Below are 40,813 nucleotides of genomic sequence, written 5' to 3'. Positions count from 1 at the left end.
TCTTAGTAGCGGCGAGCGAAAGGGGAACAGCCTGCAAGTGATAGCAGAAGTGTTAGTGGAACAGTCTGGAAAGTCTGGCGATACAGGGTGATAGCCCCGTACACGAAAACACATCTGTGGTACTAAGCTTGCGATAAGTAGGTCGGGACACGTGTTATCTTGACTGAAGATGGGGGGACCATCCTCCAAGGCTAAATACTACCAATTGACCGATAGTGAACCAGTACCGTGAGGGAAAGGCGAAAAGAACCCCTGTGAGGGGAGTGAAATAGATCCTGAAACCGTATGCGTACAAGCAGTAGGAGCAGACTTGTTCTGTGACTGCGTACCTTTTGTATAATGGGTCAGCGACTTAATGTCAGTAGCAAGGTTAACCGTATAGGGGAGCCGTAGGGAAACCGAGTCTTAATAGGGCGAATTAGTTGCTGGCATTAGACCCGAAACCGGGCGATCTATCCATGGCCAGGTTGAAGATGCCGTAACAGGCATTGGAGGACCGAACCCACAAATGTTGAAAAATTTGGGGATGAGTTGTGGATCGGAGTGAAAGGCTAATCAAGCTCGGAGATAGCTGGTTCTCCTCGAAATCTATTTAGGTAGAGCGTCGTGTCTAACCCTAGGGGGTAGAGCACTGTTTGGGCTAGGGGGTCATCCCGACTTACCAACCCCATGCAAACTCCGAATACCTAGGAGTTCAATCACGGCAGACAGACAGCGGGTGCTAACGTCCGTTGTCAAGAGGGAAACAACCCAGACCGCCAGCTAAGGTCCCTAATACACATTAAGTGGGAAACGATGTGGGAAGGCTTAGACAGCTAGGAGGTTGGCTTAGAAGCAGCCACCCTTTAAAGAAAGCGTAATAGCTCACTAGTCGAGTCGGCCTGCGCGGAAGATATAACGGGGCTAAATGTGTAACCGAAGCTGCGGATGCGTGCTTGCACGCATGGTAGAGGAGCGTTCTGTAAGCCTGCGAAGGTGAATCGAGAGGTTTGCTGGAGGTATCAGAAGTGCGAATGCTGACATGAGTAACGACAAGGGGAGTGAAAAACTCCCCCGCCGGAAGACCAAGGTTTCCTGTCCCATGTTAATCAGGACAGGGTTAGTCGGCCCCTAAGGCGAGGCAGAAATGCGTAGTCGATGGAAAACGGGTTAATATTCCCGTACTTGTTATAACTGCGATGGAGGGACGGAGTAGGCTAGGCGATCGCGGCGATGGTTGTCCGCGTTTAAGCTCGTAGGCTGGGGGATTAGGCAAATCCGGTTCCCTAAGGCTGAGAAGCGAATACGAGTCCTCTTTTGGACGAAGTCGTTGATGCCATGCTTCCAAGAAAAGCTTCTAAGCTTCAGGTTATAACAAACCGTACCCCAAACCGACACAGGTGGTCAGGTAGAGAATACCAAGGCGCTTGAGAGAACTCGGGTGAAGGAACTAGGCAAAATGGTACCGTAACTTCGGGAGAAGGTACGCTCCCTTTGGTGATCGGACTTGCTCCGTAAGCTGAGGGGAGTCGAAGTGACCAGGTGGCTGCAACTGTTTATCAAAAACATAGCACTGTGCAAACACGAAAGTGGACGTATACGGTGTGACGCCTGCCCGGTGCCGGAAGGTTAATTGATGGGGTTAGCGCAAGCGAAGCTCTTGATCGAAGCCCCGGTAAACGGCGGCCGTAACTATAACGGTCCTAAGGTAGCGAAATTCCTTGTCGGGTAAGTTCCGACCTGCACGAATGGCGTAATGATGGCCACGCTGTCTCCACCCGAGACTCAGTGAAATTGAATTTGCGGTTAAGATGCCGTATACCCGCGGCTAGACGGAAAGACCCCGTGAACCTTTACTATAGCTTCACAGTGGACTCTGATATTACTTGTGTAGGATAGCTGGGAGGCTTTGAAACTTAGGCGCTAGCTTAGGTGGAGCCAATCTTGAAATACCAGCCTGGTACTGTTGGGGTTCTAACTCTGGACCATTATCTGGTTCGAGGACATTGTGTGGTGGGTAGTTTGACTGGGGCGGTCTCCTCCCAAAGAGTAACGGAGGAGCACGAAGGTGCGCTAAGCATGGTCGGAAATCATGCGGTTAGTGTAATGGCATAAGCGCGCTTGACTGCGAGACTGACAAGTCGAGCAGGTACGAAAGTAGGTCATAGTGATCCGGTGGTTCTGTATGGAAGGGCCATCGCTCAACGGATAAAAGGTACTCCGGGGATAACAGGCTGATACCGCCCAAGAGTTCACATCGACGGCGGTGTTTGGCACCTCGATGTCGGCTCATCACATCCTGGGGCTGAAGCCGGTCCCAAGGGTATGGCTGTTCGCCATTTAAAGTGGTACGCGAGCTGGGTTCAGAACGTCGTGAGACAGTTCGGTCCCTATCTGCCGTGGGCGTTGGAGATTTGAGGAAAGCTGCTTCTAGTACGAGAGGACCGAAGTGGACGAACCTCTGGTGTTCGGGTTGTATCGCCAGATGCATTGCCCGGTAGCTACGTTCGGACGGGATAAGCGCTGAAAGCATCTAAGCGCGAAGCCTCTTCCAAGATTAGATCTCCCTGGGGCCTTGAGCCCCCTAAAGAGCCGTTCAAGACCAGGACGTTGATAGGCAGGGTGTGTAAGTGCTGCGAGGCATTGAGCTAACCTGTACTAATTGCTCGTGAGGCTTGACCATATAATTAAGTGGTCTTGTTGTCACAATGAAGAAACTGCAGCGGATTGTTGCGTGTAGTGAGAGCTACACACATGAGAAAACTTGTTTATATCAGCTTATTTACCACCTTATTTGGATTGAATGACGCAGTACGAAAGTACGTAAGACACCTCATTTAACCAAGCCAGTTTGCCTGGCGACCATAGAGACATGGTACCACCTGATCCCATCCCGAACTCAGAAGTGAAACGTGTCATCGCCGATGGTAGTTTGGGGTTTCCCCATGCGAGAGTAGGTCATCGCCAGGCTTCTAAATAAAACACCCCGTTCAGCTTATGCTGGACGGGGTTTTTTATTTAGGATGCGAGGAGCGTCTCTCACTAAATACCGGGCTCATGCGACGCAGCCTGTACCGCAGGTACAGCGGAGGTGCATGTAGCGAAGCGGAAGCGTCCCAAAGGGATTGCGAGCACTGCTCGCAACACAAAGTAGGTCATCACTACGCGCCAAACTTTATTAAGTGCTGCAACGCTGGTTTTTTAGTCCTTTTTAAAACCCGCAGTACCCGCGGCAGCTAGACGGGAGACGCAAGACGCAAAAGATAAAATCAACACCAAGTCTCCGGTTCCCAGCCTTACGCAATACCCACAAAAAAGCCCCAGCAAGATTTCCTGCTGGGGCTTTTGTTTTTTTAGCGTTCCCACCTGCCAAGGGGCGTATGCTTAAGCTTTCTTGTCATCGCAAATAGTTGTTGAGTTACGTCTCGTCTTGCATTGCGCCACTATCACATACGTTTTCTCTCTGAGCGCCACGTTGATCTTGAGCGGGGCATCGGTCCATTAGGCCATTTTCAAGTGCGGGACTGGTTGCGAAGGGGGCGTGGGTGTCGGTAGGGCCGCCATTGTCAGCGAGTTTATCTAACTCTGGGTTGGTAGAATTCTGGTCATTTGTAAAATTTAGGTTACAGCTGTCGTCATCGGATATATTGCCGCCGAGTGAGTGGATAGCCGAGATAGTATTTTTACAGTTTGCAGGACCTCGTGTGGAGGTGTTGCCAGCAATTATTGTGTTAATTAATTCGACCGGGCGTCCGAAAACTTCACTGCTAATTTCCTGAAATACCCCGCCAGGATCACCTTGATAGGACGTCGCGATATTGAGTCCGCCACCGCCAATGACCGCGTGATTGTTGACTATAGTGGAGTTGATGATGGTGACTGGGCCGCCGCCGCGTGCATCTATTCCGCCGCCTTCACCTTGTGTGCCGCCGTCATAGGTACTGTCTGAACAGCAATCTTCTAGTATGCGATTGTTGCTAATTGTCGAGTTGATGACCAGACCCGCAGCATCAAAGCGAATCCCACCGCCTTCGCTTTCAGCGGTGTTATCACTGATGGTACTTGAATCTATAATCGCGGAGCTACTTGGCGTATTGAAAATGCCGCCGCCATAGCCGCTAGTGTTGCCGCTAATAGTGCATCGCGTAACGGTTAATTGGCCTTGATTGAAGATTCCGCTGGCGGATCCTCCGGTTATGGTTAGGTCGGAAATAGATAAAATTGCGTTTGGCCCAACACCGAATACTCGGTCAATTCCATTGCCATCTAAAATAGTTTTTCGGGCGCCTGCGCCGCGAATGTTGGTGGAACCAAGGATCGATAGCATTCCAGCATCGGAGGTGCCCTCGGCTACAACGGTTGGTATAAGTGGCGGCTCTATAAATTTATAGTGGCCTGGAGGCATAATTATTACGTTAGTGTGGGTGAATGGATTTGTACTCAGCAGTATTGTGGCATTAGATTCCTGAACGGCTGCTCGTAAGCTGCAACCCCCGGTCTCTGTTTCACAGAGGCCATCACCTTGTAATATATCTGGTTCGTCACCCTCGTAATCGACGATAAAGGTGCCTGGTGATGCCGGGCTGAACGGTGGGGAGTTATCCTGACTTTCTTGTGCCGTATTACTTGGGTTTTGATTATTTCCGGGCGAACTTGAGCCTCCGCCGCAAGCACTTTGAAATACCAGTGCAGCTGCAATAAGTAGGCGTGGGACAGTGAATTTTAAAACGCTGCTACAAAAACTATTCATAATTTACTCCAGAAACTTGTCACTCTGATTCGACGGCGCCGATATCACAGGTATTATTTTGGCCGCGAGCTATCCCACGTTGATCAACTGTCGTGCAGGTTTCGATCTTTCCCGCATCTATTGCGGGGCTAGACGGTAATAGTAGATGTGTGTCGGTTGGCCCGCCGTTGTTTGCTAATGGTGCAAGAAAAGGTTCAACGCCCGGTAGGTCTCCCGCCTGATTCAAACCACAGCTGCCGTCGCTGTCTATATTGTTGCCCTGTGACAATATGCGCGAAAGGCCAACCGTCGTTAAGCAATCGGCGCTTTCAACCTCGGCGATATTGTTTGCGATAATTGTATTTTCTAAAATTAAATCAAAGTGTGGAATCTCGGCTGCGCCGGTCACTGGATCCGGCAGGGCGTCAATATATGCAGTGTCGAAATGTACTCCGGCGCCACCTTGGGAGGAGCTGTTAAATACAATTGTCGAATTCCGAATAGTAGTGCCGATACCGCGAATGTCGATACCACCGCCTTGCGAGAAAGCGAACGGAACGCCTGTGCCGGCGGGGAGTGGATCTGCTAAACCCAGTGCCTCATTGTGGCTAATGGTCGAGTTTGTGATTGTTCCTCGGGTATCTATGCGTATGCCGCCAGCTTGACCTTCAGCGATATTATGGCTAACCGTGCTGTCGTTTAGCTCTAGACTGCCGAGTGGGTTAACGAATATACCGCCGCCGCCACTGGATTGATTTTCTGTAATCAAAACCCGCGATAGTTTTAAATGAGCCTGAGAGTATATTCCGCCGCCCATGGTGTTGCCGTAACCGCCGGTGATCGTCAAATCGGTGAATGCTGTGTCAGCGCCGCGATGTATTTCGAATACGCGATCTAGTTGTTGGGCGTCAATTATTGTTTCCCTTGCGCCTGCGCCTTGAATCGTCATTGGCGCCGTTATATTGAGTGACCCGGTTGCTTCGCTTGCGATGATTGGTCTAGCGATAGCGGCATCAAGTCCTAAATCACCTGTAGAAAGTGTATTGGGTATTGATAGCGCGTAGGTGCCTTCCGGTATAACTATGGTGTGGGGATTTCCTTCGGAATTCAGCACACTAGAATTCGCCTCCATGATTGCTGCGCGTAGCGTGCATGCGCCCTGCGCGGTCGCACATATTAGATCTCCGGGGGTCTCATCGACTTCGTCATCTGGGCTGTTAACTCTGAGGGCGTGTTCAGGTAGGTTTGTTATGTTCGCTGTTGTTTCCGGCAATTCAGCTTTACTGGCTGATCCACCACAAGCGGTCAGGCTGAGTATAGAAACCAAAATTGCTAGCTTCCGCTTGGTCAGGACATTTCGCGTTATACGCATAATTCACTCCTTATATTTTTATTTTTAACTGTATTTCTAAGCGTAGTGACCCCCAAAAGCAGGCCGCACCGTTCTATTTTCTATTAGGTATATGTCGTGGAACTCCTTTGTTGGCGCCCTAGTTATTTAATACGTTGTTGGTATGACGCAATTCACCATTCGTCATTATTGAGTCCGAGAATGGCATCGCGACTAATACTCAGTGTCACCATGTGGTGATTTAGTTAAATGTAACCACGTGGTGACATTTGTGTCAATCTACGCTAGTCTCGATTTCAGTTGTTTTTAATTTCGGGCGTGAATGTGAGTGGTAAAATCGAAACTACAGCTAAGAAACTAGGGGTTGGGAAGGGGAATCCGTCCGTGTCTAAAGTGGGTGGCGGCCGAGATCGACTGTTGAAAGCAGCGTTACGTCTAGGCGCTAGGCAGCGGTCGATTGCAAATCTCGGCTTGAGGGAGCTGGCGCGGGAAGCCGGCATGCACCACACGGCAATATATCGCCACTTTAAATCGATAGATGAAGTTGCTGTTGCTTTAGTCGAACCGCTGTCTGAGCAATTGCGAGTTGACCTTCGCTTTGCCCGACGAAGTGCGAATAGAGATGCCAAAGATATGATTAGGGCGTCGACACTACGCTATTTTGACTATGTCCGAGAGCATCCGCTTGGTGTAATTTTTTGTGCTAGGGAGATTCATGGCGGTCTGCCTTGCCTTCGTGAGGCATTGCAGAAAATGCTAGATGAATTTGCCGCCGATAGTGCAGAAGATTTGTGCTTGCTTGGCTTAGATAAATTGTTACCTGACTATGAAATGCTCTTAACTTTGACGCGTTTGATTGCGCAGCACACGCTTTTTGCGGCGCTCGATTATTTGGAGCAGAAAGAAAATAGTGACGTAATTGTTGAGCGAACTGTCATATTTGTGGAGTGTTTAATTGCGGGTGCTATTGCTCGTAATCGCAGTACTTGAAGAGTTTTGGGAATCCGATTAGCAGATTAAAATAATTATAAGGATAGAGAGTGAGTGATTTTCGTGCGCAACAAATTGCTATTGTCGAAACGTATTTAGATGCGGGTTTATTGCAGCATAAGCCAGAGAATGTATTGTTCGCTGAGAACTGTACCCGCTGGGAGATGGGTTATGCCACAGGCAGCGGAGCGGCCCAATTGCGCGAGTTGTTAAAAGATCCCGCGTATGAGGGCAATGAGGCGATTGAGAATAGACGCTGGCTGGTAGAGGGCGATGAGGTCGATTGTTTTTATGATTTAAGAATAGCTGGTTTGCCCGAGTCGCTGAAAATAGCCACGCGGTTCACCATTGAGAATAAGTTGATTAGCCGCATTGAAATTTATGTGTGTGCTGGGGAGATTCAACAGATTATTATGGATCAAATAAAATTGTTGAGTGAGAACTTGTAGCTACTGACGGACTGCCAATGCAGGCCGTTGCGATGTTTGGAAATCCGGGACTTTGCGTCTTATTTAACCTGCTGCTTGGCGAGCTTTCGAGCTAGTGTCCTTCTGTGCATTCCCAGCCGCCTAGCGGTTTCAGAAATATTAAAGCCGGTCTCTGCTAGCGTTTCGTGAATGCGCTCCCACTCGAGGGTTTTTATCGAGGTAGCGCGGCCGCGAATTTCAACGGCAACATTGCCTTCTGCGTTATTGAATGCGGCTTCGATATCGTCTGTGTTGGAGGGCTTGGCAAGATAATGACAGGCGCCGAGTTTTACTGCTTCTACCGCTGTGGCGATGCTTGCGTAGCCGGTGAGCACCACAATTAGCATGTCGGGGTCGTGTTTGTGCAAGGCCTGCACGCAGGCTAGGCCAGATGCTTCGCCATCTAATTTGAGGTCCACCACCGCGTAACCGGGGGAGTGACTCTCTAATAAAATAAGTGCGCCGTTGAGACTGCTGGTGCTGATTACTGCGTAGCCTCGGCGCTCGAAGGAGCGACCCAAGGTTCGTGCGAAGGCGGCATCGTCTTCAATGAGCAATAACGTCGGTGCGCTGTCGTCGTTGTTTGCATCGGCGGTGCTGGATTCCTTTGTCATGTGCTTAAACCTCCTTAAGACGGAGTGCGTCGAGTGGTAGGCGCAGGCTAATTTCGGCGCCGCCTTTGTGACGATTTCGGGCGCGCACTTGGCCCCCTAAAATTCGCGCCACATTGAATACAAGGAATAATCCCAGACCGCTGCCTGGTCGGCCCTTGGTGGATTGATACGGTTGGCCGAGGCGGTCGAATACCTCCTTGGCGAAGCCGGGACCGCGGTCAATAACTCGTATTAGTAAGTTGTCGTCTTTGCGTGATACGTTCAGGCCTACCCATTCCGGTGATGCTTCTAGGGCGTTATCGAGCAGATTGCAGATCGTCTGTTTTAATACCGTGTCTGAAGCAATATCTAGATCTTCGCCAAATTGATTGTCAAAGCTGAATTCACGTACTTTACGGGTGCTTCGCCACTCGTCGAGCAGCTCGTCGAAAAACGCACAAACGCTGGTTTCACCGGAAGATTCACCACGAGTTTCCCCCGCCGACATAAGAATACCGCTAACGATGGTTTTACAGCGCTTAACCTGAGTTTGCATCTCGGTGATTTCTTCGCGCAGATCCGGGTCGTCGTTAAGCGTGGGCATATGCCGCCAATCGCCCAAAATGACGGCAATGGTTGCCAGTGGCGTACCAAGTTCATGGGCGGCACCGGAGGCCAGTAAGCCCATACGCAGAATATGTTCTTCTTCTGCGGCACGCTGGCGCAATTCCGCGAGGCGGGCATCGTGTTCCCGATGAGTGCGGTTAATACGATTGATGAAAATGACTAGCAGGGCAGCGCTGAGTGCCAGACATATCAACATACCTTCAATGTAATAACTGCGGATGCCGAGGTGATAATCTTGAGGAAGGTCGATGGGACGTCCGGCTTCGGCCAGCCAAAGAAAACACAGGGTGGCGACGCCCATAAGTACCCAGGCGTAGACTTGGGTCAGAAGTACCGCGGCCAAGCCAATCTGGAGTAAATAAAGAAATACGAAGGGATTGGTTGCGCCGCCGCTGAGGAGAAGCTGGAAGGTCAGTGTGCCCATGTCTACCAGTAGGCCCATAAACAATTCTGCCGTTCCGACTCGGCGCCGCATCCGTAAACTTAACTCATTAAAAGCATTGAAGGCGACAAGTCCGGCTAACACGCTTAGCATTGGCTGCAGCGGCAGCTCAACGCCAAAGCCGTAATGAGTAACAAGTATGGTGAGTAATTGGCCAAGCACTGCCATCCAGCGCAACTGCACCAACTGGCGCATATGTTTGCCGAGGGTGTCGGTATCGTCGGATTCAGTTTGTCTTAGCAGCTGGTTTACGGCAGCAAGCGCTCTGGTGTCGGTCATGATTGTGTTTCTCCCCAGGCTTAATTTAGCTCAGGCGCTTTAGTGCTCGGTTTGTTGTGCGCGCAAGCCAGTATACGCATGACGGGCTGAGTGCGCAGCTACGCTCAATCTGTCGCGCGGCGAACTTCCCGAAACACGACAAAACCAGCAATCAGCACTGAAAGGGCGAGGCTGTACCAAGTGATTGCGTACACTAGATGCGTATTATTAAAGCTAATGACGGTGAGTCCGCCGACCGGAGTGTTGGCGCTTCGACTGTCGCCGCTCTGGGTTTGCGACGGATTAGCATCGGCGTCTACAAAATAAGGCGCGGCGCTGATACCGAGGCTGTCAGCAATTGCCTTTACATCCCGTGAATACCAGCGGCCGGTAGTTGCGCTGTTTTCACGCAGCACACTGCCCTTTGGCTCGTTAAGCCGGAGCAGGCCGGTGAGGCTTGTGTCGGTCTGCGGTGGCGCCTGTGGCGTGACACCTTGGCCGATATAGCCGCGATTGACTAATACGATGCTGCCATCGTGGCGCTGAAATGGCGTGAGTACCCAATAGCCGCTGCCAAGCTCGGTGGCGGCAACCACCAGGGTGTCTTTGTTTTGCAGAAATTGGCCGCGTAATTCGACGTGGCGGTATTCGTCGTCGGCCTTATTAACCGAAGGCCAGTCGCGAATGCCTGGCGCTGCTACAGCGGGTGCGTGAACGCGGATTTCGACTTTTTCGATTAAGTCTAACTTCCACAATCGGCGTTCTAATTGCCAATTGCCGAGAGCGATAAAGCCGATAAAGAGGAGCAGGCCGCATAGGCTGATTATCGATAAGCTAACTATGCGGCGCATGGGCACGGTTTAACTGCCGCCCGACATCATCGAGGGCATCATATTCACATTCATGTGGTGCATCACCCACAGCGAACCGGCCAAGGTAATGAATAATAAAATCACCGTAAAGATGAGCGAGAGCATGGTCCAGCCACCTTCAGACTGAAAATTCATGTGCAGAAAATAAACCATGTGCACCAGAATTTGCACTAGGGCAAAGGCGAGAATGATCAGCACGGTGGTGTTGCGTGAGCTAAACACATCCCCCATTACTAGCCAAAAGGGGATGGCGGTAAGAAACACCGAGGCCATAAAGCCCAGCATATAACCGCTGAAGCTGCTGTGCGGGCCTTCTTCTTCGTGATGGTCGTGATGCTCATCGTGGTTGTGTGAAAGCTCGCTCATGACAGTGACCCCATCAAATAAACAATAGTGAATACGCCGATCCAGACAACATCAAGAAAGTGCCAGAACATAGACAGGCAGAATAAACGGCGGCGGTTTGCGGTGGTTAAGCCGTGCTTGCGGAGTTGGAAAAGCAAGGTAACTAACCAAATTATGCCAATGCACACGTGCAAACCGTGGGTGCCGACAAGGGTGAAAAAGGCCGACAAGAACGCACTGCGCTGGGGACCAGCACCTTGGTGTAAAAGGTGGTAGAACTCATAGAGTTCTAAGCCGAGAAAGCCTGCGCCGAATACGCCGGTAATGGCCAGCCAAATCATGGTGCCTTTGAGTTTGCGCTGCTGCATCTGCAGCATGGCAAAGCCGTAGGTGATCGACGAAAACAGCAGAAAACTGGTGTTTAAGGCGACCAGCGGTAGATCAAATAAATCTGCGCCCGATGGCCCACCCGCATAGTTTTGGCTCAATACGCCATAGGTGGCAAACAGCGCGGCAAAGATGAGGCAGTCGCTCATCAAATACAACCAGAAGCCCAGCAGCGTGCCGTTGGCGACGTGATGCTCTCCCTTAACGAGGAAGTCGAATTGGCCCGGCTCTGCGGCCGGCATAGCAGTAGAGTGAGACATCTTAGGCAGCTACCTCGGTACGTTGGGCTTCGACTAACGCGACCTCTTCAGCCGGTATGTAGTAGTCGCGCTTGTAATTAAAAGTGTGCGCAATAATGGCGATCATTAGCGCCGCAAACGTCAGGCCGCCGATCAACCACATATGCCAAACCATCGCGAAACCGAATACTGCGCTGAGGCCTGAGATCACCATGCCGGCAGCGGTGTTTTTTGGCATGTGGATGGGCATAAAGCCATCAGTTGCGCGTTTAAAGCCATTGCTCTTCATATGCCACCAGGCGTCAAGATCGTATACCCGTGGGGTAAAGGCGAAGTTGTATTTTGGCGGTGGTGAGGAGGTTGACCACTCTAGGGTGCGGCCACCCCACGGATCGCCAGTTTCGTCGCGCAGCGAGTCGCGACGCTTGTAGCTCACATACAGCTGAACCAAGAAGGCGATGATACCTGCGCCGATTAACACCGCGCCACCTAGGGCGATCTGGAACCAAATCTGCAGCGATGGATCGTCGAAATGGCTCATACGGCGGGTGACGCCCATAAAGCCCAACATGTACAGCGGCATAAAGGCGAGGTAGAAACCAATAAACCAGCACCAGAACGAGACCTTGCCCCAGAAGGGTTCCAGCTTGTACCCGGTAACTTTGGGATACCAGAAGGTAATCGCCGCGAAGGTGCCGAACACCACGCCACCGATAATGACGTTGTGGAAGTGAGCAATCAAAAACAGGCTGTTGTGCAGCACAAAGTCAGCAGGTGGCACAGCCAGTAACACGCCGGTCATGCCGCCAATTACGAAGGTGATCATAAAGCCGATGGTCCACAGCATGGGGACTTCAAACTGAATGCGACCACGGTACATGGTGAACAACCAGTTGAAGATTTTCGCGCCAGTGGGAATAGAAATAATCATGGTGGTGATACCAAAGAAGCTATTCACCGTTGCGCCAGATCCCATGGTAAAGAAATGGTGCAGCCACACGAGGTAAGACAGAATGGTGATGACCAAAGTCGCGTAGACCATGGACGAGTAACCGAATAGGCGCTTACCACTGTAGGTAGAGACGATCTCTGAGAACACACCAAAGATCGGTAGAATCAGGATGTAAACCTCTGGGTGACCCCAGATCCAAATCAGGTTTACGTACATCATGGCGTTGCCGCCAAGATCGTTGGTGAAAAAGTTCATGTCCAAATAGCGGTCTAAGGACAGTAGGGTCATTACCGCTGTTAAAACGGGGAAAGCCGCCACAATTAAAATGTTAGTACACAGCGCGGTCCAGGTGAAAATCGGCATTTTCATCATGTTCATGCCGGGCGCGCGCATTTTGACAATGGTCACGACAAAGTTGATGCCGGACAGCAAGGTGCCGACCCCGGCAATCTGTAGGGACCAAATATAGTAATCCACCCCGACCCCGGGACTTTGCAGTATTCCGGTTAATGGCGGGTAGGCCAGCCAGCCGGATTTGGCGAATTCACCGATAAACAGTGAGATCATGATGAGCGCCGCACCGGCACTGGTCATCCAGAAGCTGAGGTTGTTTAAGAATGGGAAGGCTACGTCACGCGCGCCGATCTGCAGGGGCACAATGTAGTTCATTAAGCCAACAACAAAGGGCATGGCCACAAAGAAAATCATGATCACGCCGTGGGCGGTAAATATTTGGTCGTAGTGATCTGGCGGCAGGTAGCCGGTAGCTTCACCAAAGGCCATGGCTTGGTGAATCCGCATCATGATGGCGTCGGCAAAGCCGCGCAGTAGCATGATTAAACCCAGAATCATATACATCACGCCGATGCGTTTATGATCGATGCTGGTAAACCACTCCTTCCACAAATAGCCCCACACCTTGTAGTAGGTGAGCGCGCCAAGCAAGGCTATACCACCGAGGGCAGCGACCACAAAGGTCGCGACCAAAATTGGATCGTGAAATGGGATGGAATCAAGGCTTAAGCGCCCAAATATAAGAGTACTTAGATCAGACATGAGAGTTACCGGCGCCCTGACGCGCTAAAAGTGAATGGGACGGACGCATTGCGACCACGGTAATTGCACAAAAATAGCTAGTGGGCATGGTGACCCTCGTCATGTGTTTTGGCTGTTGAATTTGCAGAGCTTGGCGCGGCGACTTCACTTTTGTGGCTGCCGTGGTGCTTCATCATGTCTTTCATGCACAGGGTGCCAGGCTCAACGCAGCGGTTGAGAATGGCGTCGTAAAGATCGGGCGCCACTTCGCGATAGTATTGCACGGGGTTGTACTCGCTAGGCTCAGCGAGTTCGGTGTATACGCTGCGGCTGAGAACGTCGCCGTCGGTTTTGACCTTGCTGACCCACTTGTCAAACTCGGTCTCGGGCATGCCTAGGAATTTAAAACGCATGCCGTTAAAGCCCGCACCAGAGTAATTGGCAGAGAAACCGTCGTAGCTACCGGCTTCATTGATGACCGCGTGCAGCTGGGTTTCCATGCCGCCCATGGCGTAGATTTGTCCCGCCAAGGCCGGAATATAAAAGGAGTTCATCATGGTGGTAGCAGTGATTTTGAACTTTATTGGCCGGTCCACAGGGGCCGCCAATTGATTCACCACCGCGATACCTTGCTCGGGGTAAAAGAACAGCCATTTCCAGTCCATCGCGACCACTTCGACAATTAGCGGCTCAACACCCTCGGGAACGGGGCGACCTTCGTCAATTCGATCAAGAGGGCGGTAGGGGTCGAGCTGGTGGGTGCTCACCCAGGTTAGTGCGCCCAAGGCGATAATAATGGCCAGCGGTGCAGCCCAGATGACCAGCTCCAAGTTGGTGGAGTGGTCCCAGTCTGGCGTGTAGGTGGCCTCTTTATTGGATGCCCGATAGCGCCAGGCAAATAGCAGGGTCAGCACAATGACCGGAACCACGACGATCAACATAAGAATCGTCGCCCATACAATTAGCTTGGCCTGTTGCGCCGCAATATCGCCCGACGGCGACATAACCACGGTGTCACAGCCAGACAGCAGGGCCATTCCGATAGCGGAAACGAATATAGTGCGCAAAGTTTTAGAAATCGACATCGCCACTCGCAAGTCCAGATGTTAATAAGAGGACGCAGACTTTAAGCGAATTGGGCTTGGGAAAGAATTGGACAATTTGTCCTATGGCTGGCGTGGGGGAAACGGAGTAGTCTTTCAATAATTCATAAAACCTACGGATGAGCGCCGCACCATGGCCAGTACTACAAACTCTTCTCTCGCAGCTGATATGCAGACTCCAGCGGGTCACTCGCCAGTCGCCCCCGGCGAAATTGCCATTGGCGTGGTTATCGGCCGCGCCTCAGAACATTTTGACTTTTTTGTGTTTGGCATGGCCTGCGTATTGGTGTTTCCAAGCGTATTTTTCCCCTTCGCCAGTACCTTAGAGGGCATGTTATACGGCTTTGCCATTTTCTCCATGGCCTTTGTGGCGAGACCCTTCGGTACCGCGCTGTTTATGAATATACAGCGTCGCTGGGGTCGTAGCGTTAAGTTAAGCAGCTCGCTGTTTTTATTGGGCACCGCAACCGCTGGCATAGCTTTTTTGCCGGGGTATAACTCGATTGGTGGCGCCTCAATATTCTTCCTCGCTATGTTCCGCATTTTACAGGGCTTTGCGCTTGGCGGCTCGTGGGATGGACTGCCGTCGCTATTGGTGCTCAATGCGCCGCGAGCCAAACGCAGCTGGTATGCCATGATCGGTCAGCTCGGTGCCCCAATTGGCTTTCTTGTTGCCAATTTATTATTTTACTACCTGATTCGTAGTGTTAGTGCTGAAGACTTCCAGGCCTGGGCATGGCGTTACCCTTTCTTTGTGGCCTTTGCGATTAATGTGGTCGCACTGTTTGCGCGGCTGCGCTTGGTGCTTACCGAAGAGTATACCGCTGCATTGGAAGAGAGCGAACTGGAGCCTATTAGTACTAGCGAAATGCTGGAAAAGCAGGGGCCAAATATTTTCTTGGGTGCTTTTGCCGCACTCGCTAGCTATGCTTTGTTTCATATTGTGACCATCTTTCCGCTGTCGTGGATCGCTTTGGGTGAGTCGCAATTAATTGGCAATGTATTAATTGTTCAGGTGTTCGGTGCTTGCATTGGTATCATTGCAACCGTTGCCTCCGGTGTTATTGCTGATCGTATTGGCAAACGCACCACCGTGTCATTGATGGCGGTGCTTATTGGCATTTTTGCATTGTTTACACCAATGCTGATGAGTGGCACTCCAGTAATGCAAGACACCTTTATATTGCTTGGATTTGCACTGCTCGGTGTCTCTTACGGCCAAGCTTCGGGCACCTTAACCGCCAATTTTGAGCGGCGCTTCCGCTACGCTGGTGCGGCATTAACTTCAGATTTTGCATGGCTGTTTGGCGCTGCGTTTGCGCCGTTAATTGCCCTTGGCCTATCAGTGCATTTTGGGCTGATGGCAGTGAGTTTGTATTTGATCTCCGGCGCACTCTGTACCTTGTTGGCACTGCGAATCAGCAAGCATTTGGAAGCGGCAGACTAGGTTTTCGCTAATTCGAAGAGCCATCGCTGTATTAAAGGCCCCTTATGTTGAATGCAATATAAGGGGCTTTTGTTTATTTCTCTCCTTTCCCCGAAGTAGATAGCAAAAACGTTTCTCATATAAGAATAATTAAGCCGATAATTTCAGTTTGCTATAGCGCTTACCCTCGATTGGAAAGCGCTCTGTAAATCATTATTCGATAGTGGATGCTAGTGAATGCTTTTGGCAATGCTGTCATCGCTTTATCGCGTGTGAATATGCCGACATTAAAATTATGATGTGTGCGAGGTCGAGGGACGAGCTTATATTGACTTGAATTAATAGACGAACAGGCAGCGGCTGGCGCATCAGCGAGTGATGCCAATCTATACTTCCACGAACAGGAGTTTATTGAGTAAGAAGCCAGTAAGAAAAATGGTGGGCCTTCCCAGACTTGAACTGGGGACCTGCCGATTATGAGTCGGATGCTCTAACCAACTGAGCTAAAGGCCCATTTTTCTTGTGCTGAGTGCTGTTGGTGTGGGCTAAATCGTGAATTTAGTTACGCCAATCAGTTCAGCTGCGGTGGTTTGATTACGCGCCTTGGCGTGTACACCGGAAAAACAGCGCGCATTATAATGCTGGTGAGGCCAGTTGGCCAGCGCTTCCTTAATCCCTTGTTTGTCGGAAGTCATTGAGGTGCCATGCTATTTTTGTGCTTAAGTGCTGTTTAAGTGCAATAATCTAGTGGACATGGTCTGGTAGAAGGAAATGACTTTGGACGACAAAGAGCGGATTTTTAAGGCGTATCTTGATGATAAGCGTCAGTCGCTACAGGCGCCGCTGGCGTCGGTGGCTGCGTATACCGAGTCCCTGCTGGAATTACCGGCGATTGCGGGTGACGGCGCGCTGCTGGCTGATGCCCAGCGCATTGCTCGTGCGGCGGCTGAAATACTTGATGTGCTGCAGGTGGTTTCGACCCTCAGTGTGACGTCGCAAACCGAGATTTCCCGTCTGCGCCACGACTTGCGCAATGCTATTGGCTTGGTCGATGGTTATAGCGAGATGTTGATGGAGGATTGCGATGCGGCCGAAGCGCAAGCATTTCTCAGCCAAATTCGGCACCAGTCGCGGCTGTTTCAAGAGCGCTTAGACGGCTTTTCGTTGCAGGCCACTGAATCTGCAAAAGCGGATCCCATTGCCGCGATGTTTCAGAGTTTTAAGCGGGGCATTATTCGCGATGATAAAGATCATCTCACCGGCAGTATTTTGGTGGTGGATGACAACGACAGCAGCCGAGATTTATTGGCCCATCAGTTGCAGCGCCAAGATCATATGGTAATTGAGGCCGCGAGCGGCGAGCGCTGCCTAGAGGTGATGCGCAGTGCCAATCCAGACTTGGTACTGCTCGATTTGGTGATGCCGGATATGAACGGCTATGAAGTGCTGCAGGTGATTCGCAGTGATGAAGCTTTGCGTCGCATTCCGGTAATTGTCGTTAGTGGTATGCAGGATGAAGAGGGCGCGGTGCGGTGTATAGACGCGGGTGCAAGTGATTACTTACTTAAGCCGGTGAATGCAACCTTGTTGCGGGCGCGAATTGGCGCGCTATTGGAGGCCAAGCGCTGGCAAGATCGCGAGCGGGAGTATTTGGCTGAGCTGGAAAAGAGTCAGCGCTTTATTCGCAAGGTTTTTGGTCGCTATTTGTCAGATGAAATCGTACAGCGACTGCTAGACGATAATAATGGCTTGAGCATGGGGGGCGAGCGTCGCACCGTCACCATACTCATGGCGGATATTCGGGGCTTTTCGGCGATTAGCGAGCAGTTAGCACCGGAGCAGTGCGTGCAGCTGCTGAACAATTACCTTGGGGTGATGACTGAAATTATTCAGCGTTATCGTGGCACGGTTGATGAGTTTGTTGGTGATGGAATTCTGGCGATTTTTGGTGCGCCGGTGAGCGATAAAGATGACTGCGACCGCGCATTGGCCTGCGCGCTAGCGATGCAATTGGCGATTAAAGAAGTGAATGCCCGCAACCGTGCCGATAACTTGCCCGAAATTGCGATTGGTATTGGTTTGAATACCGGCGATGTGGTGGCTGGAAATATCGGATCGGAGCTGCGCTCCAAATACGGCGTGGTTGGTCACAATGTGAATCTTACTGGCCGAATAGAGTCTTGTACTGTGGGCGGGCAAATATTAGCCTCACCCGCGACCGTGGCGGCAGCGTCGGTGGAAGTATTGACCGGCAAAGGCGTTGCGGTGGATTTAAAAGGCATGGTCGAGCCGCTCGAATTAGCTGAAATACTCGGGGTGGGCTTACCCTATGACTTGCTGCTGGAATCTGTTCAATGCCAGTGGCAGGCGGTGCAGCCGCCGATTGCGTTGAAATTGAGTTTGATGGCAGCCAAGCAAGTTGCCGACCAGGGCTTGACCGGCTTGCTAGTGGCGGTGGCGGGTGAGCAGCTGCGTTTGCAGAGCACAGAACCATTGGCCTTGTTAGCAGATGTACGGGTGGAAGGTTTGACTGAAAGTTGTTACGCCAAAATTACTGATAAACAAGACGATATCTATACGCTAACCGTGACCTCGGCCACGGTTGCTCTGCGCGATGAGCTTAGTAAATTGCCGACACTTACATCTTGAGCGAGAAATTGATGCCAAAAGTATTACTGGTTGAAGACAATGAAATGAATCGCGATATGCTGAGTCGACGATTACAGCGCAAGGGCTACCAAGTGTTGCTGGCCATAGATGGTCAGCAAGGCATTGACCTGTGCCGAGCAGAAATGCCTGACTTGCTACTATTGGATATGAGCTTGCCCGTGAAGGACGGTTGGCAAGTGGCAAGTGAAATGAAGGCCGATAGCGGGCTTAGTCATATTCCCATTATTGCCCTGACTGCTCATGCTATGGCTGATGACCGGCAGCGCGCATTGCAGGCGGGCTGTGACGATTACGATACCAAACCGGTTGATCTGCCGCGTCTCCTGTCAAAAATTGAACGCTTGCTAGGACGCGTGGAATGAGTTTCACCCGTCGGCTGACTTTATCATTTGTCGCTATTTTAATGCTATCTCTGGGTAGTGTGCTTATTCAGGTTTGGGGCAACGACTCGCGGCGACGTAATGTCTGGTTGTTGCAGCATGTTATTCGCACCCAGTCTGAACTCAATGATTTCAGTCAGCGAATGTACAGTACCCACCGTAAAATTTTGGTCGTTGATGCCTTGTCGGAGTCAGGGGTCGAAAACCGTATTACCGCCGCAGAACGGCAGGAGTTACTTAGCACCATCGATGCTTTATTGGCGCTCGAGGGCGAGCTGAACGATGATTTGCAAGAGTATCTCGAAGAGGGGCGTTATCAGTATTTGGAAGCGCAATTAATGTTGCGCCGCTGGCGTGATTTTCTCGAACGTGGCAGTGAGTTAGATACAGAGAGCCTGCAGCGTGAATATGAGGCGCTAAGCGGCAGAATTAGCGCCAATGAATGGTATTTATTGACTCGTTCAGATGAAATTAACGTCGGCTTGCGTAATGTCGTGAGCAAGACGAACAAGGTTGCGTTGGGAGTGTTTTTGTTGGCACTGCTAACGACCTTCATTCTGGGTTATTACATGACCCGCTATACCCGCCGCTCTATTCGGCAATTACAGAAGGGTACTGCTGAGTGGGGTAGTGGCAATTTTGACTACAGCATTGGCGATATGGGCTACGATGAGTTTGGCCAGCTCGCCAAGTCCTTTGATGACATGGCCTCTAATTTGCGTGAAGCGATGGCGCGGGTTCGCGATGCCAGTCGTCGAGCGGATGCGGCCAATCAGGCCAAAAGTGGCTTTATGGCGAATATGAGTCATGAATTGCGCACACCGATGAATGCCATTATTGGCTACTCTGAAATGCTGCTTGAGGATATTGAAGACGAGCCTGAAATGCCGGTCGAGCGCCTGCGCCCGGATTTAGCGAAGATCCAGCTTGCCGGTAAACATCTGCTCACCCTGATTAATGATGTCTTGGATATCTCGAAAATTGAATCTGGGCGCATGGCGGTCTATTGGGAAGATGTTGCGTTAGAGGAAGTGTTACGTGACGTTGAAGTGACGATGGCGCCACTAATGGCCAAGAATGGCAACACCTTGCACTGTCATTTTGAACTCCAGAGTGAATTGATACGAACCGATGTAACGCGCTTGCGCCAAATACTTTTAAACCTGCTCAGTAATGCGGCTAAGTTTACGCGGCAGGGAGATGTCCACCTCTCAGTGTTGGAAAAGTCGGTGAGTGGTCGCTCCTACCTTGTTGCAGAGGTCCGTGACAATGGTATTGGTATGACTGAGGAGCAACTGGGGCGGGTGTTTGACGCCTTTGTACAGGCTGATTTGTCGACTACCAAACAGTACGGTGGCTCCGGTTTGGGTTTGACGATATCCCGCAAATTTGCCGAATTATTAGGGGGATCGATTACCGCTGAAAGTCAGCAAGGTAAGGGCTCGCGATTTGAGCTGGTACTGCCGTTAGATGCTCAAGAACTTGGTTTAAGCACGGAGTTTGACGGCGCTAGTATTGGCGATGTGCTGGTTATAGATGACGACCCAGCAGCATTGGAGTTAAGTGCGCGAACACTGGTCAAGGCTGGGTATAAGGTGCATCTGGCTAATTCGGGTGTTGAGGGCATGCGTATGGCAAGGTCCCAGCGTCCAGACGTCATTATTCTCGATGTGATGATGCCTGGTATGGATGGCTGGCAAGTGTTGCACAATTTGCGCAGTGATCAGGCACTGTTTGATGTGCCGGTATTAATGCTATCGATGCTCAATGAGCGTGACTTGAGCTTGTTGCTGGGCGCAAATGAATACTTAGTGAAGCCGGTAGATAGTGCAACATTAACAGCCGTTGTTCACGAGTTACTGCCAGCTACCGCGGTCGGCAATTTATTATTGCTTGAACAAGGCGACGCGTTAGCTAAAGCTATCGCGCTATTGCCCGGCGCGGAATATTGGGAAATTTATCACTGTGTGGAGGTCGCCAAGGCGAAGGCCTTGCTGGAGGATCTGCCGTGGCAGCTGATCATCGTAGGGCCGCACAGCGATACGGATGCGGTAAACGATTTCTTAGCGTTTTTGCGTAAAGATTATGGCCGCAAGGTACCGATTATGCTGGCCCAGACGGAGTCCGATATTCAGAGCCTGTGTGATCAGTTGGGCGCGTATTTAAATCGCAGTTAAATGGTGTAAGCCCTTACTGCAGGCTCAGTTGACGCAGTTTTGCCAGTGCGCGCTGCAAGGCTAGGGTTTCATTATGGAGCTGTTGCTGCTTCGCTTCGGCTGCTTGTCGGCTTTGGCTTTCTAGGTTCAGGCGCAGTGTGTTTTCTAAATTAAGCTGTAAGCTAATACGCAACATTTGAAGGCTGTTATCGCCTTGTGGCTTGCGCAGTGCGCGTTGATAAAGCTCGTCGAGGCTACTCGTAGCCGCCGCAATGTCTTGGTTTTGCAGGTGTAGTAAACACAGCCCCGCAAGTGCTTGCTGGCTTACGCGCTCGCTACCCGTGTTGAGAGCCGCTTGGAAACTTGTTGCCGCTGCTTGGTATTGCTTATTTTCCAAATGCTGCAGTGCCGTTTGTATCTCGATAGGTTCTGGAGTACGAGGCGTAGGCGGGGTTTGGCAGGCGCTAATAACAAAAGTGCAGAGCAGGGTAAGGCAGGAAAGGCGTAAAGGCATTAATCTGTAGTCCGTGTGCTTTGTTTTTAAATCACTCGGTGTCGAGTTTGCGGCCGAGGCGCTGCCTCGGCCACAACAGACTTACTCGTCGAGGAAGCTGCGCAGGTGATCTGAGCGGGTTGGGTGCCGCAATTTGCGCAGTGCCTTAGCTTCAATTTGACGAATTCGCTCGCGGGTAACGTCAAACTGCTTACCAACCTCTTCAAGAGTGTGGTCGGTATTCATATCAATACCAAAGCGCATTCTCAGTACTTTTGCTTCGCGAGCGGTTAGGCCAGCCAGTACGTCTTTAGTCGCTTCGCGAAGACCTTCGCCGGTCGCTGATTCGATTGGTGAAGAGATTGTGCCGTCTTCAATGAAATCACCTAAGTGCGAATCTTCGTCATCGCCAATTGGGGTTTCCATTGAGATTGGCTCTTTGGCAATCTTCAGTACTTTACGAACCTTGTCTTCTGGCATTTCCATGCGCTCGCCAAGCTCTTCTGGCGTTGGCTCACGGCCCATCTCCTGAAGCATCTGCCGCGAGATACGGTTGAGCTTGTTGATGGTTTCGATCATGTGCACAGGAATACGAATAGTCCGCGCTTGGTCGGCAATAGAGCGGGTGATCGCCTGACGAATCCACCAAGTTGCATAGGTAGAGAATTTGTAACCACGACGGTATTCAAACTTGTCTACCGCTTTCATCAGGCCGATGTTGCCTTCCTGAATCAAATCGAGGAATTGCAGGCCGCGGTTGGTGTATTTTTTAGCAATCGAAATAACCAGACGCAGGTTGGCCTCAACCATTTCTTTCTTGGCGCGGCGGGCGCGCGCTTCGCCGATAGAAACCCGGCGGTTAATTTCTTTGATGTCGGAGATGGTCAGGTCTTGACGCTCTTCGATATGGGCAATCTTATTCTGGAGACGGCGAATAACATCGCTGTAGTCGGCCAGTTTAGGGTGCTTTTTAAGCAGCTCATCGCCCCATTTGAGGTTGGCTTCATTACCCTGAAAGCTGCGAATAAACTCTTTGCGATCGATACCGACATTCTTCACGCAAACGGTCATGATTTCCCGTTCCATTGAGCGAATAGAGCTCAATGTAGTGCGTACTTCTTCAATGAGGGGGTCGAACATGGCAGGGGTAAGTTTGAAATACTTAAAGATCTCGCCCAGTTCGTTTAGTTCTTTTGCGGTTTGCTTGCTGTAGCGGCCATGTTCGGCAATAGACGCTTCTACTCTGTCAGATTGCTCTTGCAGCGCGGCAAAGCGAATACGGGCTTCTTCTGGATCTGGGCCAGATACGGCTTCGTCTTCGTCTTCGGCGTCAGCGGTAGTGTTGTTTGCCTCGGCGGCTTCAGCGGCAGCAGCAGCCTGCTGCTGAGGTGATTGCACATTTTCAGCGGGGTTCAAGTAGCCGCTCATAATGTCGCCCAAACGGCGCTCTTCGGTGGCTACTTTGTCGTACTGGGCCAAAATGCCGGTGACAACGCCGGGGTAGTAGGCCAGCGCGGCCATCACTTCCCGTATGCCTTCCTCAATGCGCTTGGCGATAACAATTTCGCCTTCGCGGGTCAGCAGCTCAACCGTACCCATTTCACGCATATACATGCGCACGGGATCGGTGGTGCGACCAGTTTCGGTTTCAACGGCGGCCAGCGCTGCGGCTGCTTCGGCAGCGGCAATATCATCTGGCGAATCGCCGCCAGCCATGATCAGGGTATCTTCATCAGGTGCGTGTTCAAACACCTGGATACCCATGTCATTGATCATTTGAATGATTTCTTCGACCTGATCCGGATCAGAAATGTCTTCCGGCAGGTGGTCGTTGACCTCAGAGTACGTTAGATAACCCTGCTCCTTGCCTTTGGCAATGAGTTGCTTGAGTCGCGATTGATGCTTAGAGTCACTCATTCTTTCAAATTACTCGCTAGGTGCAGGTGAAAAATTAGCCGCAAATTATACTCTATTTACACCCTATACGACCAGTAAATTCCGGCTGTGTTCAGGGATTGGCCAAAGTATTAGCGCTGATGTTTGTGCTTGAGTAGCTGTTGAATGGCCAAGAGCTGTTGTTTGAGGTCGTCACTCAGTTCAGCGTAGCCGTCACTGACAGCTTTGTCGAGTTGGCCGTGTTCTCGCAATTGTTCAACTTGTTGGCGCAAATGTTGTTGCGATTTTTGGGTGTCGAGGTGGCTGAGAGTGTCTAAAAAGGCGAGTTGGGCCTTTTCATCGTCTAGCTCGGGGCCGAGTAAGGCGATGGTTTTTAGAGCCTCAATTAAAATGTCGTACTCAGCTTGGCCATACCAGTGGCCCAGTAGCATGGCGGTGCTAGAGCCGGGACGTTTGTTGAGTAATTTTAGAATATCGCTGAGTAGATTTGCGGCCGCGGAGGTCTCGTCTGCGCCGAGTGCGAGGTGCTGATTTGCCGCGCCGCGGGGGTTGAAGAGTACCATTGCAAGGGCAAATAGCATTGGGTCGCGGCTAGTACTGGGTAAGTTGGCGACTAGTTTTTTGGTGCTACGGGTGCTCGGCGCCACCGGGGGGCGACTGCTGGTTTCTGGCGTCGGAGAGGCGGGTTTCGTGTCATCCAGTAGCTGATCGAGCGCGTGCCGACTAAGGCCGGTGCGCTCCGCCAGCGAGTCCAGCATCAGCTGGCGAAAAACCCCGGGCGGCAGCAATTGCAGCATGGGTAGGGCCAGTTTGCTCAGGCGCGCCTTGCCTTCGAGGGTGCTGGGGTCGGTTTGGCTGTGGAATGACTCAAAAAAATAGCGCTCCAGCGGTTGCGCTTGGGCGAGGAGTTTTTGGAAGCCTGCCGCGCCATCGCGGTTCACGACGCTGTCTGGATCGTCGCCTTCGGGTAAAAACAAAAAGCGGATGCGGCGACCGTCTTCCATGGTGGGGAGGGCATTTTCAAGGGCGCGCTCGGCGGCTTTGCGACCCGCTGCATCGCCGTCAAAACAAAAAATCAGTTCGCTGGCATAGCGAAACGCGGTGCGCAAATGCTCGGTATTGCTGGCGGTGCCGAGGGTGGCAATGCCGGTCATGATGCCGTGCTGAGCTAGGGCCACCACGTCCATATAGCCTTCTACTACCAGCAGTTGTTCTAAGTGGCGATTGTTTTGACGGGCTTGGTAAAGGCCGTAAAGTTCTTTGCCTTTGTGGAAGATGTCAGTCTCGGGCGAGTTCAGGTATTTGGGTTTGTCGTCGCCTAGTACGCGGCCGCCAAAGGCGATAACCCGACCGCGATTATCGCGAATCGGGAACATGATGCGGTCGCGAAAACGGTCGTAGAGTTTGCCGTCTTCCTTCTCAATGAGCATGCCGCCGTCAATGAGTTGCTGGCGGTGCTCGTCATTGTCGCCGAGGGTTTTGAGTAAATTGTCCCAGCCGGGGGGGGCGAAGCCGATGTCAAAATCCCGAGCTATGCGTCCGCTCAGGCCGCGCTGTTTTAAATAATCGACAGCGCGCTGGGCTTGGGGGTGTTCACGTAATTGCTTTTGGTAGTAGCTGGCCACTTTTTCCATTAGGTCGTAAATGGTTTTGCGGCGCTCTTGTTTTATTTGCTGCTGGGGGCTGATCTCTTCGCGGGGCACTTCAAGGCCGGCGAGGCTGGAAAGATTATCGACCGCACCAGGAAAATCCTGACGGTCGTAGTCCATAATAAAGCCAATGGCATTGCCGCCTGCGCCGCAGCCAAAGCAGTAATAGAACTGTTTGTCAGGGTTTACGCTGAACGAGGGGGTTTTTTCGTCGTGAAAAGGGCAGCGCGCGCTGTAATTCTTGCCGGTTTTCTTGAGCGCAACACGGCGGTTGATAACGTCAACAATGTCGACTCGAGATAGTAACTCGTCGATAAAAGATTGCGGAATGCGTCCTTTTGCGGCCACGTCAGCGTATCCAAAAGCGAAGGTAGAAGTGCGTAGTTATTAAGGCTACGCAGGACAATAATTCACTATAGCGTAAAATTTCCAGCGCTACTGAAGCTGCGATTTAACCTTTTGGCTGACCATGCCCATATCCGCGCGGCCTTGAACCTGCGGTTTGAGAATGGCAACGACTTGCCCCATGTTTTTAATGGAGTCGGCGCCAGTGCTGGCAATGGCAGCGTTAATCAGTGCGTCGAGTTCCGCGTCGCTCAGTGGCGTGGGCAGAAAAGACTGAATAACGTCCATTTCGAAGCGTTCTTGATCGGCAAGATCGACACGACCAGCACTGTCGTACTGGCTGATCGAGTCGCGGCGTTGCTTTAGCATTTTGTCGAGCACGGCAAGAACCCGTGCATCATCAACGTCAATGCGTTCGTCAACTTCAATGCGCTTAATGTCGGCGAGAATGAGCCGCACAGCAGAGAGTCGCGCTTTATCTTTTGCTCGCATCGCGGTTTTCATCGCGTCACTAAGCGTTTGCTTCAGCGTTTGGTCTGCCATAATGCGCAGAGACTCCCTGTTAAGAGGATTGGATCTTTAGCGGGCAAAGCCCTACTAGACGTAGGTCTTAGTAGAGGCGTTGCTGCTTTTTAGTGTCACGAGACACTTTCTTCGCGTGGCGCTTTACTGCAGCTGCTGCTTGACGCTTGCGTACAGAAGTGGGCTTTTCATAGAATTCGCGACGGCGAACCTCGGCTAAAACGCCGGCTTTTTCGCAAGAGCGCTTGAAACGGCGCAGGGCGATATCAAATGGTTCGTTTTCTTTGAGTTTGACTGAAGGCATCCGTTAAACCTGTCCTGATTTTTTTGCAAGAATTTGCTGTCTATACCGCATTAATTAAAAGCGGCACTCCAAGGGCGCTGAATTCTATACTCAGTTGCCGCAAAAAGCAAAGCGATTGCGCTGATAACTGGTGCGAATAAGCTGAAGTCAGTATCATGCGCGCTTATTTAGCGTAGGAAGTGAGCAATTGTGCGGGTTTTAGGACTGGAAACCTCCTGTGATGAAACAGGGGTGGCAATATATGACACTGAGCAGGGCTTGGTGGCCGAGGCTCTTTATAGTCAAATTGCCTTGCACGCAGAATATGGCGGCGTAGTGCCGGAACTGGCCTCGCGCGACCATGTACGCAAATTATTGCCCCTGATTCGCGAGGTGCTGACCAAAGCCGATATGCAGGGCTCAGATCTCGACGGTGTGGCATTTACTAAAGGCCCAGGCCTGGCGGGTGCGCTAATGGTGGGTGCCTGTGCGGGGCGTGCCATGGCCTACGGCTGGGGTGTGCCAGCTATTGGTGTGCATCACATGGAAGGTCACTTACTTGCGCCGATGCTGGAGACTGATGCCCCAGCGTTCCCCTTTATTGCCTTATTGGTCTCTGGTGGTCATACCCAGCTGGTGAGAGTAGACGGCATTGGCAGCTATACCTTATTAGGCGAATCTTTAGATGATGCCGCCGGTGAAGCCTTCGATAAGGCAGCCAAAATGCTGGAGCTGGGCTATCCCGGTGGGCCGCAGGTGGCGAAGGCTGCCGAGCGTGGGCGTGTGGGGCATTACACTTTTCCCCGTCCCATGGTGAATCGCCCCGGTCTGGATTTTAGTTTTAGTGGTTTAAAAACCTTTACGCTGAACACGGTCACTGCCAGTCGAGCAGCGGGCACCTATAATTCCCAAGATCAGGCCGATATCGCCGCGGCATTTCAAGAGGCGGTGGTCGCCACCTTGGTGATTAAATGCCATCGTGCGCTAGAGCAAGAGAATTTGAAGACCTTGGTCATTGCCGGCGGTGTTAGTGCCAATACCGTGTTACGGGCGCGCCTGGCAGAAAAATTAGCCAAAACGGGTGGTCGTGTGTACTACCCTAGGTCTGAATTCTGTACCGACAATGGCGCTATGATCGCCTATGCAGGTCACTGTCGATTAGCGGCGGGCCAGCATGAAGGCCTTGGTGTGACTATTCGCCCGCGCTGGCCGATGACTGAGTTAGATGCCGTCTAATTTTTAAATTTTCATAATTAGTTGTAGCGCGCAGACCTAGCGAGAAACGCCATGGATATTGTTTATATAAGTGAATTAAAAGTCGATACCGTTATCGGTATTTTTGATTGGGAACGTGCGCACCGGCAGGTAGTGATATTAAGTGTGGAGCTGGGTACCGATATTCGCGCGGCTGCCGAGCACGACGATATTAGCAAAACACTGAATTACAAAGCGGTGACTGAAGCCTTATTTGGATTTGTGCGCGACAGCGAGTTCCGGTTGATTGAAACACTTGCCGAACGGTGTGCGGCGCTAATAATGGCCGAGTTTAATGTGCCCTGGCTGCGCTTAAGTATCACCAAGCCCGGGGCAATGCGTCAGGCCAAGGATGTGGGGGTGGTTATTGAGCGCGGGACGCCGCTGTCGCCAATAATCGGCTCTCGGCTTGGTAATGCGAATGGCTGAGGTGTTTTTGGGCCTGGGCAGTAATATTCAGCGCTACCGGCATATGGTGAAAGCGCTAGATGCCCTTGCTGAGCTGTTTGCGCCGCTGCGCTTGTCGCCGGTTTACGAGAGTGAGTCGGTGGGCTTTCGCGGTAGTTTGTTTTTAAATATGGTGGTGAGCTTTGATACCGATATGGCTTTGGCGCCCTTGATTGATTTGCTGCGTGAGATCGAAGTTCGCCTCGGTCGTGTGCCCGGCGCGCCTAAGTTCAGCCCTCGCACCTTAGACATTGATATTCTCAGCTACGATAATCTCTGCGGTAATTTTGCTGGCATTGAACTGCCCCGCGACGAAGTGACCTACAACGCCTTTGTGCTGCGGCCACTGAGCGAATTGGCGCCGGATCACTGTCACCCAGTGAGCGGCAAAACCTATCGCGAATTATGGGCGGGCTATGTCAGTGAGCAGAAACTGTGGCCGGTCGAGTTTTGCTGGCCGTCATAAGCTTCGGCTAGAACTCCCTGTTAAAAGCCTCGGCGACCACCTTGCCAAAATTGCTAAAAAGGTATATTTTTTATACCTATGTATTCATTCGAATTTGACCCAAAGAAGAGCAAATCCAACTTCGAGAAGCATGGCATTGACTTTGTTGATGCCCAAGCTATCTGGCAGGATACTGATTTTATTGAAATTATGGCTAAATCAGATGATGAGCCAAGAGCTTTGGTGGTCGGCATGATCGACGGGAAGCATTTGTCTGCCATTATTACTTACCGTACGGACAGGATTAGGATCATCTCCGTTCGGCGGTCCCGAAATTCTGAGGTGGTACTTTATGAAAGCTAAATCGCTGGATAAGAAGTTCGACGATAATCAATCGGATGTTATCGATGAGCTTGATCTTTCATCTATCAAGCGTCCCAATCAAATGCAGAAACGGGTTAACGTAGATTTTCCCACCTGGATGATTGAGTCACTTGATAAAGAGGCGTCGCGCCTAGGGGTTACTCGTCAGTCCATAATTAAAGTATGGCTTGCTGAACGTTTAGAGCAATCAACGTTGAGCAAGCAAATGCAGCCTACGCGAAAAGCGCGGGGCTGATTTGGGCGTTAAAACCCCCCGCTAGTTTGCGCCGGTAATTGCCCGCAATGCTGCCAAGCGTTGCTCGCGCAGAGCAGCGCCAAGTTCCGCCCCCTTGTAGCCTTGGCTCATTAATTCCCCAGCGCTAATGGCGCTCAATTGCTCGCCAGCATCCCCTAGCATCGCCAGTCGGGTCTCGCTGGGCTGGAGTAGCTGGGCAATGGCGATAAAATTAGCTAGCTGTTCGGGGCGACGAGCGTAATCAAATTGTTCCAAAACCTTTAGCCATTCTTCCGCCGACTCCATCGCAGGGAGTGGGGTGGTTGCCGCGCAGCGTTCCGCTAGCCAACTTGCGCTATTGCTGGCGCGCAGATTTTGGCACAGGGTTTTGCAGCTGCTGGCATCGAGATTGCTGCAGCTAATGGCAAAGCGCTGGTCTAGTGACAGCGCCTGCGCGGCGGCGGTATCGATCAGGGTTAATAACGCCGGCGTGAACGATGCTGCCCATTCAGGAAAGAGTGCGGCGAGGGCGTCGCAGTTGAGCAGCACCTCGAAAAAACTCGCAGGATTTTGTTCTCCCAGGGCCTTGCTTAGCTCTACCCAAATTCGTTCTGGGGCGATGGTGGCCAGCTCGCCGTTACGGCTCATGCTGCGCATTAAGGCCATAGTCTCCTCGGCGACCGTAAAGCCGCGATGGGCGTAACGGGCAGTAAAACGCGCGACTCGCAAAATACGCAGGGGATCTTCGGCAAAGGCGGGCGACACGTGACGCAGCAGTTTAGCGTCGAGATCGCGTTGGCCGTGATAGGGGTCGATAATCGCCTTATCTTCGTCTTGGGCTATGGCATTAATCGTCAGATCGCGACGGCTGAGGTCTTCCTCTAAGGTGATGTCTGGGCTGAAATCGCAGACAAAACCGTGATAGCCGGGCCCGCTTTTACGCTCGGTGCGGGCGAGAGCGTATTCTTCTTTAGATTTGGGGTGCAGGAACACCGGGAAATCCTTGCCCACTTGCTGGTAGCCGAGTGCTAGCAAATCTTCGGGGCGGGCACCCACTACCACCCAGTCACGCTCGTGATAAGGGTAGTCGAGTAATTGATCGCGAACTGCGCCGCCGACGAGGTAGGTTTTCATTGTTTAAAGGGTCTTAGTGGGTTTGTGCGAGGAGTATAGCAAAAGCGGGAGACGCTGGACGGGAGACGGTAAACGCTTGTTTTGCATCTCCCGTCTCCCGTCAAGCGTTTAGCATGCGCACCGATGCAACTCCCCGCTATCCATATCCAACATCGTCATTTCTCGTCCCCACACGCAGCCGCTGTCTAGGGCAATAATATCATCGCGCCCAGTTTGGCATTCCAGTGCCGCCCAGTGACCGAATATAAGGGTTTCGCTGCGGGTATTTGGTTCCTGCCACTCAAACCACGGGCGGTAGCCTTGGGGGATGTCGGCTGGGGCGCCTTTAAATTGTAATTCCAGTTCGCCCTCGGCATTGCTAAGGCGCATGCGGGTGAGGTGGTTGGTGATGGCGCGCAGGCGGACTAGGCCGCTTAAATTGTCGTCCCAGCGGTTTGGTTCATCGCCGTACATCTCCTTAAAAAAATCGTCAGCCTGCGCGCTTTGTAAAACGGCTTCGATCTCACGGCTCAGACTCAGGGCTTGTTCGCTGCTCCACGCAGCGGGAATGCCTGCGTGGCTCATTAGGTAGCGGCCGTCGTCGGAGCGCAGTACCAACGCTTGTTGTTGCAGCCAGTCCATGAGTTCGCCGCAGTCGGGGGCATTAAGTAGCGCTTCGAGCGTGGGGTGACGGCCGCGGTCAGTAGCGCCGCGGGCCAGCGCAAGGCAGTGCAGGTCGTGATTGCCGAGGGTAATACGCAGGCTATTGCGAATGCTGTAGAGGTAACGCAGAGTTTCAAGTGAGTCGGGACCGCGGTTGACGAGGTCACCAACTAGCCAGAGCTGATCGTGTTCGGCTTGAAAGCCGACCTCGTTGAGCAGACATTGCAGGGGTTTTAAACAGCCTTGTAAATCCCCTACAGCATATCTGCCCACGATCTTTGCTCCGTCTATGCTGTTTAGTGCAGCGCCGAGGGCCGGACTAGTGAAAATATGCCGATGGGTGCAATAAAGGGCCGACCGGAGGCGCTGATCATTTCGTAACTGCCTTCCATGGTGCCCACGGCGGTTTCTATCACGGCGCCAGAGGTGTAACTAAACGACTGGCCGGGTTCGATAAGTGGCTGCTTGCCAATAACGCCTTCGCCCTGTACTTCTTGAACTTGATTTGCGCCATCAGTAATTATCCAGTGGCGATTGATCAGGCGCACGGCCTCTTCACCCGTATTGCGGATGGTGATGGTGTAGGCGAAGGCAAAGCGCTGTTCTTCCGGCACCGATTGGTCTGGCAGAAATTGGCTTTCTACCTGAATGTCGACAGGGGCTGAATCTGGCATTTCTTACTCCGCAATATCATTTTCTTGTGCGTCACCAACGGCGTTGGCAATCGCAACATAGCTTTCTAGGCTAACGTTTTCTGGTCTAATACCTGGGTCTAAGCCCAGTGCCTCCAGGCCCTCGCTACTGATTAAGCCCTTAAGGGTATTACGCAAGGTCTTGCGACGTTGATTAAAGGCGTCGCGAACGACTCGTTGTAATAGTTTAACGTCTTTGGCCGGAAAGGGAGGCTGAGTATAGGGTGTTAGCCGAACGATGGCGGATTGTACCTTAGGTTGGGGGGAAAAGGCTTCGGGTGGCACATCAAAGAGCGATTCAATTGCACAATAGTATTGCGCCATAATACTAAGGCGACCGTAGGTTTTACTGCCGGGGCCAGCAGCGAGCCGCTCGACCACTTCTTTTTGTAGCATAAAGTGCATGTCGCTGATGCAGTCGTGGGCGCTAAGCAAATGGAATATGAGCGGGGTAGAAATATTGTAGGGCAGATTGCCCACCACCCGCAGCTTTTCTGTGCCCGCTAGTGCGCCAATATCAAATTTTAGGGCATCGCCTTCGTGAATGCGGAAGTTGTCGTGACTAGAAAATTTATCCGTCAAAATTTGCACGAGATCGCGGTCGATCTCAATAACGTCGAGCTGGCAATCGGTATCGAGGATCGTGGCGGTAATTGCCCCTTGGCCAGGGCCGATTTCCAGTAAGCGCTGACCCGCTAGCGGTGAAACCGCGCGTACGATGCCGCGAATGATGCCTTGGTCGTGAAGAAAGTTTTGGCCGAAGCGTTTGCGCGCCCGGTGTGGAGCTGGGGATTGCATTAAAGGTGTTTCCTGCTGTGCTGAGTCATTTCAATAGCACTGTTGAGTGCGGCGTTAAAACTGCCGACGTCGGCCGAGCCGCTTCCGGCGAGGTCGAGTGCGGTGCCGTGGTCTACCGAGGTGCGAATAATGGGTAGGCCGAGAGTGATGTTCACTGCGCGACCAAAGCCTTGGTACTTAAGTACCGGCAGGCCTTGGTCGTGGTACATGGCCAATACCGCGTCACAGTTGGCTAAATGCCGGGGTGTGAAGGCGGTGTCGGCGGGCATGGGACCTTCGAGCAGCCAGCCGCGCTGGCGCAGGGCGTCGAGGCAAGGGATGATAGTGTCAATTTCTTCTCTGCCCATATGCCCGCCTTCACCGGCATGGGGGTTTAGGCCAAGCACTAATATACGAGGGCGCTCACAGCCGAATTGGCTTTGCAGGCTGTGGTGCAGTATCTCGGTCACGCGCTGTAACGTGGCGGTGGTGATCGCAGCGGGAACGGCGCTCAAGGGCAGGTGGGTGGTAACTAACGCGACGCGCAATTGCTCGGTGGCGAGCATCATGACGACTTTGTCGGCAGCGCAGCGCTCTTCAAGAAATTCAGTGTGACCACTAAAGGCGATACCAGCGTCGTTGATTACGGATTTTTGCACAGGGCCGGTGACCAGTGCCTGACATTGCTTGTTTAAACAGGCGTCGGTAGCTTGGCGCAGGGTTTCTAATACGTAGGCGGCGTTGGCGGTGTTGAGTTGCCCAGCTTGCACTGGGCTGTGCAGGGCAATATCGACGACTTTTAGCTGGCCGCTACGGTGAGCTTGAGCGGGCGCGTCAAGGTCACAGGGCAGGCATTGCAGGGGCAGGCCAATGGCGGCGGCGCGTTGCATTAGCAGCGCCGGATCGGCAAAGGCTACGAGTTCGGCGTCGTAGTTTTCTTGCGCAAGCTTAACGAGGAGTTCTGGGCCGACCCCGGCAGGTTCGCCGGGGGTGATAGCAATGCGGCTTGGCATCAAATTTTGATGTCGACAAAGGCCTCGCTGCGAATTTTGCGCAGCCAGATGTCCAGTTCGTCGGCATATTTGCGTTCGTGGATGATATTGCGAGCAATTTGCTTGCGCATTTCTTTGGTTACATCCTGATTGCGGCGCTCAATGACTTTAATAATATGCCAGCCGTAGTCTGATGCAATGGGTTCATGAACTTCACCCGGTGCGGTTTCATCCATGGCTTTCTGAAATTCTGGTACGAGTTGGCCGGGGGTGGTCCAGCCGAGGTCACCGCCTTCTTGGGCGGAGCCGATGTCTTCAGAGTACTCTTTGGCAAGGTCGCGGAAGGATTCGCCATTGAGAATGCGCTGGCGCAATTCTTTAGCAAGGGCAACGGTTTGCGCTTCGCTGCGGATTGCGGATGGTTTGAGCAAGATGTGGCTGGCACGAGTTTGCTTGACCATTTGCTTTACACCGCGGCTCTCCAGTAACTGGATAATATGATAGCCGCTAGCACTTTGAATTGGGTCTGAAACGTCGAGGTCGTTCATCTTGGCGGCAACGTCGGTAAACAGCGACGGCAGTTCAGTGCTTTTGCGCCAGCCTAGGTCGCTGATGCTAATCGCGTCGTTGGCGTTGTCGATATTTTTACCCGCGCGCATTTTGGCGCTCAGAGCTTTCGCTCTGGCTTCGGCTTGTTGGCGCTGGGCCGGGCTGGCGTCGGAGTCAACCGGAATAAGTACGTGTGAAAAGTGGTATTCCGGCGCGGTCCGCTGGCGGCCTTCCTCGGATTTTAGGAAGCTTTGGATTTCTTGGTCGCTGATTTGAATGCGCTGGCTAACATTGCCCATTTGCACGCGTTGGAGAATCATTTCCTTGGCGATTTGCTCGCGCACCGCGAGATACGAGGCGCCACTGGCAGTAAGCGCCTGCTGGAACTGGGCTAGGGTCAGGTTGTTGCCTGCGGCAATTCTGGCTACTGCGGCATTGAGTTCTTCGTCTTCAATGCGCACGCCGTAGCGGTTGGCAAGCTGTAGCTGGATATTTTCTAAAATGAGCAAATCCAGAACTTCTTTGCGAAGCTGCTCCGGTGGCGGCCCTTCTTTACCAGAGCGCTCAATATTTGCCGTAATACTGTCTATACGGGTATCGAGTTCACTGGCCAGAATGATGTCGTCATCGACAATGGCGACAATTTTATCCAGCCATTTGGTCTCAGCTTGAGCCAGGGGCGCTAAAACAATCATTAGCGTGGCAGTTAAGGTTTTGAGTAAACGCATATTATTCATCAGATAGGTAGCCAAAAATACTTTCCTTAAGAACACTGGTTACTGCGGTGCCAAGCCCACCCAGTCCTTTCAATTGAAATTCAATGAGCACCGCCGAGTTGTTGTCGGTGCCACTGGTGTTAGACCCGCTATTGTCGTCGGGTTCCAGCGCGCGTTGATAAACCACTCTGCTCAGCCAGCAACAGTTTTGATACTCGGCGCCAATCAAGTTTTCAACAGGGCGGTTGTCTTCAAAATCGTATTGAGTCTTGGCAAACAGTTTCCACTGACTGTTTAGCGGCAGACTTACGGAGGCGTCGCCCTGCTTGATATTGTTTTCCAGTCCGCCAAATTCATTACCTTCGCGGCGGAAGGTGTAGCCAATATTGAACAGCGCGCCATTGTCGCCGCGCTGATGGTAGCCCAGATTGCTCTGATTAAGCACCCCTTGCCGTGCATCATACAGAAGATCAACGCTGAACCAACGATTGTCATCAGGTAAAAGGCGAAATTGGGCGGCAAAGTCAGAGTTACTGCTTTTGCGAATATCGTCTCCGGGCAGCTGAACCTTGCCGTCGTCAAAATAATGGAGCTGGCCGACGCTGGCGGTTAATACTTCACGCCCTGCAGCATTGTTAATAAAGCGGCTGCTGATGCCGAGGGCGACCTGATTGGCGTCGTCGAGACGGTCGTGCCCGGTAAAGCGGGTGTCGCGAAATAATTGCTGGTAGGTAAAGGTTAGCGCGGCGCTGTCAAAGTCGGGTTGATCGCTCTGCTCTTCGTGTTCCGAATAGCGGTAAAATAAGCGCGGCTCTAAGGTTTGGGTCCAAGCTTGGTCGCTGATACTTAGCTCGCGCTCGAAATACAAGCCGCTATCAACGCTGAACAAAGCGCTGCTGGCGCTGGGGCTGGCGTCAATGCCAGCAAGTTGCGCGTCTTCAAGCTCATAGTTGACCATTCGGCTTTTTACCGCGGGCTCAATGAACCCCCAGCGCCAGCGCATAGGGAAGCTGGTGCCGGCGGTTGCGTAGACCCGCTCGCCGGTAACCTTGGTGCCGCCCTCGCGCAAGCTATCGCGGTGGTCAAACTGGGTGTATTCGAACTCGATAATGGGTTCGAGCTGGAAGTTTTTTGCGGGAGACTGATAATTTAAACGTAGCTGGGGCAGCTTCTGGTATGGATCTTCTACCACCGCGATTGTCTGATAGCGCTGCACCTCTAAGCGGCCGCGCCAGTTGTCTGAGGTATAGTTCAATGCGCCCTGTTGATTCAGGTGGGTGCTGCGTTTAATCGCCAAGTTAGCGAGGCCAAGATCAGAGAAATAGTCGATGTCGCTGACCTTGGTATAGTCAATTTCCGTTCCCCACTGCTCGCTGACAAACCCTTCTTCTTTAACGTCGATCAGCCAGCGATCAATGTTCTCGCTTTGGTCGTTTGGCAAGTAGCTACTGCTGACGGCCCATTCACTGTAGCGATTTAGGTACCGGAATTCGGTTTCTAGCGCTTCACCACGATTTTCGATAAATCGTGGTGCAATAATCGCGTCGTAATTTGGCGCAAGGTTCAGGTAGTAAGGCGTAGAAATGTCCAAGCTGTTACTGGCGAGACCAATAGATGGGAATAAAAAGCCAGTGGCCCGGCGATCATCTACCGGGAAGTTTAGATAGGGGCTGTAAAACACGGGAACGTCATAAACGCGAATGCTGGTGCCCCGGGCGACGCCTCGGCCACTGTCGTAGTCTAGGACAATGCTGTCGGCGTGGAGTGACCATGTTTCATTGTCGGGGGTGCACTGAGTGTAGCTGGCACCGTCCATTTCAAAGCGGCTGTAATCGGGTCTTGCAATGCGCTCAGCGGTGCCCCGGGCGCCGGTTTGGAAGCTTAAGATTTCAGCTTGTTGTAGTTCGCCTAAGCCGCGATTAGTGTCAATTTGGGCGAATTGGCCGCGAAGCAGTATGCCCGGTTGACGTAAGACGACATTGTCGCGGAGTAACACCGTGCTATTGCTGCGATTGTACTGGGCATAGCCAGCATCTAAGCTGAGATCGCCTTTGCGCAATTGCACGTCGCCGGTCATGGTGGCTTTGGCGCCGATGGACTCGATGGTGTCGGCGGAGACGTTGAGGGGCGCGCTTAGGGGCGTGATGCCAGCGCCGTCCCAGTTTCTGGCGGGCTCAATAAACCGCCCCTGACAGCCGGGGGTGAGACCGCAGCGTGCCGTTTTGGTCAAATGACTATTGGGTACCCAGTGCCAATGCTGGTAATAGGCGGGCAAATTGCTGATGTCACCGCTGAGCGCCGCATTGCTGGTATCGCCACAAGTTTCAGACGTCGTATTCTGCGCTAAAGCGGCGCTACTGGCCGTGGCGATAAGGGCGAGAGTAAGTAGGCGAAGCACTGGCATCGGTTAATGGTTTTATTTTGGCGATGGAGCCCGGATTGGCGAAGGTGGATAATAAAGCATTCTCTGCTAGGATGCCCGCCTGAGAGTATAAAAGGCCAGAAATTCTGGCTTTTAACGGAATAAAAATGGATCACATATTGAAAGAATTACACAGTTGGTGTCTGCAGCAACTGTCGCTCAGTCCTGCGGATGCGGCAAATGTCTTGGCAGTGGTGTCTGGCGACGCCAGTTTTCGCCGTTATTATCGATTGCAGCTTAATGACGGCGGCAGTGTGATTGCGGTGCACGCGCCGCCAGATAAAGAAGATAACTTGGCGTTTGCGACCGTGCAGGCTCTATTGCACAAACATGTTGCCAGAGTGCCGGCGTTGTTGGGCTGGGACAAGCCGCGAGGCTTCTTATTGCAAGAAGATTTTGGCGACCAGTTGCTGTTGCCATTACTGGTGAGCAGTGCAGCGGCAGATCATTACTATAAACAAGCCTTTGGCGTGATGTTGGCCATGCAGCGCATACCGAGTGAACAGCACAGTTTGCCCGCGTACGATGAAGCGCGGCTAACTACTGAAATGAAGCTGTTCCCCGAGTGGTTTGTGGGCGGTCTGCTGGGTTATCAGCTCGATAGCGCCGAGCGTGTGATGCTCGATGCGGTGTTTTCCCTGTTGAGCCAGCGCGCGCTTGCTCAGCCCCAGGTCTTGGTTCATCGGGATTTTCACAGCCGCAATTTAATGGTGTTGGCTGATGAACGTCTGGGCATGATTGATTTTCAAGATGCCGTGGTCGGCCCTATTAGTTACGATTTGGTGTCGCTGATCCGCGATTGCTATATCAGTTGGCCAGAAGAGTTGGTGGATGATTGGATTAGCGTGTATCGCCGCATGGCAATGCAAGCGGGCCTGCTGGCGGGGCGCTCTGAAGCAGAGTTTTGCCAAGATGTGGACTGGATGGGCTTACAGCGCCACATCAAGGTGCTTGGTATATTTGCCCGTTTGAATTTGCGCGACGGTAAGTCTGGGTATCTTGCTGATTTGCCGCTGGTGTTGGAATACACCTTGAGCATCGCCAGTCGCTACCCGGAGTTTGATGAGTTTTTGGCGTGGTTTGACAGTAAGTTAATGCCGCTAATCTGTCAGCAAAGCTGGTTTAAGGACGCTGACTAAATGAAAGCCATGATCTTGGCCGCAGGGCTGGGGACGCGGATGCGGCCGCTGACCGATCACTGCCCTAAGCCGCTGTTGCGGGCTGGCGGTCGTCCGCTCATTGATTTTCATTTGGCCAAACTGGCCGCCGCAGGCGTGAGTGAGGTGGTGGTGAATTGTTCCTGGCTCGCCGACCAAGTTCAAGACTACCTTGGTTCCGCCAACGGCTATGGTCTTCGCATTCACTTGTCCAGAGAAGAGCAGCCGCTGGAAACCGCCGGGGGCATCGTCCAAGCCTTGCCTTACTTAGACAGTGACGACGACGCGCCATTTTTATTGGTCAACGGCGATGTTTGGACGGATTTTGATTTTAGCCGCCTATTAAACTGTCGGCCGCAAGCGGCGCATCTCGTGCTGATTGAAAATCCGCCTCATCACCCTAGTGGTGATTTTGCGCTGACCGACGCTGGCTTGGTGACTGAGGACGACCTTGGGCCCCGCCATACTTTTTCGGGTATTAGCGTATGGCGCCCGTCGATGTTTCGGGGCTTGACCCAAGGGCAGCGCGCCTTAAAACCGCTTATGCAGAGCGCGATAGCCAGTGGCGGTCTCAGCGGTGAATTGTTTCAAGGTCATTGGTGGGATATCGGTACGCCCCAGCGATTGGCTGATCTCGACGACTTTTTAAGTGCGTCGCCTAGGCCTGCTGATTCAGCGCCGAAAGTGCCGTAAAATACCGATTATGTACTTATAGATACCGTAATGGTTTGCGCATTAAACTAGCGCCTCAATTTTTCAGGAAACTAAAATGGCAGATTACTGGATAGCCCCATCGATATTATCGGCAAACTTCGCTTGTTTAGGCGCGGAAGTTGACGCGGTGCTGGAGGCTGGTGCGGATATTGTTCACTTTGATGTAATGGATAATCACTATGTGCCGAATCTGACTATTGGGCCCATGGTGTGCAAGGCCTTGCGCAAGCACGGTGTGAAAGCGCCAATTGATGTGCATTTGATGGTTTCGCCAGTTGATCGCATGATTGCCGATTTTGCTGAAGCGGGCGCAAGTATCATTACTTTTCACCCTGATGCCACAACCCATGTTGATCGCTCGCTGCAGATGATCCGCGATGCTGGCTGTAAGGCGGGCTTGGTGTTGAATCCTGCGGTTGGTCCTGACGTATTGAAATATGTCATGGATAAGCTCGATATGATTTTGCTGATGTCGGTGAACCCTGGCTTTGGTGGACAGAGCTTTATTCCCTCGACCCTCGACAAAATTAAAGAAGTGCGGGCGTTGATCGACGCCTCTGGTCGGGATATTCGCCTTGAAGTGGATGGCGGTATCTCGGCTAAAAATATTGCTCAAGTGGCGGCCGCAGGGGCAGATACCTTTGTGGCTGGCTCAGCAATTTTTAATGGTGGCGACTACAGTGAAACGATTGAAAAAATGCGGAACGAATTGGCTGGCGTATGAGTGCATTACAAGATCTTTTAGATGGTCGTGAGTTACAGGCCATTTTATTTGATTTGGATGGCACGCTTATCGACAGTGTGCCGGATTTGGCCGCGGCGCTAGACGCAAGTTTGGAGCAACTCAATTATGTGCCTGCCGGTGTTGGTCGGGTGCGGGGTTGGGTCGGTAATGGCGCCCGCAAGCTGGTACAGCGCGGCTTGGCCTTTGCGCTTGAGGTGCCTGAGCAATCGTTAGACGCCGCCTTGGTCGATCAGTTGCTTGCGGTGTTTTTTGAACACTATGGCAAGCAGACGTGTGAGCAAACCGTGCTTTACCCTGGCGTGCGTGAGGCCTTAAGGCATTGGCAGGCCAAGGGTATTAAAATGGCTTGTGTGACTAATAAGCCTGCCAGATTCAGTCAGCCTATTCTTGCCCACTTTGGCCTGGAAGAGCTGATGCCGGTCTTGGTCGGCGGTGACACCTTGGCAGTGCGTAAACCCGATCCCGCGCCATTGTTTTTGGCGTGCCAGCAGCTAGGGGTGCCGCTTGCCAATACCGTGATGGTTGGGGATTCCGTGAATGATGTCGCGGCGGCGCGGGCGGCGGGTATGCCCGTTGCGTGTGTGAGTTATGGTTACAATCACGGTGCGCCGGTAGCAGACGCCGAGCCAGATCTATTGGTAGATCGTTTTCTTGATCTTCGCGGTAACGTCCGCTGAGCTAGCTAGCCCCACCCTTGGTCACCGTTTGGAATGCTGTCCGCTCGTTGCTGCGGCCAGCGTCCTCCCTCTTAAACTATTTGCTTCTTCTTGGCCGTAAATGCCCTATGCGGTTGGTTGCCTGGTAAATTTATTCCTCGCTTCTGTATTTTGCTGGCATTTGTGGCTGATCTTCTCATTTAGGTTTTGTGGGAGGAATATACCCAACGACACAATGCGGTTAATTGTAACGTAATAGGTTTTGGCGCAAGTTTTGATTAATATTAACCAATTGATAATAAAGGATTTATATTTATTTCGACGCATTTGTTGACGATGTGTCAATTTTTCTGTGGATATAAGTGTGTATTTTGGTATCATAACTATTGTTATTAGAATTTGTGCTTTGTAGCGCGAGGTGTATCTGATGAAGAAGTTAATATTAGGCAGCGTATTGGCTGCTTTGGCATTTGTGTCATTGAATAGTTATGCGAACTGCGCACTGGCTGCGGTAATGAATCCGCCGAGTTTACCTGAGGTAAGCGCAAGCGCAGTTGAAGATATGCCAAACCTGAAATTTGCCGTTGAGGAATACCTTGACCGCGCATCACAAGGATTGGAAGTTTGTGAGGGTTACTCTGACGATTTTGTCTACAACGCGGCGGTAGCGCGGTTAGAAGAAAC

The 40,813-nt window shown here is 52.0% G+C and carries 38 protein-coding genes, 1 tRNA gene and 2 rRNA genes (2 of these 41 only partly in view); 18 read left to right on the top strand and 23 right to left on the bottom strand.

Features of this window, described 5'->3' with window-relative positions:
- Positions 1–2,662: ribosomal RNA gene (locus tag AZF00_RS13855) — 23S ribosomal RNA — on the top strand; it begins 238 nt to the left of the window's first position.
- A 171-nt stretch (positions 2,663–2,833) separates the two neighbouring features.
- A 5S ribosomal RNA gene (gene rrf / locus AZF00_RS13850) occupies positions 2,834–2,949 on the top strand.
- Positions 2,950–3,397: 448 nt separating this feature from the next.
- Here the strand turns inward: rrf and AZF00_RS13845 are convergent.
- Together AZF00_RS13845 and AZF00_RS13840 are read right to left on the bottom strand one after the other, a co-directional pair.
- Positions 3,398–4,729 carry a choice-of-anchor Q domain-containing protein gene (locus tag AZF00_RS13845; protein ID WP_008248400.1) on the bottom strand — a complete coding sequence of 444 codons (1,332 nt, stop codon included), beginning with the start codon at positions 4,727–4,729 and terminating at the stop codon, positions 3,398–3,400.
- A gap of 19 nt (positions 4,730–4,748) precedes the next feature.
- Positions 4,749–6,080 carry a choice-of-anchor Q domain-containing protein gene (locus AZF00_RS13840; RefSeq protein WP_008248401.1) on the bottom strand — a complete coding sequence of 444 codons (1,332 nt, stop codon included), beginning with the start codon at positions 6,078–6,080 and terminating at the stop codon, positions 4,749–4,751.
- Between the two features lie 363 nt (positions 6,081–6,443).
- On the opposite strand from AZF00_RS13840, the gene AZF00_RS13835 reads away from it, so the two are divergent.
- Positions 6,444–7,049 carry a TetR family transcriptional regulator gene (locus tag AZF00_RS13835; protein WP_008248402.1) on the top strand — a complete coding sequence of 202 codons (606 nt, stop codon included), beginning with the start codon at positions 6,444–6,446 and terminating at the stop codon, positions 7,047–7,049.
- Between the two features lie 50 nt (positions 7,050–7,099).
- Positions 7,100–7,498: a DUF8021 domain-containing protein gene (locus tag AZF00_RS13830; protein ID WP_008248403.1), complete on the top strand. Its 399-nt coding sequence runs from the start codon at positions 7,100–7,102 to the stop codon at positions 7,496–7,498.
- A gap of 59 nt (positions 7,499–7,557) precedes the next feature.
- Here the strand turns inward: AZF00_RS13830 and AZF00_RS13825 are convergent, their stop codons facing one another.
- From AZF00_RS13825 to cyoA, 7 genes are all read right to left on the bottom strand, one after another.
- Positions 7,558–8,130, bottom strand: coding sequence for a response regulator transcription factor (locus AZF00_RS13825; RefSeq protein ID WP_008248404.1), 573 nt, complete (start codon positions 8,128–8,130; stop codon positions 7,558–7,560).
- A gap of 4 nt (positions 8,131–8,134) precedes the next feature.
- Positions 8,135–9,457, bottom strand: coding sequence for an ATP-binding protein (locus AZF00_RS13820; RefSeq protein ID WP_008248405.1), 1,323 nt, complete (start codon positions 9,455–9,457; stop codon positions 8,135–8,137).
- A 104-nt stretch (positions 9,458–9,561) separates the two neighbouring features.
- A complete protein-coding gene (locus AZF00_RS13815) occupies positions 9,562–10,287 on the bottom strand; it encodes an SURF1 family protein (RefSeq protein ID WP_040803044.1) in 726 nt (241 codons plus the stop codon).
- 9 nt (positions 10,288–10,296) lie between these two features.
- On the bottom strand, positions 10,297–10,674 hold the full coding sequence (gene cyoD / locus AZF00_RS13810) for a cytochrome o ubiquinol oxidase subunit IV (protein ID WP_062384085.1): 378 nt from the start codon (positions 10,672–10,674) through the stop codon (positions 10,297–10,299).
- The gene (gene cyoC / locus AZF00_RS13805) at positions 10,671–11,300 is read right to left on the bottom strand and encodes a cytochrome o ubiquinol oxidase subunit III (RefSeq protein ID WP_062384082.1); all 630 of its coding nucleotides are present in this window, start codon (positions 11,298–11,300) and stop codon (positions 10,671–10,673) included. Before cyoC ends, cyoD begins: the two co-directional genes overlap by 4 nt.
- A 1-nt stretch (position 11,301) precedes the next feature.
- Positions 11,302–13,287, bottom strand: coding sequence for a cytochrome o ubiquinol oxidase subunit I (gene cyoB / locus AZF00_RS13800; protein WP_062384079.1), 1,986 nt, complete (start codon positions 13,285–13,287; stop codon positions 11,302–11,304).
- 77 nt (positions 13,288–13,364) lie between these two features.
- Positions 13,365–14,351, bottom strand: a complete 987-nt coding sequence (gene cyoA, locus AZF00_RS13795; RefSeq protein WP_062384077.1) for a ubiquinol oxidase subunit II — start codon at positions 14,349–14,351, stop codon at positions 13,365–13,367.
- A gap of 151 nt (positions 14,352–14,502) precedes the next feature.
- Between cyoA and AZF00_RS13790 the strand changes: the two genes are divergently transcribed.
- Complete coding sequence (locus AZF00_RS13790; protein WP_062384074.1) at positions 14,503–15,816, top strand: MFS transporter; 1,314 nt, start codon at positions 14,503–14,505, stop codon at positions 15,814–15,816.
- Positions 15,817–16,231: 415 nt separating this feature from the next.
- Here the strand turns inward: AZF00_RS13790 and AZF00_RS13785 are convergent.
- Both AZF00_RS13785 and AZF00_RS19360 read right to left on the bottom strand, forming a co-directional pair.
- Positions 16,232–16,308: transfer RNA gene (locus AZF00_RS13785), tRNA-Ile, on the bottom strand.
- Between the two features lie 32 nt (positions 16,309–16,340).
- Positions 16,341–16,490, bottom strand: coding sequence for a hypothetical protein (locus AZF00_RS19360; protein WP_156474867.1), 150 nt, complete (start codon positions 16,488–16,490; stop codon positions 16,341–16,343).
- A gap of 76 nt (positions 16,491–16,566) precedes the next feature.
- Between AZF00_RS19360 and AZF00_RS13780 the strand changes: the two genes are divergently transcribed.
- The 3 genes from AZF00_RS13780 to AZF00_RS13770 are packed head-to-tail and all read left to right on the top strand — an operon-like array spanning position 16,567 to position 21,022.
- Entirely contained in the window at positions 16,567–18,444 is a 1,878-nt protein-coding gene (locus AZF00_RS13780) for an adenylate/guanylate cyclase domain-containing protein (RefSeq protein ID WP_062384071.1), read from the top strand.
- A gap of 11 nt (positions 18,445–18,455) precedes the next feature.
- Positions 18,456–18,827 carry a response regulator gene (locus AZF00_RS13775; RefSeq protein ID WP_008248423.1) on the top strand — a complete coding sequence of 124 codons (372 nt, stop codon included), beginning with the start codon at positions 18,456–18,458 and terminating at the stop codon, positions 18,825–18,827.
- Positions 18,824–21,022 carry an ATP-binding response regulator gene (locus AZF00_RS13770; RefSeq protein ID WP_062384068.1) on the top strand — a complete coding sequence of 733 codons (2,199 nt, stop codon included), beginning with the start codon at positions 18,824–18,826 and terminating at the stop codon, positions 21,020–21,022. Before AZF00_RS13775 ends, AZF00_RS13770 begins: the two co-directional genes overlap by 4 nt.
- Positions 21,023–21,035: 13 nt before the next feature.
- Here the strand turns inward: AZF00_RS13770 and AZF00_RS13765 are convergent, their stop codons facing one another.
- The 5 genes from AZF00_RS13765 to rpsU form a co-directional block, all read right to left on the bottom strand.
- Positions 21,036–21,515, bottom strand: coding sequence for a hypothetical protein (locus tag AZF00_RS13765; RefSeq protein WP_062384066.1), 480 nt, complete (start codon positions 21,513–21,515; stop codon positions 21,036–21,038).
- 81 nt (positions 21,516–21,596) lie between these two features.
- Positions 21,597–23,411, bottom strand: a complete 1,815-nt coding sequence (rpoD, locus tag AZF00_RS13760; protein ID WP_008248427.1) for an RNA polymerase sigma factor RpoD — start codon at positions 23,409–23,411, stop codon at positions 21,597–21,599.
- Between the two features lie 110 nt (positions 23,412–23,521).
- A complete protein-coding gene (gene dnaG, locus AZF00_RS13755) occupies positions 23,522–25,387 on the bottom strand; it encodes a DNA primase (protein WP_062384064.1) in 1,866 nt (621 codons plus the stop codon).
- Between the two features lie 87 nt (positions 25,388–25,474).
- Entirely contained in the window at positions 25,475–25,927 is a 453-nt protein-coding gene (locus AZF00_RS13750) for a GatB/YqeY domain-containing protein (RefSeq protein ID WP_062384061.1), read from the bottom strand.
- A gap of 67 nt (positions 25,928–25,994) precedes the next feature.
- Positions 25,995–26,210, bottom strand: a complete 216-nt coding sequence (gene rpsU / locus AZF00_RS13745; protein WP_008248432.1) for a 30S ribosomal protein S21 — start codon at positions 26,208–26,210, stop codon at positions 25,995–25,997.
- A gap of 189 nt (positions 26,211–26,399) precedes the next feature.
- Here rpsU and tsaD point away from each other — a divergent pair, with 189 nt between their 5' ends.
- The 5 genes from tsaD to brnA all read left to right on the top strand — a co-directional run bounded on the left by tsaD (position 26,400) and on the right by brnA (position 28,954).
- Positions 26,400–27,425 carry a tRNA (adenosine(37)-N6)-threonylcarbamoyltransferase complex transferase subunit TsaD gene (gene tsaD / locus AZF00_RS13740; RefSeq protein ID WP_062384059.1) on the top strand — a complete coding sequence of 342 codons (1,026 nt, stop codon included), beginning with the start codon at positions 26,400–26,402 and terminating at the stop codon, positions 27,423–27,425.
- A gap of 51 nt (positions 27,426–27,476) precedes the next feature.
- Entirely contained in the window at positions 27,477–27,872 is a 396-nt protein-coding gene (gene folB, locus AZF00_RS13735; protein ID WP_062384057.1) for a dihydroneopterin aldolase, read from the top strand.
- On the top strand, positions 27,865–28,356 hold the full coding sequence (gene folK / locus AZF00_RS13730) for a 2-amino-4-hydroxy-6-hydroxymethyldihydropteridine diphosphokinase (protein WP_062384054.1): 492 nt from the start codon (positions 27,865–27,867) through the stop codon (positions 28,354–28,356). Before folB ends, folK begins: the two co-directional genes overlap by 8 nt.
- A 78-nt stretch (positions 28,357–28,434) precedes the next feature.
- Entirely contained in the window at positions 28,435–28,698 is a 264-nt protein-coding gene (locus AZF00_RS13725; protein WP_062384052.1) for a BrnT family toxin, read from the top strand.
- Positions 28,688–28,954 (top strand): type II toxin-antitoxin system BrnA family antitoxin, encoded by a 267-nt coding sequence (gene brnA / locus AZF00_RS13720; protein WP_062384049.1) that lies wholly within the window; start codon positions 28,688–28,690, stop codon positions 28,952–28,954. The genes AZF00_RS13725 and brnA overlap by 11 nt, the downstream gene beginning before the upstream one ends.
- 21 nt (positions 28,955–28,975) lie before the next feature.
- On the opposite strand, the gene AZF00_RS13715 is transcribed toward brnA, so the two are convergent.
- The 7 genes from AZF00_RS13715 to AZF00_RS13685 all read right to left on the bottom strand — a co-directional run bounded on the left by AZF00_RS13715 (position 28,976) and on the right by AZF00_RS13685 (position 36,839).
- On the bottom strand, positions 28,976–30,067 hold the full coding sequence (locus tag AZF00_RS13715; RefSeq protein ID WP_062384042.1) for a tRNA nucleotidyltransferase/poly(A) polymerase-related protein: 1,092 nt from the start codon (positions 30,065–30,067) through the stop codon (positions 28,976–28,978).
- A 108-nt stretch (positions 30,068–30,175) separates the two neighbouring features.
- Positions 30,176–30,982, bottom strand: coding sequence for a symmetrical bis(5'-nucleosyl)-tetraphosphatase (locus AZF00_RS13710; protein ID WP_062384039.1), 807 nt, complete (start codon positions 30,980–30,982; stop codon positions 30,176–30,178).
- A 23-nt stretch (positions 30,983–31,005) separates the two neighbouring features.
- Positions 31,006–31,383 (bottom strand): Co2+/Mg2+ efflux facilitator ApaG/CorD, encoded by a 378-nt coding sequence (apaG, locus tag AZF00_RS13705; protein ID WP_008248451.1) that lies wholly within the window; start codon positions 31,381–31,383, stop codon positions 31,006–31,008.
- 3 nt (positions 31,384–31,386) lie between these two features.
- Complete coding sequence (gene rsmA, locus AZF00_RS13700; RefSeq protein WP_062384037.1) at positions 31,387–32,199, bottom strand: 16S rRNA (adenine(1518)-N(6)/adenine(1519)-N(6))-dimethyltransferase RsmA; 813 nt, start codon at positions 32,197–32,199, stop codon at positions 31,387–31,389.
- Positions 32,199–33,191, bottom strand: coding sequence for a 4-hydroxythreonine-4-phosphate dehydrogenase PdxA (gene pdxA, locus AZF00_RS13695; RefSeq protein WP_062384034.1), 993 nt, complete (start codon positions 33,189–33,191; stop codon positions 32,199–32,201). Before pdxA ends, rsmA begins: the two co-directional genes overlap by 1 nt.
- Complete coding sequence (locus tag AZF00_RS13690; RefSeq protein WP_008248457.1) at positions 33,191–34,471, bottom strand: peptidylprolyl isomerase; 1,281 nt, start codon at positions 34,469–34,471, stop codon at positions 33,191–33,193. The genes pdxA and AZF00_RS13690 overlap by 1 nt, the downstream gene beginning before the upstream one ends.
- Entirely contained in the window at positions 34,449–36,839 is a 2,391-nt protein-coding gene (locus AZF00_RS13685; RefSeq protein ID WP_062384030.1) for an LPS-assembly protein LptD, read from the bottom strand. The genes AZF00_RS13690 and AZF00_RS13685 overlap by 23 nt, the downstream gene beginning before the upstream one ends.
- Before the next feature lie 125 nt (positions 36,840–36,964).
- Between AZF00_RS13685 and AZF00_RS13680 the strand changes: the two genes are divergently transcribed.
- From AZF00_RS13680 to AZF00_RS13660, 5 genes are all read left to right on the top strand, one after another.
- Complete coding sequence (locus AZF00_RS13680; protein WP_082793680.1) at positions 36,965–37,996, top strand: aminoglycoside phosphotransferase family protein; 1,032 nt, start codon at positions 36,965–36,967, stop codon at positions 37,994–37,996.
- Positions 37,997–38,707, top strand: coding sequence for an N-acetylmuramate alpha-1-phosphate uridylyltransferase MurU (gene murU, locus AZF00_RS13675; protein WP_062384028.1), 711 nt, complete (start codon positions 37,997–37,999; stop codon positions 38,705–38,707).
- A gap of 76 nt (positions 38,708–38,783) precedes the next feature.
- Positions 38,784–39,452, top strand: coding sequence for a ribulose-phosphate 3-epimerase (rpe, locus tag AZF00_RS13670; RefSeq protein WP_008248464.1), 669 nt, complete (start codon positions 38,784–38,786; stop codon positions 39,450–39,452).
- Positions 39,449–40,150, top strand: coding sequence for a phosphoglycolate phosphatase (locus AZF00_RS13665; RefSeq protein WP_062384026.1), 702 nt, complete (start codon positions 39,449–39,451; stop codon positions 40,148–40,150). The genes rpe and AZF00_RS13665 overlap by 4 nt, the downstream gene beginning before the upstream one ends.
- A gap of 406 nt (positions 40,151–40,556) precedes the next feature.
- Positions 40,557–40,813: the 5' portion of a hypothetical protein gene (locus AZF00_RS13660; protein WP_008248468.1), read on the top strand. The gene runs 61 nt beyond the window's last position; 257 of the gene's 318 nt are visible here — the first part of the coding sequence; the start codon lies at positions 40,557–40,559; the stop codon falls past the right edge of the window.

It is taken from the genome of Zhongshania aliphaticivorans, from assembly GCF_001586255.1.
Taxonomy (GTDB): domain Bacteria; phylum Pseudomonadota; class Gammaproteobacteria; order Pseudomonadales; family Spongiibacteraceae; genus Spongiibacter; species Spongiibacter aliphaticivorans.
The sequence above is the reverse complement of the archived record's forward strand: the minus strand, read 5'-3'. Positions and strand labels throughout refer to the sequence as shown.

Bases quoted from the DNA above. Each gene is read 5' to 3' on its own strand.
- folK (WP_062384054.1), top strand. From the start codon at position 27,865: ATGGCTGAGGTGTTTTTGGGCCTGGGCAGTAATATTCAGCGCTACCGG.
- AZF00_RS13775 (WP_008248423.1), top strand. From the start codon at position 18,456: ATGCCAAAAGTATTACTGGTTGAAGACAATGAAATGAATCGCGATATG.
- cyoC (WP_062384082.1), bottom strand. From the start codon at position 11,300: ATGTCTCACTCTACTGCTATGCCGGCCGCAGAGCCGGGCCAATTCGAC.
- cyoB (WP_062384079.1), bottom strand. From the start codon at position 13,287: ATGTCTGATCTAAGTACTCTTATATTTGGGCGCTTAAGCCTTGATTCC.
- AZF00_RS13790 (WP_062384074.1), top strand. From the start codon at position 14,503: ATGGCCAGTACTACAAACTCTTCTCTCGCAGCTGATATGCAGACTCCA.
- AZF00_RS13715 (WP_062384042.1), bottom strand. From the start codon at position 30,067: ATGAAAACCTACCTCGTCGGCGGCGCAGTTCGCGATCAATTACTCGAC.
- pdxA (WP_062384034.1), bottom strand. From the start codon at position 33,191: ATGCCAAGCCGCATTGCTATCACCCCCGGCGAACCTGCCGGGGTCGGC.
- murU (WP_062384028.1), top strand. From the start codon at position 37,997: ATGAAAGCCATGATCTTGGCCGCAGGGCTGGGGACGCGGATGCGGCCG.
- folB (WP_062384057.1), top strand. From the start codon at position 27,477: ATGGATATTGTTTATATAAGTGAATTAAAAGTCGATACCGTTATCGGT.
- AZF00_RS13820 (WP_008248405.1), bottom strand. From the start codon at position 9,457: ATGACCGACACCAGAGCGCTTGCTGCCGTAAACCAGCTGCTAAGACAA.
- AZF00_RS13680 (WP_082793680.1), top strand. From the start codon at position 36,965: ATGGATCACATATTGAAAGAATTACACAGTTGGTGTCTGCAGCAACTG.
- AZF00_RS13845 (WP_008248400.1), bottom strand. From the start codon at position 4,729: ATGAATAGTTTTTGTAGCAGCGTTTTAAAATTCACTGTCCCACGCCTA.
- AZF00_RS13765 (WP_062384066.1), bottom strand. From the start codon at position 21,515: ATGCCTTTACGCCTTTCCTGCCTTACCCTGCTCTGCACTTTTGTTATT.
- rsmA (WP_062384037.1), bottom strand. From the start codon at position 32,199: ATGCAATCCCCAGCTCCACACCGGGCGCGCAAACGCTTCGGCCAAAAC.
- apaG (WP_008248451.1), bottom strand. From the start codon at position 31,383: ATGCCAGATTCAGCCCCTGTCGACATTCAGGTAGAAAGCCAATTTCTG.
- AZF00_RS13770 (WP_062384068.1), top strand. From the start codon at position 18,824: ATGAGTTTCACCCGTCGGCTGACTTTATCATTTGTCGCTATTTTAATG.
- cyoA (WP_062384077.1), bottom strand. From the start codon at position 14,351: ATGTCGATTTCTAAAACTTTGCGCACTATATTCGTTTCCGCTATCGGA.
- AZF00_RS13825 (WP_008248404.1), bottom strand. From the start codon at position 8,130: ATGACAAAGGAATCCAGCACCGCCGATGCAAACAACGACGACAGCGCA.
- AZF00_RS13685 (WP_062384030.1), bottom strand. From the start codon at position 36,839: ATGCCAGTGCTTCGCCTACTTACTCTCGCCCTTATCGCCACGGCCAGT.
- AZF00_RS13815 (WP_040803044.1), bottom strand. From the start codon at position 10,287: ATGCGCCGCATAGTTAGCTTATCGATAATCAGCCTATGCGGCCTGCTC.
- brnA (WP_062384049.1), top strand. From the start codon at position 28,688: ATGAAAGCTAAATCGCTGGATAAGAAGTTCGACGATAATCAATCGGAT.
- AZF00_RS13665 (WP_062384026.1), top strand. From the start codon at position 39,449: ATGAGTGCATTACAAGATCTTTTAGATGGTCGTGAGTTACAGGCCATT.
- AZF00_RS13725 (WP_062384052.1), top strand. From the start codon at position 28,435: ATGTATTCATTCGAATTTGACCCAAAGAAGAGCAAATCCAACTTCGAG.
- AZF00_RS19360 (WP_156474867.1), bottom strand. From the start codon at position 16,490: ATGACTTCCGACAAACAAGGGATTAAGGAAGCGCTGGCCAACTGGCCT.
- rpsU (WP_008248432.1), bottom strand. From the start codon at position 26,210: ATGCCTTCAGTCAAACTCAAAGAAAACGAACCATTTGATATCGCCCTG.
- rpe (WP_008248464.1), top strand. From the start codon at position 38,784: ATGGCAGATTACTGGATAGCCCCATCGATATTATCGGCAAACTTCGCT.
- rpoD (WP_008248427.1), bottom strand. From the start codon at position 23,411: ATGAGTGACTCTAAGCATCAATCGCGACTCAAGCAACTCATTGCCAAA.
- cyoD (WP_062384085.1), bottom strand. From the start codon at position 10,674: ATGAGCGAGCTTTCACACAACCACGATGAGCATCACGACCATCACGAA.
- AZF00_RS13840 (WP_008248401.1), bottom strand. From the start codon at position 6,080: ATGCGTATAACGCGAAATGTCCTGACCAAGCGGAAGCTAGCAATTTTG.
- AZF00_RS13780 (WP_062384071.1), top strand. From the start codon at position 16,567: ATGACTTTGGACGACAAAGAGCGGATTTTTAAGGCGTATCTTGATGAT.
- AZF00_RS13750 (WP_062384061.1), bottom strand. From the start codon at position 25,927: ATGGCAGACCAAACGCTGAAGCAAACGCTTAGTGACGCGATGAAAACC.